The organism is Caballeronia sp. PC1, assembly GCF_021353155.1.
In the GTDB taxonomy this organism is placed as follows: domain Bacteria; phylum Pseudomonadota; class Gammaproteobacteria; order Burkholderiales; family Burkholderiaceae; genus Caballeronia; species Caballeronia cordobensis.
Genome location: NZ_JAJUBH010000002.1, coordinates 1197401 through 1251637, shown reverse-complemented (window position 1 = coordinate 1251637; position 54237 = coordinate 1197401). Strand labels below are relative to the sequence as shown.

General features: G+C 64.4%; 63 protein-coding genes (2 of these 63 only partly in view). 18 read left to right on the top strand and 45 right to left on the bottom strand.

Annotated features, from left to right (window positions below):
- Nucleotides 1-242 carry the 3' portion of a cupin domain-containing protein gene (locus LY284_RS21785; protein ID WP_082378106.1) on the top strand. The gene continues 169 nt to the left of window position 1, outside the view, so only the last 242 of its 411 coding nucleotides appear in the window; its start codon lies off the left edge, out of view; its stop codon occupies nt 240-242.
- Here LY284_RS21785 and LY284_RS21780 read toward each other — a convergent pair.
- Together LY284_RS21780 and LY284_RS21775 are read right to left on the bottom strand one after the other, a co-directional pair.
- Nucleotides 236-730 (bottom strand): LEA type 2 family protein, encoded by a 495-nt coding sequence (locus LY284_RS21780; RefSeq protein ID WP_233387958.1) that lies wholly within the window; start codon nt 728-730, stop codon nt 236-238. The two genes, LY284_RS21785 and LY284_RS21780, sit on opposite strands and share 7 nt — an antisense overlap.
- 28 nt (nt 731-758) lie before the next feature.
- A complete protein-coding gene (locus LY284_RS21775; protein ID WP_014251098.1) occupies nt 759-1274 on the bottom strand; it encodes a metal-dependent hydrolase in 516 nt (171 codons plus the stop codon).
- Nucleotides 1275-1535: 261 nt separating this feature from the next.
- Here LY284_RS21775 and LY284_RS21770 point away from each other — a divergent pair, with 261 nt between their 5' ends.
- Nucleotides 1536-2042, top strand: coding sequence for a M48 family metallopeptidase (locus LY284_RS21770; RefSeq protein ID WP_014251099.1), 507 nt, complete (start codon nt 1536-1538; stop codon nt 2040-2042).
- 7 nt (nt 2043-2049) lie between these two features.
- On the opposite strand, the gene LY284_RS21765 is transcribed toward LY284_RS21770, so the two are convergent.
- From LY284_RS21765 to nthA, 5 genes are read right to left on the bottom strand one after another with little or no spacing between them, the layout of a single operon-like run.
- On the bottom strand, nt 2050-2748 hold the full coding sequence (locus LY284_RS21765; protein WP_233387957.1) for a 4'-phosphopantetheinyl transferase superfamily protein: 699 nt from the start codon (nt 2746-2748) through the stop codon (nt 2050-2052).
- Nucleotides 2745-3131 carry a tautomerase family protein gene (locus tag LY284_RS21760; RefSeq protein WP_014251101.1) on the bottom strand — a complete coding sequence of 129 codons (387 nt, stop codon included), beginning with the start codon at nt 3129-3131 and terminating at the stop codon, nt 2745-2747. The genes LY284_RS21765 and LY284_RS21760 overlap by 4 nt, the downstream gene beginning before the upstream one ends.
- Nucleotides 3132-3153: 22 nt before the next feature.
- A complete protein-coding gene (locus tag LY284_RS21755; protein WP_233387956.1) occupies nt 3154-3951 on the bottom strand; it encodes a nitrile hydratase accessory protein in 798 nt (265 codons plus the stop codon).
- A complete protein-coding gene (nthB, locus tag LY284_RS21750; protein WP_233387955.1) occupies nt 3948-4610 on the bottom strand; it encodes a nitrile hydratase subunit beta in 663 nt (220 codons plus the stop codon). Before nthB ends, LY284_RS21755 begins: the two co-directional genes overlap by 4 nt.
- Nucleotides 4607-5266, bottom strand: coding sequence for a nitrile hydratase subunit alpha (gene nthA / locus LY284_RS21745; RefSeq protein WP_233387954.1), 660 nt, complete (start codon nt 5264-5266; stop codon nt 4607-4609). Before nthA ends, nthB begins: the two co-directional genes overlap by 4 nt.
- A gap of 125 nt (nt 5267-5391) precedes the next feature.
- Between nthA and LY284_RS21740 the strand changes: the two genes are divergently transcribed.
- Entirely contained in the window at nt 5392-5586 is a 195-nt protein-coding gene (locus LY284_RS21740; protein WP_014251105.1) for a DUF1059 domain-containing protein, read from the top strand.
- Nucleotides 5587-5612: 26 nt separating this feature from the next.
- On the opposite strand, the gene LY284_RS21735 is transcribed toward LY284_RS21740, so the two are convergent.
- The 5 genes from LY284_RS21735 to LY284_RS21715 form a co-directional block, all read right to left on the bottom strand.
- A complete protein-coding gene (locus LY284_RS21735) occupies nt 5613-6506 on the bottom strand; it encodes a GNAT family N-acetyltransferase (protein ID WP_233387953.1) in 894 nt (297 codons plus the stop codon).
- A 139-nt stretch (nt 6507-6645) separates the two neighbouring features.
- Nucleotides 6646-6885 carry a DUF3622 domain-containing protein gene (locus LY284_RS21730; RefSeq protein WP_014251107.1) on the bottom strand — a complete coding sequence of 80 codons (240 nt, stop codon included), beginning with the start codon at nt 6883-6885 and terminating at the stop codon, nt 6646-6648.
- 287 nt (nt 6886-7172) lie between these two features.
- On the bottom strand, nt 7173-7679 hold the full coding sequence (locus tag LY284_RS21725) for a cupin domain-containing protein (RefSeq protein ID WP_233387952.1): 507 nt from the start codon (nt 7677-7679) through the stop codon (nt 7173-7175).
- A 25-nt stretch (nt 7680-7704) separates the two neighbouring features.
- Nucleotides 7705-8508, bottom strand: a complete 804-nt coding sequence (locus LY284_RS21720) for an alpha/beta fold hydrolase (protein WP_233387951.1) — start codon at nt 8506-8508, stop codon at nt 7705-7707.
- Nucleotides 8505-9542, bottom strand: a complete 1038-nt coding sequence (locus LY284_RS21715; protein ID WP_233387950.1) for a M14 family zinc carboxypeptidase — start codon at nt 9540-9542, stop codon at nt 8505-8507. The genes LY284_RS21720 and LY284_RS21715 overlap by 4 nt, the downstream gene beginning before the upstream one ends.
- Nucleotides 9543-9743: 201 nt before the next feature.
- Between LY284_RS21715 and LY284_RS21710 the strand changes: the two genes are divergently transcribed.
- Nucleotides 9744-9995, top strand: a complete 252-nt coding sequence (locus tag LY284_RS21710) for a DUF4148 domain-containing protein (RefSeq protein ID WP_053569593.1) — start codon at nt 9744-9746, stop codon at nt 9993-9995.
- Between the two features lie 21 nt (nt 9996-10016).
- On the opposite strand, the gene LY284_RS21705 is transcribed toward LY284_RS21710, so the two are convergent.
- Both LY284_RS21705 and LY284_RS21700 read right to left on the bottom strand, forming a co-directional pair.
- On the bottom strand, nt 10017-11198 hold the full coding sequence (locus tag LY284_RS21705; RefSeq protein ID WP_233387949.1) for an acyl-CoA dehydrogenase family protein: 1182 nt from the start codon (nt 11196-11198) through the stop codon (nt 10017-10019).
- Nucleotides 11199-11250: 52 nt separating this feature from the next.
- Entirely contained in the window at nt 11251-11631 is a 381-nt protein-coding gene (locus LY284_RS21700) for a nucleotide pyrophosphohydrolase (protein WP_014251113.1), read from the bottom strand.
- A gap of 251 nt (nt 11632-11882) precedes the next feature.
- Here LY284_RS21700 and LY284_RS21695 point away from each other — a divergent pair, with 251 nt between their 5' ends.
- Nucleotides 11883-13088 (top strand): NAD(P)/FAD-dependent oxidoreductase, encoded by a 1206-nt coding sequence (locus tag LY284_RS21695; RefSeq protein WP_045454724.1) that lies wholly within the window; start codon nt 11883-11885, stop codon nt 13086-13088.
- Nucleotides 13089-13095: 7 nt separating this feature from the next.
- Here LY284_RS21695 and LY284_RS21690 read toward each other — a convergent pair whose 3' ends face one another.
- Nucleotides 13096-14079: a 2-dehydropantoate 2-reductase gene (locus LY284_RS21690; protein WP_233387948.1), complete on the bottom strand. Its 984-nt coding sequence runs from the start codon at nt 14077-14079 to the stop codon at nt 13096-13098.
- A gap of 70 nt (nt 14080-14149) precedes the next feature.
- Nucleotides 14150-14338 (bottom strand): DUF2970 domain-containing protein, encoded by a 189-nt coding sequence (locus tag LY284_RS21685; RefSeq protein ID WP_014251116.1) that lies wholly within the window; start codon nt 14336-14338, stop codon nt 14150-14152.
- A gap of 199 nt (nt 14339-14537) precedes the next feature.
- On the opposite strand from LY284_RS21685, the gene LY284_RS21680 reads away from it, so the two are divergent.
- From LY284_RS21680 to LY284_RS21650, 7 genes are all read left to right on the top strand, one after another.
- Nucleotides 14538-16295 carry a nitrite/sulfite reductase gene (locus LY284_RS21680; protein ID WP_233387947.1) on the top strand — a complete coding sequence of 586 codons (1758 nt, stop codon included), beginning with the start codon at nt 14538-14540 and terminating at the stop codon, nt 16293-16295.
- Complete coding sequence (locus LY284_RS21675) at nt 16292-16669, top strand: DUF934 domain-containing protein (protein ID WP_233387946.1); 378 nt, start codon at nt 16292-16294, stop codon at nt 16667-16669. The genes LY284_RS21680 and LY284_RS21675 overlap by 4 nt, the downstream gene beginning before the upstream one ends.
- A 214-nt stretch (nt 16670-16883) precedes the next feature.
- Nucleotides 16884-17318 (top strand): Hsp20/alpha crystallin family protein, encoded by a 435-nt coding sequence (locus LY284_RS21670; protein ID WP_233387945.1) that lies wholly within the window; start codon nt 16884-16886, stop codon nt 17316-17318.
- Between the two features lie 13 nt (nt 17319-17331).
- On the top strand, nt 17332-17736 hold the full coding sequence (locus LY284_RS21665) for an Hsp20/alpha crystallin family protein (protein WP_233387944.1): 405 nt from the start codon (nt 17332-17334) through the stop codon (nt 17734-17736).
- A gap of 145 nt (nt 17737-17881) precedes the next feature.
- Entirely contained in the window at nt 17882-18661 is a 780-nt protein-coding gene (locus LY284_RS21660) for an ABC transporter substrate-binding protein (protein ID WP_233387943.1), read from the top strand.
- 65 nt (nt 18662-18726) lie between these two features.
- On the top strand, nt 18727-19365 hold the full coding sequence (locus LY284_RS21655) for an H-NS family nucleoid-associated regulatory protein (RefSeq protein ID WP_233387942.1): 639 nt from the start codon (nt 18727-18729) through the stop codon (nt 19363-19365).
- A 173-nt stretch (nt 19366-19538) separates the two neighbouring features.
- Nucleotides 19539-19799 carry a hypothetical protein gene (locus tag LY284_RS21650; RefSeq protein WP_233387941.1) on the top strand — a complete coding sequence of 87 codons (261 nt, stop codon included), beginning with the start codon at nt 19539-19541 and terminating at the stop codon, nt 19797-19799.
- Between the two features lie 18 nt (nt 19800-19817).
- Here the strand turns inward: LY284_RS21650 and LY284_RS21645 are convergent, their stop codons facing one another.
- Nucleotides 19818-21233 (bottom strand): PLP-dependent aminotransferase family protein, encoded by a 1416-nt coding sequence (locus LY284_RS21645; protein ID WP_233387940.1) that lies wholly within the window; start codon nt 21231-21233, stop codon nt 19818-19820.
- 155 nt (nt 21234-21388) lie between these two features.
- Here LY284_RS21645 and LY284_RS21640 point away from each other — a divergent pair, with 155 nt between their 5' ends.
- Nucleotides 21389-22717, top strand: coding sequence for an aspartate aminotransferase family protein (locus LY284_RS21640; protein WP_233387939.1), 1329 nt, complete (start codon nt 21389-21391; stop codon nt 22715-22717).
- A 42-nt stretch (nt 22718-22759) separates the two neighbouring features.
- On the opposite strand, the gene LY284_RS21635 is transcribed toward LY284_RS21640, so the two are convergent.
- From LY284_RS21635 to LY284_RS21615, 5 genes are all read right to left on the bottom strand, one after another.
- Nucleotides 22760-23209, bottom strand: a complete 450-nt coding sequence (locus LY284_RS21635) for a PaaI family thioesterase (RefSeq protein WP_014251126.1) — start codon at nt 23207-23209, stop codon at nt 22760-22762.
- On the bottom strand, nt 23206-24660 hold the full coding sequence (locus tag LY284_RS21630; RefSeq protein WP_233387938.1) for an efflux transporter outer membrane subunit: 1455 nt from the start codon (nt 24658-24660) through the stop codon (nt 23206-23208). The genes LY284_RS21635 and LY284_RS21630 overlap by 4 nt, the downstream gene beginning before the upstream one ends.
- A 27-nt stretch (nt 24661-24687) precedes the next feature.
- Nucleotides 24688-26262, bottom strand: a complete 1575-nt coding sequence (locus tag LY284_RS21625; protein ID WP_233387937.1) for a DHA2 family efflux MFS transporter permease subunit — start codon at nt 26260-26262, stop codon at nt 24688-24690.
- 11 nt (nt 26263-26273) lie between these two features.
- Nucleotides 26274-27365: an HlyD family secretion protein gene (locus tag LY284_RS21620; protein WP_233387936.1), complete on the bottom strand. Its 1092-nt coding sequence runs from the start codon at nt 27363-27365 to the stop codon at nt 26274-26276.
- Nucleotides 27366-27538: 173 nt separating this feature from the next.
- Nucleotides 27539-28480 carry a LysR family transcriptional regulator gene (locus LY284_RS21615; RefSeq protein WP_014251130.1) on the bottom strand — a complete coding sequence of 314 codons (942 nt, stop codon included), beginning with the start codon at nt 28478-28480 and terminating at the stop codon, nt 27539-27541.
- Nucleotides 28481-28665: 185 nt separating this feature from the next.
- Between LY284_RS21615 and LY284_RS21610 the strand changes: the two genes are divergently transcribed.
- Nucleotides 28666-29202, top strand: a complete 537-nt coding sequence (locus LY284_RS21610) for a carboxymuconolactone decarboxylase family protein (protein ID WP_233387935.1) — start codon at nt 28666-28668, stop codon at nt 29200-29202.
- Here LY284_RS21610 and LY284_RS21605 read toward each other — a convergent pair.
- The 3 genes from LY284_RS21605 to LY284_RS21595 form a co-directional block, all read right to left on the bottom strand.
- A complete protein-coding gene (locus LY284_RS21605) occupies nt 29199-29972 on the bottom strand; it encodes a slipin family protein (protein WP_233387934.1) in 774 nt (257 codons plus the stop codon). The two genes, LY284_RS21610 and LY284_RS21605, sit on opposite strands and share 4 nt — an antisense overlap.
- Before the next feature lie 3 nt (nt 29973-29975).
- Nucleotides 29976-31346 carry a nodulation protein NfeD gene (locus LY284_RS21600; protein WP_233387933.1) on the bottom strand — a complete coding sequence of 457 codons (1371 nt, stop codon included), beginning with the start codon at nt 31344-31346 and terminating at the stop codon, nt 29976-29978.
- Between the two features lie 71 nt (nt 31347-31417).
- The gene (locus tag LY284_RS21595) at nt 31418-31897 is read right to left on the bottom strand and encodes a BON domain-containing protein (protein WP_233387932.1); all 480 of its coding nucleotides are present in this window, start codon (nt 31895-31897) and stop codon (nt 31418-31420) included.
- A 124-nt stretch (nt 31898-32021) separates the two neighbouring features.
- Here LY284_RS21595 and LY284_RS21590 point away from each other — a divergent pair, with 124 nt between their 5' ends.
- The 3 genes from LY284_RS21590 (at nt 32022) to LY284_RS21580 (ending at nt 34182) form a co-directional block, all read left to right on the top strand.
- Nucleotides 32022-32441, top strand: a complete 420-nt coding sequence (locus tag LY284_RS21590; RefSeq protein ID WP_014251135.1) for a secondary thiamine-phosphate synthase enzyme YjbQ — start codon at nt 32022-32024, stop codon at nt 32439-32441.
- 39 nt (nt 32442-32480) lie between these two features.
- Nucleotides 32481-33755: an aspartate carbamoyltransferase gene (locus LY284_RS21585; RefSeq protein WP_233387931.1), complete on the top strand. Its 1275-nt coding sequence runs from the start codon at nt 32481-32483 to the stop codon at nt 33753-33755.
- A 94-nt stretch (nt 33756-33849) separates the two neighbouring features.
- Entirely contained in the window at nt 33850-34182 is a 333-nt protein-coding gene (locus LY284_RS21580; RefSeq protein WP_233387930.1) for a hypothetical protein, read from the top strand.
- Nucleotides 34183-34186: 4 nt separating this feature from the next.
- Here the strand turns inward: LY284_RS21580 and LY284_RS21575 are convergent, their stop codons facing one another.
- The 8 genes from LY284_RS21575 to LY284_RS21540 form a co-directional block, all read right to left on the bottom strand.
- A complete protein-coding gene (locus LY284_RS21575) occupies nt 34187-34372 on the bottom strand; it encodes a hypothetical protein (RefSeq protein WP_233387929.1) in 186 nt (61 codons plus the stop codon).
- Nucleotides 34353-34631, bottom strand: a complete 279-nt coding sequence (locus tag LY284_RS21570) for a BrnT family toxin (protein ID WP_053569609.1) — start codon at nt 34629-34631, stop codon at nt 34353-34355. The genes LY284_RS21575 and LY284_RS21570 overlap by 20 nt, the downstream gene beginning before the upstream one ends.
- A gap of 105 nt (nt 34632-34736) precedes the next feature.
- Nucleotides 34737-35501: a CDP-diacylglycerol diphosphatase gene (locus LY284_RS21565; protein WP_233387928.1), complete on the bottom strand. Its 765-nt coding sequence runs from the start codon at nt 35499-35501 to the stop codon at nt 34737-34739.
- A 123-nt stretch (nt 35502-35624) separates the two neighbouring features.
- A complete protein-coding gene (hydA, locus tag LY284_RS21560; RefSeq protein ID WP_233387927.1) occupies nt 35625-37088 on the bottom strand; it encodes a dihydropyrimidinase in 1464 nt (487 codons plus the stop codon).
- Between the two features lie 670 nt (nt 37089-37758).
- On the bottom strand, nt 37759-39246 hold the full coding sequence (locus LY284_RS21555; protein WP_233387926.1) for an NCS1 family nucleobase:cation symporter-1: 1488 nt from the start codon (nt 39244-39246) through the stop codon (nt 37759-37761).
- 27 nt (nt 39247-39273) lie between these two features.
- A complete protein-coding gene (gene preA, locus LY284_RS21550) occupies nt 39274-40560 on the bottom strand; it encodes an NAD-dependent dihydropyrimidine dehydrogenase subunit PreA (RefSeq protein WP_014251143.1) in 1287 nt (428 codons plus the stop codon).
- 21 nt (nt 40561-40581) lie between these two features.
- Complete coding sequence (locus LY284_RS21545) at nt 40582-41916, bottom strand: NAD(P)-dependent oxidoreductase (protein WP_233387925.1); 1335 nt, start codon at nt 41914-41916, stop codon at nt 40582-40584.
- An 87-nt stretch (nt 41917-42003) separates the two neighbouring features.
- Nucleotides 42004-43284, bottom strand: a complete 1281-nt coding sequence (locus LY284_RS21540) for a Zn-dependent hydrolase (protein WP_233387924.1) — start codon at nt 43282-43284, stop codon at nt 42004-42006.
- Between the two features lie 375 nt (nt 43285-43659).
- Between LY284_RS21540 and LY284_RS21535 the strand changes: the two genes are divergently transcribed.
- The gene (locus tag LY284_RS21535) at nt 43660-44364 is read left to right on the top strand and encodes a TetR/AcrR family transcriptional regulator (protein WP_233387923.1); all 705 of its coding nucleotides are present in this window, start codon (nt 43660-43662) and stop codon (nt 44362-44364) included.
- Between the two features lie 227 nt (nt 44365-44591).
- Here LY284_RS21535 and LY284_RS21530 read toward each other — a convergent pair whose 3' ends face one another.
- From LY284_RS21530 to gsiD, 12 genes are all read right to left on the bottom strand, one after another.
- A complete protein-coding gene (locus LY284_RS21530) occupies nt 44592-44900 on the bottom strand; it encodes a DUF4148 domain-containing protein (protein WP_014251147.1) in 309 nt (102 codons plus the stop codon).
- A gap of 312 nt (nt 44901-45212) precedes the next feature.
- Complete coding sequence (gene hutG / locus LY284_RS21525; RefSeq protein ID WP_233387922.1) at nt 45213-46016, bottom strand: N-formylglutamate deformylase; 804 nt, start codon at nt 46014-46016, stop codon at nt 45213-45215.
- Between the two features lie 9 nt (nt 46017-46025).
- Nucleotides 46026-47426, bottom strand: a complete 1401-nt coding sequence (locus tag LY284_RS21520; protein ID WP_233387921.1) for a formimidoylglutamate deiminase — start codon at nt 47424-47426, stop codon at nt 46026-46028.
- Nucleotides 47427-47481: 55 nt separating this feature from the next.
- Nucleotides 47482-48057, bottom strand: coding sequence for a HutD family protein (locus LY284_RS21515; RefSeq protein ID WP_233387920.1), 576 nt, complete (start codon nt 48055-48057; stop codon nt 47482-47484).
- Between the two features lie 4 nt (nt 48058-48061).
- Nucleotides 48062-48757, bottom strand: coding sequence for a histidine utilization repressor (hutC, locus tag LY284_RS21510; protein ID WP_233387919.1), 696 nt, complete (start codon nt 48755-48757; stop codon nt 48062-48064).
- Nucleotides 48754-50292 (bottom strand): histidine ammonia-lyase, encoded by a 1539-nt coding sequence (hutH, locus tag LY284_RS21505; RefSeq protein WP_233387918.1) that lies wholly within the window; start codon nt 50290-50292, stop codon nt 48754-48756. The genes hutC and hutH overlap by 4 nt, the downstream gene beginning before the upstream one ends.
- 122 nt (nt 50293-50414) lie before the next feature.
- Nucleotides 50415-50894 (bottom strand): GNAT family N-acetyltransferase, encoded by a 480-nt coding sequence (locus LY284_RS21500; RefSeq protein WP_233387917.1) that lies wholly within the window; start codon nt 50892-50894, stop codon nt 50415-50417.
- Between the two features lie 151 nt (nt 50895-51045).
- Nucleotides 51046-51423, bottom strand: a complete 378-nt coding sequence (gene crcB, locus LY284_RS21495) for a fluoride efflux transporter CrcB (protein WP_014251154.1) — start codon at nt 51421-51423, stop codon at nt 51046-51048.
- A 33-nt stretch (nt 51424-51456) separates the two neighbouring features.
- The gene (locus tag LY284_RS21490) at nt 51457-51675 is read right to left on the bottom strand and encodes a hypothetical protein (RefSeq protein ID WP_045455844.1); all 219 of its coding nucleotides are present in this window, start codon (nt 51673-51675) and stop codon (nt 51457-51459) included.
- Nucleotides 51676-51777: 102 nt separating this feature from the next.
- The gene (locus tag LY284_RS21485; RefSeq protein WP_233387916.1) at nt 51778-52602 is read right to left on the bottom strand and encodes a M55 family metallopeptidase; all 825 of its coding nucleotides are present in this window, start codon (nt 52600-52602) and stop codon (nt 51778-51780) included.
- The gene (locus LY284_RS21480; protein ID WP_233387915.1) at nt 52599-53573 is read right to left on the bottom strand and encodes a P1 family peptidase; all 975 of its coding nucleotides are present in this window, start codon (nt 53571-53573) and stop codon (nt 52599-52601) included. The genes LY284_RS21485 and LY284_RS21480 overlap by 4 nt, the downstream gene beginning before the upstream one ends.
- Nucleotides 53570-54237: the 3' portion of a glutathione ABC transporter permease GsiD gene (gene gsiD / locus LY284_RS21475; RefSeq protein ID WP_045454810.1), read on the bottom strand. Its footprint extends 223 nt past the window's final position; the window shows 668 of its 891 coding nt (coding positions 224-891); its start codon lies off the right edge, out of view; it ends in the stop codon at nt 53570-53572. The genes LY284_RS21480 and gsiD overlap by 4 nt, the downstream gene beginning before the upstream one ends.

Here is a 54237-nt window from a genome sequence, read left to right as displayed (position 1 = left end):
TGCATGTCGGCTACGAGACGGGCATCTATGTTCTGGAAGGACGCATCGAGACGCGCTATGGACCGGGGCTGGCCGAATCGGTCATCAACGAGCCGGGCGATTTCGTCTTCATTCCGCCCGGCGTGCCGCATCAGCCGGTCAATCTGAGCGCGACGGAACCGGCGCGCGCCGTGGTCGCCCGCAACGACGCGAACGAAGCGGACCGCGTCGTGCCCTACGATCCGCGGGAAAACGATCAGTAGCCGGATGCGCCGGACATCGGCATATCGACGTAGCCCGTGTCCGAAAAGCGCGCGCCGCCGAGCATGCCGCCCGCGAGCTTGCCGCGCACGGCGTAGGACACTTTTTTGACCGTGTCGCCGGTTGCGAAGCCCAGCGCCTGGAGCGCGACCGAAAACGCCGATACGGTGACCGGCACCGAGACGACCAACTCGCCGAAGCGCGGCACCGAGCCGCGCTGATCGCTCACACCGCTCGCGAACGGGCGGCCGTTGAGGTCGAGATCGAGCGCGACACCGTCGAAGTCGATCGGCGCGTCGTTCGGATTCTGCACGCGCAGCTTCACGGCGAAGCGCATTTCCAGCCCCTGCCCTTCGAGCGGCTCGATGCCCGCGACCGTCACGCGCATCGCGTCGCGATTCAGGAAGCCCGCGCAGCCGCCGAGCGCGAGCATCGCCAAGATTGCGGCGCAGAACAGGAAGAAGCGCTTTGTCATTCGATTCGATTGCATGAGAACGAGACTCCTCGCGATGGTCGGGCTAGATGCGCAGCGCGTTCAGCAGCATGCGGCCATAGGCATGATGAAACCAGACATCGTCGACGACGAAAAGCGCCGCGGCCCACGCCGCCGCCACGATGATCAGATCGCAATGTCCGCTCGTCCACAGATTGAGCGAATGGCGCGAGGCGATCCACGGCACGCCGAGCGGATTGGGCCAGTCCGCGAACAGATGCATGAGGCCGCCGCAAGCGAAGCCGAACGCGACCGGCGCCGCCGGATGCCGCCCGAGAAAATGATACGAGACCGCGAGCAGCGCCGCCCAGCCGATGCCCCAGTGCGTGAGCGTGCGATGCGTGATCCACAGCTTGCGCGCGCGCGTCCACCATGCGACTTCGAGCCAGTCCGGCGCGGTTGCGCCTGCAACGCCTGCGAGCAGCGCGAGCACGCCCGCGAGCAAATCCGCCCGCGCCGCCGAAACGGGATGCGTGACGACCGCCGCCGCGATGATGCCCGCGGCCCATCCGGTCGCGTGATGCGCCTTGCTCGATGCCATGAAGAAACCCGCGTCGTCACCCTGGTCAGGAAAGCGCGCATGTTCGCATGGCGTGCGCAATTGGGGCCGGGCTGAAACATAAACTTACGGAAATGCGCGCGCCGAAACAGGCTCTGTGATCACAACGGCGGCGAGGCGGCGTGCGGTTGACTAAAATGTTTCCTAGATTGCTGCGCAATTCCCGCTGCGGACGCTCATCCGAGCGCCCCACGCCCGCCTGCGCATTCAGGCATTGAACGTATTCATCTGAAATTGGCCGTCATGCAACACCTGAAATACCTGAGCGCTTACCCGAACACGCTTCAGGACAAGGTGCGCCGACTGATCGCCCAGCAACAGCTGGGCACTTATCTCGACGCGCGATACCCGAGCAAGCACGCGGTCCAGTCCGATCGCGCGCTTTACGACTATTGCTCAGACCTGAAGCAGGAGTTTCTGCGCGTCGCGCCCGCCATCGACAAGGTTTTCTACGACAGCAAGCTCGATGTGCTGCGTCACGCGCTCGGTCTGCATACCGCGATTTCGCGCGTGCAGGGCGCGAAGCTCAAGGCGAAGAAGGAAATCCGAATCGCTTCGCTCTTCAAGGACACGGCGCCCGAGTTTCTTCGGATGATCGTCGTGCATGAACTCGCGCACCTGAAGGAAAGCGATCACAACAAGGCGTTTTATCGGCTCTGCGAGTTGATGCAGCCTGGTTATCACCAGATCGAATTCGATTTGCGGCTCTATCTCACGCATCGCGATCTGCTCAAGACGAAGGCGGCGTAAGCGCGCATCAACGCGCCCAGGCGAGCGCCGCCGCGTAGCCGGGCGGCGCGGCAAGCGAAACGGCGTCGAACGCGCCGGCGCTGCGCGTGAGCGCATAGCGGACGCCATCGCGGGGCAGCACGGAAAAGCCGGTCAGCGTTAGCACGCCGCCGCCAATGCCGTCGCCGTGCGCCTTCAACACCGCTTCCTTCGCCGTCCAGCAGTCGAAAAATCCGCTGCTTCGCGCGGCTTCGGGCAGGGCTTCGATTTCGCGGCGGTCGCTCTCGGCGAGAACCGCGGGGGCGAGTTCGCGCCAATGGAAGGACGGTGGCGCTTCCTCGATATCGACGCCCACGCGTCGTGCACGCGATATCGCGATCAATCCAAATGCGCCCGAGTGCGACACGTTGAAATCGGGGGCGTCGGGTTGCGAGAGATAGGGTCTGCCCTTTTCGCTGGCGGCGAGAACGAGACTCGCGGCGTCGCGGCCCGTCTCGGCGGCGAGCAGATGGCGCAGCGCGCAGCGCATCGTGGCGAAGCGCGCGGCGTCCGCGTGGCGCAAGAAACGCGCGGCGCGGGCGCGTTCGTGATCGTTCAGCGATGCGTAGGCTGCGCCGTCGATTGGGGCGGTCAGGTCCAGGGCGATGCGCCACACACGGATGTCGGCGGGCGCATCGGCGGGGAGCGGTATGGCGTGTAGGTCGAACGCGGACGTCGTTTCGGTCATTGGGGTGCGTATTGCGCCTCGCCATTGCCGAAGGACCAGTTCTCCTTCTTCACTTCGACGAGACTGATGAACACATCCTCGCGCCGCAGTTTCAGCCGTTCGTGCAAGCCATCCGCGACGGCCTGATAAAACGCCTTCTTCTTTGCGAGATCGCGGCCTTCGTTGAGCGTGACCTGAATCACGATGCAATCGTCCGTGCGGCTGATGCCGAGGTACGTGCGATCGAGGATCAAATCCGTCGCCCCATGCTCGGTGATGATCTGAAAGCGATCGTTCTCGGGCACGTCGAGCGTCGTGCGCATCGCGTCGTACACCACCTCGCCAATGGCCGCGCGATACGCGCTCTCCTTGCCCTTCAGCAGATCGATTCGAACAAGCGGCATGCGATTCTCCCCGTCAATTGATTCAACGATAATCCGGATGCAGCAGCAATTCCGGCACGCCCGCGCGATCCACATACACGACGGCGTTCTGCCCGAACGCGGTCATGAGCGCATCGGCGGCGCCGGGCGTCGCGCCGAGCACGAAAAGGCTCGTTTCGGCGCTCCAGATGTTCACCGGATCGACGCCTTCGCCCGGCAGCGCGCGCAGTCCCATCTCTCCTACGCGTTCGATCAGGCTGCGCTGCCGCGCCGCGTTGTCTTCGGGCGCGAGCACGTGGCCGAACGGATTAAAGGCCGTGACGAACACCGCGCTCTCCGCGTCATGCTGGAGCAGCAAGGACACGACCGCCGCATTCGCCGCGCCGATCTTCATGTCGATACGCGGCGTTGCATCGATTCGATAGATCGCCGCGCGATACGCATCGAGCGTCGCTTCAGGCAGCGCGCGCTTGCGACCGAGAACGATCGGCTCGCCGTGCGGCGTGCTGCGCGCGGCTTCATCCCATTCGACGCGCCTGCGCGCGAGCAGGGTCGCGCTCACGCAGCCCTTTTCGGCGCTGAGACGCTCCAGCGCGCTCAGCCAGTGCGCGTAATACGTGTCGCCGTGGTCAGGATCGCCGGAGGCCTGCGCGTCGCTGATCGCGACGCTCAACGCATGCGCCCATTCCTTCCACGTGAAGACGCCGCGCTCGTGCAGCGCGAGCGTCATCGCGAAGGCCTGCGCTTCCCACGGCGCGCGAAATACGGGGCCGTCGCCGTCGAAAGGCAGTTCGGGCAGCGCGGCGCGCAGGTCGTGCAGCTTCGATTCGTCGCGGGTCATTCGAGATACGGCTCCCAGCAATCGACGCACACCGACGACGCCGTCGTGTCCGCGCCCCACAGTTCCTTCGCATCGAAACGCACGGTGTAGAGCCAGTGCGGATGCTCGCCGTGGCCAAGCGCGTTTTCATCGGGAAACACATGCGTGCCGCGCACCGCGATAATGTGTCCCGCCTTGCCGCGGCAATAGCGCGGCAGACGCGTGTGCGTCGGCGGGTTGATGAGCTTCGTGCGGACTGCGTCGCCGACCGCAAAGCGCGCGGGCGCGCTCGCCGGACGATCGACCGGCGCGCCGCGCAAGAGCGCCGCGCTCACGTCCGCCGCCTTCATCACGCGCACGTTCGGCTTCGCGGCGGATTGCGCGTGACCGCTCGCGATTTCATCGGCATTCGCGAGGCCTTTCGCGATGAGCAGCTTCTGCAAGCCCGCGAACCATATTTCGTAATAGCTGCTGCCGAGATACTGCGCGGGCGGCAGGCTTTCGCGCGCCGCGCGCGACGTGTCGATGTTCCACTGCCCGGTCGCGCCCATCGCAAGCGTGACGGCCAGCACGCGCCGCTCCCACTCCGCGTGAAACGGCGATGCGCCCGGCGCGTCGCACGCATCGATCTCGATGGGACCGAATGCCTGCATGCCGCCCATGTCGTGTGCCGCGTTCATGCCGATGCTCCCGCTAGCTGCGACGGCGCGAGCGCGAGGCCCGTGCCGATCATCGAATCGCGCGTGACCAGATTCGCGAGCGCGTCTTCGTCGAGATGATCGGCGCCCGCGGGCCGCATCGGTACGACGAGATAGCGCACTTCGGCGGTCGAATCCCACACGCGCAGCTCGACGCGCTCCGGCAGCACGACGCCAAAATCCTTAAGCACGCCGCGCGGATCGATCACCGCGCGCGACCGGTAAGGCGCGGACTTATACCAGACCGGCGGCAGGCCGAGCACCGACCAGGGATAGCACGAGCACAGCGTGCAGACCACCATGTTGTGCACGTCCTCCGTGTTTTCGAGCGCGACCATGTGCTCGCCCTGCCGTCCGGTGAAGCCGAGCGATGCGATGGCGGCGGTGGCGTCGTCGAAAAGCCATGCGCGATACGACGGATCGCTCCACGCTTTCGCGACCACGCGCGCGCCGTTGCGCGGCCCGACCTTGTGCTCGTAGGTTTCGATGAAGACATCGAGCGCCTGCGGATCGACATACCCCTTCTCGACCAGCAGCGATTCGAGCGCGCGCACGCGCAGATCCATCTCCGGCAGCGCGCTGCCTTCGTGTTCGTGTTCGTGTTCGTGTTCGTGATGATGCGGATGATCGTGGCTCATGAGCGGGCTCGCGAGTGGCACAGACGTCACACGTTACCGGAGCGGGCGCGCGCGTGCAAACATCGGGCGCGGGGCGAGCGTACGACGCCTATACTTGGATCAGCGTCTCATGCGAGGAGGAAGCCATGACACGCAAGTACATCGACTGCCGCGAATGCCCGAGCGATGTGAAGTGCAGCATCGTTCTTTCCGCCGACACCGAAGACGAGCTGATGGAAGCGGCCGTGCAGCACGCGATGAGCGTGCATCAGCACACCGACTCGCCCGAGTTGCGCGCGCAACTGAAGACAATGTTCCACGACGGCGCGCCACCGGCCTGAACGCCGGCCGCAGCGCCTTCGCGCGTTCAGCCGAGTTCGAAAGTCGTTACGCCGAACACGTTCGCAAGCGGCACATCCGGGGCCGCTCGCGTGTACATGCGCGCCGTTTCGAACACGCTCTGCATGTCGTGTTCGACGGCCAGCGCGACGGCGGCGGGATTGCTCTCGGGCACGTCGAGGAACACGGCCTCGCCCGGCACGCCCGACACCAGCGCGCGATACAGCGCACGGGCCGTCGGCAGATCGTCGGCGAAAAGCGGTCCGATCTTGTGGCCCGTGCCACAGCGGCGAATCACGGCGAAGCCGCGCACGCTGTCGCCATCGATCGCGATGCAGGCACGCGCGTGCGCCTGCGGTTGCGCCAGCCACGCGCGCAGGAACGCGGCGCGCTCGCATGCGAACATGCGCGTGTCGTAGTCGAGCAACCGATCGAAGGGAACGCTTAGCGCGTCGGCGATCGTCACGCCATCGACGGGTTCGTCATCCGCCAACGCGACGCCCTCGTAGCGCACGTTGCGATACGCCAGCACGAAGCCGGATTTCCGATAGTTCGGCTGTTGCGCGAGCACGCCGTCGAGCCCGATATTGCGCGCGCCGAGATACGTCATGCCCTCTTCCCACAGGCGCATGCCGAAGCCCTTGCCGCGCCATGCCGGGCTGACGATATAAAGACCGATGAAGCCGAACGCATCGCCGTATGCGACTGCCGAAATGCAACCAATCGGCGCGCCGTCCCACGTGCCGACGAAAAAGCCGTGCGGATCGGCGGCGAAGAACGAGCGTGCGTCGTCGAGGCCTGGGTTCCAGCCTTCGCTGGCGGCCCAGTCGAGCGCGATATCGGCATCGCCGGGCGTCATGCGGCGCACGCCGAAGCGCAGATCGTCGGGGGTGGCGCGGTCGGGACAAGGAACGGACGACATGTCGGGCGCCTCGGTCGGAACGAAGGTGCGTTCAGTGTCGCGCGTTTTTGGTGCAGGGGAAAGATGCGGCGAAGCGCGGGAACAACGGAAACCTGCGGAAACAGCGGGAAAACCTCGGGGCGAACGCGGCCGCCCCGAATCAGGAGTAGCCTTGCCGGCGCTCGCTGCGGCTGAAACTCTGACGCGAGCGCCAGTCTTCCGAGCGCAGCACGTGCTCGCCGTCCTCGCGCGCCTCTTCCTCCGAATCGAAGCCTTCGTCGCTATACGCGACGACCTTCATTCCGCCGCCCGCCTCGCGTTCGACGGTAATGCCCCAATGCCACCCGCCTTCCTGCTGGAAGACGTGCAGCGTCGGCTTCGACGATGTGGTCAGTTCCATATGTGCGGCTCCTTCGAGCGGACGCCCGTAACGCTTACCGGCCCCCGTTCAATGAAACGCTCCTTGCTTACCGGCGTTTTGATTATTCGTGTCGATGCTTCCGGGCGGCCGAGCCGCCATCCAGAAACAGCATACGCAATGGGATGCTGCGTTGCAACACGAGGTTTCCCTAGGCGTGGCGTCGAAGGCACGCGGCTCACAAGAATTAACAATAAAAACGTGACTGTTACCTGCAATAACACGCGAGATGGCGGAAATGACGCCATTCGGTCAGGTTCGTGCCCGTTTCACTCGCCCTCCCAGTAATCGAGCGAATCGCTTGCCCGAAAGACGGCGCGCAGTCCCTTGATACCCGGTTCGTCGGCCACGAGCACGGCCTGCCGGCCGGTATCGGGATACTCGACCACTTCGGGCGTTTGCATTGTGCTGATCGCAAGGTAGCGCAGCGTTGCTTCGCTCGTGTTGATGATCTGATGCGCCGTTTCGGAATCGCCCGGCGGGCACGCGATGATATCGCCGGCGCGAATCGCGTGCGTCTCGCTGCCGATGCGCACCTCGCCCTCGCCTTCGACGACGAAGGACATCTCTTCGTTCACGCGATGGTGATGAAACGGAAATGCCCGCTTGCCCGGCTCCAGCACGATGAGGCTGTAGCCGAGCTTCTTCGCGCCGAGCATGCCGCCGATACGCGCGATGCGCGGCGCGAAGCGTTCGGCGGCCGGGCCTGTCGGAGCGAAGGCCGGCGGCAGCGGTTGCGGTTCCAGCGTGTCCAGATTGACGATCGGTGGCTTCATGGTCGGCTCACGTGAGGTTGGGAAGTCACGCGCGTGTCATACGTGTGTCACACGCACGCGTCGTCGCTCGATCTTCGTCGAGCCATGCTGCGATGGTCCGGCACGTCCAGTCCGCGTCGTCGTGCGGCAGATCGTGTCCGGCCGACGGATGCACCGCATGCGACGCGCGCCACTGCCGCGCAATGCGGAGGGAACATGCCGGATCGACGAGTCTGTCGGCCGCCGACGCAAGCAGCAGCACCGGACAGCGCGGCGCATCGCGACGCGCGCGAAAACGCGCCGCCGCCGCGAGTTGCCGCACAGCGTTCATCGCGCTCGCACCGCGCGCGCGCCGCAGCCGCGCCCAGTGCGCGATGTCCGCGTCGAACGCATCGCTTCGATTGCATGTCAGGCGATGAATCAGCGCTTCGCATCGTTCGGGTTTCGACCAGTTCATCGCGATGCGAACGAGCGTGGGCCATGACGCGGGGCGCAGTCGCTCATGGACGCGCGCAAACGGACGCATGCTCGTATTGATCAGCACGAGCCGCTCGATCTCTCCGGGATGCCGCTGCGCCCACGCGGTCGCGGCCATCGCGCCGAGCGACATCGCGATGACGCGGTACGGCGCGCGCACATTCAGGGCGGCGGCGCGTGCGCGCACGAAATCGGTCATCGCTTCGACGGACGACGGCGCTTCCTGCGCATGTTCCACGCCGTTGCCCGGCAGATCGATGCACACCGCCCGCTCGCCCGCGCCGATAAGCCCGTGCGCGGCCAGCGCCGTCTCGAACGCGCCCCAGTGCTCCGCTTCGCGCGTGAGTCCGCGCAAGAGAATCCACTGACTCATGACACGCCCGTGCCCTGCCAGTGTTCGCGCGCGCGGCGCATCACTTCGTCGCGGAAATCGCCGCTCGGCAGCCAGCGGCGCGAAGAGAACGCGGCGCGCGTGAGGAAATCGAAATAGTTCGGATGACGCCGCAACACGCGCCGCGTCCGATGCGCCTTGATCGGATTGAAAATGCCCAGCCGCGAGAACACTTGCATCGGGTTCTTGCGAATCCAGCGCCAGGAGCCGAGTTCGAGCGTCATCGGCAGAAAAATGTTGGGCGGGCGCGAGCGGTCGTACGCGAAGTCCCACAAGTCGCCGTGCAGCAGATATTGATGACTCTGCGGCTCGAACGCGTAACCGTGATGCGGATACGACTCCTCGAACATCGTCTTCAGCAGAAACATTTCGGGCAGATGCGCCATTTGCCGCTCGGTGCGCGCGTAGGGAAACCAGATGCTGTCGTCCCAGCCGAAGCCCGAATGGCAGTCGAGCGCGAAGCTGAGCGGCCGCGACATCAACTGCTCTTCGACGAGCGACAGGAGCGCCGCGCTTTCGACCTCCATGCGGCCGTCCGCCGCGCCGCGATACCACGGCAGCCACGGCCCGATGCGCTGGCCGCCCGCGAGAAACGGCACGCGCCCTTCGGCGCTTTGCGGCGCGTTGCGCATCAGATCGACACCGTTCGGATTCGCGCGCGTGCGCGCGAACATGCCGCCGGGATTGACGATCGGCATGAAGATGAGCCGGATCGCGCTCAATTGATGATGCAGCGTGTCGTCCCATTCGAGCCGGCGCAACAGCGCGCGCATGTATTCGAGCACGAGTTGCGTGCCGATGCATTCGAGTCCATGAACGCCGCCGAAAAAACCGATGGCGGGCGCCTGCGGATCGTCCGAACCGATCGATGCGCTCAGAAGCGGAAACGTATGCTGTTGCGCGCGCACTTCGCCGATCGTGCGCCACGCGAAACGCGCGCCGCCCGCGACGCGAATCGCGTTCAGTTCATCCATCTCCGGAAAACTGCTCGTGACGGCAACGCCCGACGTGCTCATGACTGCGCCTGTTTATCGTGGTTTCTTTTTCGTGACTTATCTCAGGCCAATGGTTCTGCGCCGTGCCGGCATCCCGCCCGAAGCCACCGAGTATAGGACGGGGAATGCGGTATGCGGGCACATGTGCGAACGTCTTCTGCTCTTTCGCGTTCTGTCACCTAGAATGAGTATGACCGTGCTGCACGGTATGAGGTAATCGTCATGACATCCGCTTCCCGCATCGTTCTCGGCGCGCTGGCACTATGCTGCGCCGCATCTGCATTCGCGCAACCGCAGGCACAGACGAGCGACCCGAACGCGCCCAAGACGCGCGCGCAGGTCCGGCAGGAATTCCTGCTGTGGCGCTCGGTCGGCTACGATCCGAACGACTGGCTCAACTATCCCGACAACGCCATGCGCGCAAGCCGCATCATCGCGCAGCGGCAGGCGCAGGGAAATACCATCGTGCAATAAGGCGGCTCGCCGGCGAATTCGTCAGGCGGATTCGGCGCGCGGTTTCGGCCCGCGCAGAATGCGCCGCGCGATGCTCCAGCGATGCACTTCCGACGGACCGTCGTAGATCCGGAAGGCGCGCATGTCCGCGAAAATCCGCGCGACGACGGTTTCATGCGTGACGCCCTGTCCCCCCAGAACCTGCACCGAGCGGTCGACGACGCGCCATAGCGCCTCCGACGACACCACCTTCGCGACGCTCGACTCGTGCTTGCCGAGCACGCCCTGATCCAGCACCCACGCGCAATGCCAGATGGCGAGGCGCGTCACGTGCAGGTCCATTTCGTTATCCGCGAGCATGAAGCCGACGCCCTCATGCTCGCCTAACGCCTTGCCGAACGCGTGACGCTGCCGCGCGTGCGCCGTCGCGACATCGTGAGCGCGCCGCGCCGCGCCGAGCCAGCGCATGCAGTGCGTGAGACGCGCGGGCGAAAGCCGCACCTGCGCGTAGCGAAAGCCTTCGCCCGGCTCGCCCAGCACGTTCTCTTTCGGCACGCGCAAGCCCTCGAAGCGCACGACGCCGTGACCGCCGGGAAAGCAGGTGTCGAGCGAATCCATCGCGCGCTCGATCACGATGCCCGCGCTCGACATATCCGCGAGGAACATGGTCGCGGGGCCGTCCGCGAATTTCGCCATGATGATCGCGACCGCTGCGCCTTCCGCGCCGGTGATGAACCATTTGCGGCCGTCGATCACGTAGTCGTCGCCGTCTTGCGTCGCGGTGGTTTGCAGCATCGCGGGGTCGGCGCCCGCGCCCGGCGGCGGCTCGGTCATGCAGAAACACGAGCGGATCGCGCCCGCCGCGAGCGGGCGCAGCCAGCGTTCCTTCTGTTCGGGCGTGGCGACCGCTTCGAGCAGATGCATGTTGCCTTCGTCCGGCGCGGCGATATTCAACGCGACGGGACCGAGCGGCGAATAACCCGCCTCCTCGAACAGAATGGCCTTCGCGACGTGATTCAGGCCGAGGCCGCCGAACTCCGGCGAGACATGGCTCGACAACAGCCCGGCCTTGCGGCCTTTCGCGATCAGTTCGGCGCGCAGCGCCTCGTTCGGCCCGTGCGGCGTGCAGCGCGGATCGCGTTCGAGCGGCACGATTTCTTCCGCGATGAAAGCGCGCACGCGCGCCTGAAGATCGGTCAACTCCGCAGAGAGCGAAAAGTCCATCGGCAATCCTCCAAGGAAACGAACGGCAAGCTTAACCGTTTCTCGCCTGCGCTTACTCGTCGTATTCGGTGTACTTGCGCGCGTCGCCTTTCACCTTGTGCGCCGGATACTTCGACCGGTTCAGCGCCATCTTTTCGATGAGCGCGCGATGCAGATCGACGTCCAGCGCATCGGCGAGCATCACGAGATAGGCGAGCACGTCCGCCATCTCGTGACGGATCGCGCGCAGTTTGGCTTCATCGAGTTCGGTTTTGTCGCCGGTGGCGAGCCACGTGAACGGTTCGAGCAGTTCGCTCGCCTCGACCGACAGCGCCGCCGCCAGATTCTTCGGCGAGTGGAAGCGGCTCCAGTCGCGTTCGCGCACGAACTCGCGCAGCATGTCGCGCATCTGGACGAGCTCGCTTGCGCCTTCTTGCGGGTTCTGTTGCTCCATTCGCTTCCTCTGATGTTTCGTTGCATGCCGCGCCCAGCTTAACGCGGCGGCCAACGATACGCATCAACTACGCTTCGCTGTGTCCGAGTTGAACCTATTTTTATCCAGACACGCGAATTCAAGACAACATTCGCTTGCCTCGCCAAAAATCTTGCGCTCGTTATCTACGACTCATAGAATCGCAGTTAATCGATGACGGCGGCGAGCCGCCCATCGAGCGAACCCAACATCGAATCCCAAGGAGCATCGAAATGTCCAAGCGCATTCTGGTAATCGGAGCCGGCTTTGCCGGCATGTGGAGCGCCCTTTCCGCCGCGCGTCTCATCGATCAGCACGGCAGGACGGATATCGAAGTCTTGCTGATCGCGCCGGAGCCGCATCTGCACGTGCGTCCGCGTCTCTATGAAGAAAACGCCGCGGGCATGAAGGCGCCGCTTCTGGACATCTTCGCCTCCACGGGCGTCGGGTTCGTGCAGGGCAAGGTCGAGCGCATCGACGTCGAGCGCAGTCAGGTCGAAGTGGTCGGCGGCAACGGCTCGCGTTCGACGATGAACTACGACCGTCTCGTTCTGGCGACGGGCAGCCGCCTCTTCCGTCCGCAGATTCCGGGGCTTGCGCAACACGCGTTCAGCGTCGATCAGGTCGACGAAGCCGCCGCGCTCGAAGCGCATATCAAGCGGCTCGCGGCGCAGCCGGACACGCCCGCGCGCAACACCGTCGTCGTCGCGGGCGGCGGATTCACGGGGATCGAAACGGCTGCGGAAATGCCGGCGCGGCTACGCGCGGCGCTCGGCGAGGACGCCGAGGTGCGCGTCATCATCATCGATCGCAATGCGGTGATCGGGAAGGAACTCGGCGCCGGTCCGCGCCCGGTCATCGTCGAAGCGCTGCAGTCGCTCGGCGTGCAATGGCGGCTCGGCGCGGGCGTGGCGTCGGTGGATGCGAACGGCCTAACCACGTCGGACGGCGAGCGGATCGAAGCGAGTACGGTGATCTGGACGGCGGGCGTGCGCGCGAGCACGCTGACCACGCAGATTCCCGCCGAACGCGACGCGCTGGGCCGCCTGCACGTGGATCGCAATCTGCGCGTGCTGGGCGTCGATACGGTCTACGCGACGGGCGATGTCGCCTACGCGGCCACCGACGACGAAGGCAACCACGCGATGATGTCCTGCCAGCACGCGATGAACCTCGGCCGCTCGGCGGGCCACAACGTCGCGGCGGATTTGCTCGGTGAAGCGCCGATCCCGTACAGCCAGCCGAAATACGTGACGTGTCTCGATCTCGGCCCGTGGGGCGCGGTGTATACGGAAGGCTGGGAACGCGAAGTGAAGATGTCGGGCGCGCAGGCGAAAGAACTGAAGACGCGCATCAACACGGAATGGATCTATCCGCCGAGCGCGGAGCGGGCCGAAGCGTTCGCGGCTGCGGACCCGCTGCGTATCGTCGTCGCGTAAAAGGGCGTCACGCTGGGGGATAAAGCCCCAGCGTGCGCGCGTGCAGGCGCGCGAGGCCGAGCAGCGCGTCGGTGTACGGCGTGGGCACGCCGGTCATCGCGCCCAGTTCGCGCACCGACGCGACCAGCGCATCGAGCTCGACCGCCTTGCCCGCCTGCACGTCCTGCAGCATCGACGTTTTCATGGCGCCCAGCTTGAGCGTCACGGCATGGCGGTCTTCCGGCTCCTGCTCGATGGGAATGCCGAAGCGCGCGCCGATTTCCTTCGCTTCCAGCATCACGCCGGTGACGAAGCCGCGCACGAGATCGTCGCCGAGAATGCGGTCGGTGGTGGCGCCGGTGATCGCGCTGATGGGGTTCATCGTCATGTTGCCCCACAGCTTGAACCAGACGTCGCGCTGGATTTGCCGCGAAAGGGTGACGTCGAAGCCCGCCATCGAGAAGAGCGTGACGAGCGATTCCGTGCGTGCATTCGGCGCGCCGGTGGCTTCGCCGAGAATCAGGCCCTTGCCCTGATGATGACGTATCACGCCCGGCGCTTCGACGAAGCAGCTCGCATGCACGACGCAGCCGATCGTCTGGGCGCTGGGGATCGCGGCGGCGATCGCGCCGTGCGGATCGACCGACGACAGGCGCTTGCCCGCGAACGGCTCGCCGAGCCCGTCGCAGAACCACCAGGGCACGCCGTTCATCGCGGTCAGCACGACGGTGTCGCGCGAAAGCAAGGGCGCGACATGCGCGGCGACCGATTCCATCGCGGGCGCCTTCACCGCCACCACGACGAGATCCTGCACGCCGAGATCGGCGGGATTGGCGCTTGCCGCGACTTTCACCGTATGCGCCGCGTCTTTCTCGACGAGGCGCAATCCCTCTTGCCTCAACGCATCGAGTGTGGCGCCGCGGGCGACCACGCTCACATCGCAACCTGCCTGCGCGAGCTTCACGCCGATCCAGCCGCCGATCGCGCCCGCGCCATAGATGCCTACTTTCATCGTCCGATCCTCGCTCGTGGCAATCATCCGTTCGCCATTGTAAGAGCGGGATGCGGCGCGCGCCGGCAAATCAGTGCGCGATGCCCGTGGCGAACTTCGCGACCGTCAGCAGCGTGAGCCCGAACGTCGCGGCGAGTATCACCGCGACGACCGGCAACATCGGCAACTTCACCTGCGCGAAGTCGGCGTTGTGCGACGCGCGCTTGCGCACGCCGAAAAAGCTCCACAGCACGATGCGCATCATCTTCAAGAGTTCCATGACCGGCTCCGGTTGTTCTTTCACGGGTTCATGATGAGCCGGCCCGCGCGCGAAAAACAGCAGCAGTTGCGGGGTTTTCGGCGGTAGCAGATTCGGGCGCGCGGCGCACTGCTGCCGTGAAATTCATCGCAACTGCTGCTTGTTCTCATGCCGCCTCGCGCCCTATCGTTGGCGCTTTCTCCGCCATCCGGCCGCATCCATGTACCGATACACCGAGTTCGACAAATCTTTCGTGAAGAGCCGCGCCGCGCAGTTCCGCGATCAGCTTGAGCGCTGGCAGGACGGCCGCCTGAGCGAGGACGCGTTCCGCCCGCTGCGTTTGCAGAACGGCTGGTACGTGCAGCGCCACGCGCCGATGCTGCGGGTGGCCGTGCCGTATGGCGAATTGTCGAGCGCGCAGTTGCGCGTGCTCGGCCGCATCGCGCGCGAATACGACGATCCCGATCCGGAGGTCTATCGCGTGGCGAGCGAGGCTCAGGCCAAGCTCGGCACCGCGCGGTTGCCTTCGCATTGCGCACATTTCACGACGCGCACCAACGTGCAATTCAACTGGATTCCGCTGAACAAATCCGCGGACGTGATGGACCTGCTCGCCAGTGTCGACATGCACGGCATTCAGACGAGCGGCAACTGCATCCGCAATATTTCCTGCGACGAGCGCGCGGGCGTCGCGCCCGACGAAGTCGCCGATCCGCGTCCGTTCGCCGAAATCATGCGGCAATGGACCACGCTGCATCCCGAGTTCGCGTTTCTGCCGCGCAAGTTCAAGATCGCGATAACAGGCGCGAGCGAGGATCGCGCGGCAACCGCCTGGCACGACGTCGGCCTGCAACTCGTGCGCGACGAGCGCGGCGAACTGGGCTTTCGCGTGAGCGCGGGCGGCGGCATGGGACGCACGCCCGTTATCGCCACGCCGATGCGCGAGTTCCTGCCGTGGCCGCACATCATGAATTACATCGAGGCCATCGTGCGCGTCTACAACCGTTACGGCCGGCGCGACAACAAATACAAGGCGCGCATCAAGATCCTGATGAAGGCCGAAGGCCAGCGCTATATCGACGAAGTCGACGAGGAATTTCGGCAGATCATCGAGCACGACGGCGCGCCGCACCTCATTTCGCGCGAAGAACTGGAGCGCGTGAGCGCGTCGTTCGTGCCGCCCGCGTTGAACGCGTCGCATGCAAGCATCGATGAGGCGCAAGCCGATCGGCCGGCGCTCTTTACGCGCTGGCTGCAACGCAATGTCGCGCAGCACAAGGACCCCGCGTTGCGTATCGTGACGCTGTCGTTCAAGCGCCTGCTGCAAGCGCCCGGCGATGCGACCGCGGACCAGCTCGATACCATCGCCGATCTCGCCGACCGCTTCTCGGCGGGCGAGGCGCGCGTCACGCACACGCAAAACGTCGTGTTGCCGTGGGTGCGCGCAAGCGAGCTTTTCTCGCTCTGGCAGGCGGCGCGCGAAGCGGGCTTCGCGAGCGCGAACGTGCAGCTTCTCACCGACATGATTGCGTGCCCCGGCGGTGACTTCTGCGCGCTCGCGAATGCGCGTTCGCTGCCGATCGCGCAAGCCGTCACCGAGCGCTATCAGGATCTCGACGAGCTCGACGACATCGGCGAAATCGATCTGCATATCAGCGGCTGCATCAACTCGTGCGGGCATCACCACAGCGGGCATATCGGCGTGCTCGGCGTCGACAAGGACGGACGCGAGTGGTATCAGATCACGCTCGGCGGATCGGACGGCAGCGCGGCAAGCGGCGCGCCGCAGCCGGGCAAGGTGATCGGGCCGTCGTTCAGCGCGGCCGAAGTGCCCGATGCGATCGAAGCGATCCTGACGACGTATCGCGACACGCGCGAACATAAGGAGCGTTTCATCGACACGGTGCGGCGCGTGGGACTGGAGCCGTTCAAGACATCGGCGAATGCGGCGCGCGCGAACGAGGAGGTATCGGCATGAATGGCGTTCAACGCATGCGCATTCTCACGCAAGAGGACCACGGCTCGGACAGGAACGAACGCGTTGCGAGCCTCGCCAACGACGACGATCCGCTCACGCTGAAAGAGCGGCTGGCTGAGCTCGATCGCATCGAATTGCACTTCCCGCATTTCACCGATGGCCGTGCGTACAGCCAGGCGTATCTGCTGCGCCGGCGACTCGGTTTCAGGGGCGATTTGCGCGCAACGGGCGACGTGTTGATCGATCAGCTCGTGCAGATGGAGCGCACCGGGTTTTCGAGCGCGGTGCTCAAGGAAGGTCTGGATGCTGCGGATGCCGAACGACAGTTCGCGCGATTCTCGGGCTATTACCAGGGCGATCTCGCATCGCACTGAAGAAGCCGAGCGGGCGCGCATTCGAACGGATATGCGCGCCCTTCGGCGGCTTTCAAGAGCCGCCCGAAAAAAATAAAAAGCGCTTGAAACATAGTGCTCCGATATTGAAACGATAGCCTTCGCTCCTACCTTGGATGCAGAGGCAGCCACCACCGCGCTGTCGTTTTGATTCCCCGCTGCCGGCCGCGCCGGACCGCATTATCGGAGACTGACCATGAGTGACTTTCATTTTGGCGGCGACGTTTTCTCGGAGCTGGACCGCATGCAACGGCAGGTGTCCTCGTTCTTCGGCAATCTTCCTTCGAGCATTCGTTCGAGCCGCGCGGATGCCTTCCCTCGCCTGAACATCGGCAGCACGGACGACGCGATTCATATCGTCGCGTTCGCGCCGGGCGTCGAGCCTGCTTCGCTCGATGTCACCGTCGATAAAGGCACGCTGACCATCAGCGGCGAGCGCCGCGCGCAAGCTGCCCCCGAAGGCGCGCGCACGTATGCGAAAGAACGCTTCACGGGGAGCTTTCGCCGCGTGATCGAACTGCCGCAGAACGCCGACGCCGACAAGGTCGAAGCGCGCTATGAAAACGGCACGCTGTTCATCACCATCGGCAAGCGCGAAGCATCGAAGCCGCGCGCGATCACCATTCAGTAAGAGGGAGCCCACCATGACCGAGAACACGCAAATCGCCCCGCAAAACACGAACGAAGTCGCGCGCAATAGCGAAGACACGCAGCGCCGCGCAACGGTGACGCCCGCCGTCGATATCGTCGAGGACAGCCACGGCATCACGCTATGGGCCGATCTGCCCGGCGTGCCGCGCGAGAAGCTCGACGTGAAGGTGCACGACGCGCGCCTCACCATCGAAGCCGAAGCGGAACTGCCGGTGCAAGGCGCCGTGCGCGTGCATCACGCCGAACTGCGCGCCCCGCGTTTCGCTCGCGCCTTCACGGTCAGCGACGACTTCGACACAACGAAGATCGACGCCAACCTCACGAACGGCGTACTGAAGCTCACCATTCCGCGTCGCGAGGAAGCGCGTCCGCGCCGCGTCGAAGTGCGCGCGGGATAACTTCTTCAAATAGCATTTCGTTTTAAAGCGGCTGCGATTCAAGCGAATCGCAGCCGCTTTTTTATTGCCCCGGAAACGCGCCTCTATAATCGGCGGCGGCGGCGCATGCCGCCTACCTTCATAACTCATCGAAAAAGGGACTATCGTGAAGAGGCTGTTGATGGTGTTGTTGGGCTCGCTGCTGACCGTATCGATCGGCGCGCATGCGAAGGAATGGTCGACGATCCGCTTCGGCGTCGATGCGAGCTATCCGCCTTTCGAATCGAAAGCGCCCGACGGCACGCTGGTCGGCTTCGACATCGATGTCGGCAATGAATTGTGCCGCCGCCTCAACGCGAAATGCGTGTGGGTCGAGAATGCATTCGACGGCATGATTCCGGGCCTCAAGTCGCGCAAGTTCGACGCCGTGCTCTCCACGATGTCCATGACGCCCGCGCGCGTCAAGCAGATCGCCTTCTCCAGCAAGCTCTTTCACGTACCTACGCGCCTCGTGACGAAGCGCGACTCGGCCATCCAGCCGACGGCGGAATCGCTCGCGGGCAAGAGCGTGGGCGTCGAGCAGGGCTCGATGCAGGAAACCTATGCGAAAGCGCACTGGGGCGCCAAGGGCGTGAAGGTCGTGTCGTACGCGGATCAGGATCAGGTCTATGCGGACTTGCTCGCGGGCCGTCTCGACGCCTCGCTGCAAAACGCCGTGCAAGCCGAACGCGGCTTTCTCGAAACGCCGCGCGGCAAGCCCTACGGTTTCGCGGGCGGCGCGCTGGAAGACAGCGCGATCTTCGGACCCGGCACCGCGATCGGCCTGTGCAAGGAAGATACCGATCTGAAAGAGAAACTCGACGGCGCCATCGCCGCGATGATCAAGGACGGCACGTACAAGCGCATCGAGCAGAAGTACTTTGACTTCGATATCTACGGCGAGTAAAGAAGAGTAAGCGAGCCGGCTTGCGGGCCGGCTCGCACCAGCGCCTTCACGAAAAGGAGACCGGGATGGCGACGCTCAAGCAGATACAAGTCAGGCTGAAGAAACTCCAGGCGCAGGCGGAACGGCTGATCGCGCAACGCGCGCAAGCCGTGCTCGACGATATCCGCGCGCTGATGGAGCGGCACGGCCTCACGACCGACGATATCGCCCGTCACGGCAAGAAGACGAAGCCCGCCAAGAAGCCGCGCGTCGCGTATCCCGCGCCGGCGGGCCGCCATGAAGCGATGACCAAGCTCGCCAAAAAGGGCAAGCTGCCCGCGAAGTATCACAATCCGGAGACGGGCGAAACATGGAGCGGCTGGGCGCGGCCGCCGGCGTGGATCGCGAACGTGAAGGACCGCAGCAAGTTTCTGATCGATGCCCAAGCCGTCGAAAGCGCGGAGAAGCCGAAGACGGCAAAGAAAGCCTCACGGACCCGCGCAAGCGCGGCGAAAAAATCCGCCACGGCGCCCGCCGCCAAAAAGACCAGCACGGCTAAAACGGCGAAACCCGCAGCGAAGCCAGTCGCAAAGCGCGTCGCGCCACGCAAACGGGCCGCGCAAGCCGCGACGCCCGAAGAAGCCAGTGCCACGGCGCCGCAACAACCCGCACCCGACACACCGGCGACGCCCACACCGCCGGCGAACGACGCCCCATCCGCATGACGCGCGGCGCACCGCTTTATCCCATTGTTTGAGATCGACGAAAACTCAATTGGCTTTTCGCTCGATTAAAAACGGGCGAATGCCTTCTACACTGCGTTCACAAGTCGGGGGCGTGTCGAACAGAACGACGCGCTTTTCGATTGCCGTTCCTCATATTTCCATTGGAGCACTCTGTGAACAAGCGACTCGTAGTGAGCTTTGCCATTGCATTGAGTTCGGTATTTGCCGGTTCCGCGTTTGCGAGCGGTTATGGTCCCGCGCCGCATTATCGTCCGGATGTCGGCGCGCCGGCTTCGCAGCATGGCGTCAGCGCACAAACCTTCGCCGCGGAAGAATCCGCGCAAGGGCGCAGCGATTTCGGCAATACGGAACGCACGGCGCAAAATCAGCGCGGACAGGTTTCGGCTTCCACGTCTTCACAAGTCTCGCAATAAATAATGGCGTGACCGTTTTTAAATCGCTTTAATCGTTTTTTCCAGAAATGCCCAGAGCGCATCGTCCGCGGAATAAGGGACGTTGAATCGAAACGATGCGCTCTCGGCATCTCCGGGCCTGAAATAGGAACCCGGCGCGAGCCAGATGCCGTGTTGCAAGGCGCGCGTCGCGACGGCGCTGCCTTCGGCGGGATCGATCGGCAGCGCGCCCCACACGAACAATCCCGCGCGCGGTCTTCGGAACAGCGCGACGCCCAGCGCATCCATGCGGTCCTCGACGAGCGCATGCGCGTCCTTCAGCTTCTCCACGACAAACTCGACGTGCCGCGCGTAGCGCCCTTCCGTCAGCACTTTCTCGACGATGCGCTCCGTCGCCTCCGACGACGTCAGTCCCACGGCCATTTTCGTGCGCGCCAGTTCGCGCAGCACGTCCCGCTCCGCGACGACATAACCGCAGCGCAGCGCGGGCGTGATCGTCTTCGCAAAGCCGCCGACGTACAGCACGCGGCTCAGGCCTTCCATCGCCGCGAGCAGGGGCGCGCCGGGCGGCGCGAGCTCGCGGTTCACATCGTCCTCGACGACCCACAGGCCGTGCCGCTCCGCGATCTGCATCAGACGAAACGCCGACGCCATGCCGAAGGTCGCGCCGGTCGGGTTCTGCAAGGTCGTGTTGAGAAAGACCGCTTTCGGCCGATGCTCGATCACGATGCGCTCGAACACGTCCGTATCGATGCCCGCGACGGTGCGCGGCACGCCGTGCACGTCGAGCCCGGCAAGCCGCAAGATCTGCAGCAGATTGCAGTAGCCCGGGTCTTCGACGACGACCGCGTCGCCCGCGCGCAGCAAGGTGCGCACGATGAGATCGAGCGCCTGCGTCGCGCCCGCGGTCAGCAGCACGTTGGACGCGGCATCGACGGGCAGGCCGTGACGATCCAGTTGCTCCGCGATCCGCTCGCGCAGCGGCGCGAAGCCATACGGATGCCCGTAATCGGCGATGCGCGCCGCCGGCACGCGGCTCACCGCGCGCAGCGCGTGTTGCAGGCCGCTTTCGTTGACCCATTCGTTGGGCAGCCAGCCGCAGCCGGATTTGATCGGCACGGAATGATCGGCGAAGACGTCCGACAGGAGCCAGGTCGCGGTGAGGCTCGGCGGCTGCCACTCGACGGCCCGCACGCGCTCGCTCTGCGCGCGCACGGCGACGCGATAACCCGAGCCGCGCCGCGCGGTGACGAGGCCCATCGAGACGAGCCGGCCATACGCTTCCGTCACCGTGAAGGTGCTCAGGTCCTGCGTGTCGGCGAGCCGCCGCACCGATGGCAGCAGCGCGCCCGCGCGCAAGGTCTGCTCCTCGATCGCCGTGGCGAACGCGCGCACCAGTTGTTCGACGAGCGTCGGCGCCTGACGCGAGCCGCGCTCCAGCTTGAGTTCGATCATGAATTCGAGGATAGCTCGGCGAGGGCGCATCGGCCAATACAGTTTGCGACATTTTGCCAGCACAGTTGGCAGCGCAGTCAAGCAACTGTCTATGCCGCGCAAATTTGCCGAGGAATACAGTGCAGTGACCGAACTTTCCAAGGAGGAGACCCGTCATGAATGCCCGCCCCGTCATCGACGACCTGTCGTCGTTCTGGATGCCCTTCACCGCCAATCGGCAGTTCAAGGCCGCGCCGCGCCTGCTCGAAAGCGCGAAAGGCATGTATTACCGCTCGACCGATGGCCGCGAAGTGCTCGACGGCACGGCGGGCCTCTGGTGCGTGAACGCGGGCCATTGCCGCGAGGAAATCGTCGACGCGGTGCAAAAGACGCTCTCGACGCTCGACTTCGCGCCGACCTTCCAGATGGGCCATCCGCTCGCCTTCGAAGCGGCGACCAAAGTGGCCGGACTCATGCCGCAAGGCCTCGATCGCATCTTCTTCACGAACTCGGGTTCGGAATCCGTCGATACCGCGCTGAAGATTGCGCTCGCCTACCACCGCGCGCGCGGCGAAGGCCAGCGCACGCGCCTGATCGGTCGCGAGCGCGGCTATCACGGCGTCGGCTTCGGCGGCATTTCGGTCGGCGGCATCGCGCCGAACCGCAAGACGTTTTCGGGCGCGCTGCTGCCGTCGGTCGATCATCTGCCGCATACGCACGATCTCGGGCACAACGCGTTCACCAAGGGCCAGCCCGCATGGGGCGAGCATCTCGCCGACGAACTGGAGCGCATCGTCGCGCTGCACGATGCATCGACGATCGCGGCCGTGATCGTGGAGCCGCTCGCGGGCTCGACCGGCGTGCTCGTGCCGCCGAAGGGCTACTTGCAGAAGCTGCGCGACATCTGCACGAAGCACGGCATTCTCCTGATCTTCGACGAAGTCATCACCGGTTTCGGCCGTCTCGGCAAGGCCACCGCGAGCGAGTATTTCGGCGTGACGCCCGATATGATCACGATGGCCAAGGCGATCAACAACGCAACGATTCCGATGGGCGCGGTCGCCGCGCACCGCAACGTGCACGACACGGTGGTGAACGCGGGCGCGGCCAACGCCATCGAACTGTTTCACGGCTATACGTACTCGGCGCATCCGGTCGCGACCGCGGCGGCGATCGCGACGCTCGATCTCTATACGCGCGACAAGCTGTTCGAGCGCGCGGCATCGAAGGCCGAGAAGTTCGAGAGCGCCGCGCACGCGCTGCGCGATGCGCCTTTCGTGAAGGACATCCGCAATCTCGGGCTCGTGGCGGGCATCGAGCTGGAATCGCGCGAAGGCGCGCCCGGCGCGCGTGCGTATGAAGTCTTCGTCAAGTGCTTCGAAGCGGGCGTGCTCGTGCGCTATACCGGCGATATCCTCGCGTTCTCGCCACCGCTCATCATCGAAGACGATCAGATCGATCAGATCTTCGGCACGGTGAGAAAGGCGCTGGAAAGCGTGAAATAAAGCGCGTTCAGTCCGGTTCCTTTCGATAAGGAACCGGGCTCTTCAGCGCTCCATGACGAGCAAGGTCGAGGTCGCCGACGCGAACAACCGGCCGCTCGCGTCCTTGAGCGACGCTTGCGCGAACGCGGCGCGGCGTCCGATCGAGAGCACGCGCCCTTCGGCGCGCAGCATGCCCGAATCGCGCGTGATCGCCTTGTGATACGCCACTTTCAGTTCGAGCGTCGTATAGGCCTGCGTCGCGGTCAGGCACGAATGCACCGCGCATCCGCAGGCGGAATCGAGCAGTGTCGCGGCATAGCCGCCGTGCACGGTGCCGATGGGGTTGTACGCGTGATCGCCCGGCACGCCCGCGAACACCGCCCTGCCCGCCTCGACTTCGACGAATTCCAGATCCAGCGACACCATGATGCCCGGCCTGCGCTTGCACGCGATCAGCTTGCGCAGTTGCGAGAGGCCGTCGAGGCCCGCGCCCGTTTCTTCGACCATGCTCATTTCGTCGTCTCCGTTTTTGCGCTCGCGGTCTCGATGACGCCGTCATCGCCGGTCACGCTCCATCCGCCGCCCAGCGAGCGGTACAGTGCCACCGCCGCGAGCGCGTGTTCACGCTTCGATTGATTCAGCGCATCGGCGTCGCGCAGATACGATTGCTGCGCGTCGAGCACATCGAGGAAGCTGGCCGCGCCGCCCTTGTACAACTGCGACGAGAGCGTGAGCGACTGGCCCGACGCGGCGAGCGCATCGGTCAGGCGCGCGGTCGATTCGGTCGTGCTGACAAGATCGCTGCGCGTGTCTTCCACGTCCTTCAGCGCTTCGAGCATGGTCTGATGCAGGCGCAATTCCGACTCGCGCATCCGGCTCTCGTTCTGCTCGATCTCCGCGGTGATGCGCCCCGCGTTGAAGATCGGGCTGGTCGCGTTGAGCGCCGCCGAAAAGAGGTTGTCGGTCAGGGTCGGCAAGCCGAGATACGACGACGCGAGCAGGCCATCGGAAAGCCGCAGCGAGAACTTCGGATAACGCTCCGCCCGCGCGACGCCCACTTCCGCCGCGCGCTGCTGCACGGTCGCATACGCGACGAGCACGTCCGGCCGGCGCAACAACGCATCGGACGGGAGCATGTTGGGCGCGCCGTTCGCCGGCACGGGAATGACGGGCGCGGGGCCCGCGTTCGCGAGCATCAGCCGGTCGACGGACTCGGGCGTGCGGCCCGAATACACCGCGATCAGGCTCAGTTGATGCTGAATCGTCGCCTGCGTGCGCGGGATGCGCGAAAGCAGATCGCTCAACTGATTCTGCGCGCGCGCGACATCGAGTTGCGTCGACAGGCCGTATTGCAGACGGCGCTGCGTGAGCTTCAGCGCGCGCTCGCGAATCTCGCGGTTGTCTTGCAGGATTTTCAGTTCTGCCTGCGCCCAGCGCAGATCGATATACGCGCCCGCCGTATTCGCCGCGAGCGCGAGCCTGATCTGATCCGCCGCATGTTCGCGGCCGACGAGCTGCGCCTGCGACGCCAGCAGTTCCAGACGCTCGCCGCCGAAGACATCGGGCGTCCAGCTGAGATTAAGGCCGATGCCCGCCTGCTTCACATAGCCGAGCGGCGGCGGCGTGTTCTGGCGCGTGTACGATCCGCCCGCGCCCAGATCGAGTTGCGGCAGGAGCGCGGCGCGGCGTTGCGTCGTCAGCGCCTGCGCCTGCTTCACGCGTTCGACCGCGGCCTGCACGTCGAGGTTGTCGTTCAGCACCGACGCGACCAGTTCATGCATCGCCGGGTCGTTGAACTGGTTCCACCACGCGGTGGGATCGGCGTCCTGTTTCGGCACATCGACGCTCCAGCCGGCGGGCGCGGTCGCGTTCACTTTCGCGGGCAGGTCGGCGTGCGTGGCGGGCTGCACCGCGCATGCGGCGAGCGTCAGACACGCGAGTATTTCGGCAAGCAGTTTCTTCATGATCGAAGCATCCAGATAAGACCCGGTTCAATGCGCATCCGACGACGGCGGCGCAGTCGTGATCGGCTTCGCGAAGAACACCGTCGCGAGGCCGACGAGAAAACACAGCGCGAGCACGTAGAAGCAGTCGGCGAAGGTCAGCACGAGCGCTTCGCGCATCACGAGCGCATGCAGCGAGGCGAGTCCCGCTTGCGACGCGTTCAGCGCATCGCCTGCGACGGACGCGAGATGGGCGGAGCTGCGCGACAACAGATCGTCGATGACCGGACGGCCGATCGTCACGTTCTCGTTCAGGCGCAAGTAGTGCAGATTGAGGCGGTCGTTGAGCATCGTCGCGCTGACCGCAATGCCGATCGCACCGCCGAGATTGCGCATCAGATTAAACAGACCGCTGGCCGATTTGAGCCGCGACGGCGGCAGCGAGCCGAGCGCCATCGTCACGATGGGCGGCACGGCGAATTGCTGGCCGATGCCGCGCAGCGCCTGCGGCAGAAGGAATTCCTGCCAGCCCCAGTCGTGCGTCAGCGGCGTATAGAGATAACAGCCCGCGCCGAAGCAGATCAGACCGAAGGCGAGCAGCACGCGCATGTCGAAGAAACGCGTCGCGAAGCCATAAAAGCCGATGGCGATCAACTGAAAACAGCCGACGGAAAGCAGCGCGAGACCCGTATGCAGCGAATCGAAACCGCGCACGCGGGCGAGAAACACGGGCGTCAGAAACACCGAGACGAAAATGCCGATGCCCGTCACGAACGAAAGCAGACTGCCGATCGCGAAGTTGCGCACCGCGAGCGCGCGCAGATCGACGACCGGATCTTTCGCCGTGAACGCGTGCACGAGAAAGAGAAAGCCGCAAATCCCGGAGATCCATGCACACGCGATGATCGCGTCGTCGCCGAACCAGTTCTTGCGCGGCCCTTCTTCGAGCACGTATTCCAGACAGCCGAGAAAGCCGGACATCAGCGCGATGCCGAGATAGTCGCCTTTCTTCAGCAACGAGAGATTCGGCTCGTCGATATGCACGTACTTCGGCACGAGCACCGCCACGACGAGACCGGGCACGACGTTCAGATAGAACAGCCAGTGCCACGACCACTGATCCGTGATCCATCCGCCGATCACCGGGCCGACCGCGGGCGCGAGCGAGGCCAGCGCGCCGATGGTCGTCGATGCGATCAGCCGCTGCTTGCCGGGAAAGAGCACGAAGGCCGTCGTGAACACGGTCGGAATCATCGCGGCGCCGAGCGCGCCCTGCATGCCGCGAAAGAGGATCATCGAATTGATGTCCCATGCCATGCCGCACAACATGCTCGTGATCGTGAAGCCGACCGCCGAAGCGACGAAGAGCCAGCGCGTGGACATCACTTTGGAGAGCCAGCCCGACATCGGAATGACGAGGATTTCCGCGATCAGATACGAGGTCTGCACCCAGGACAACTCATCCTGGCTCGCGGACAGGCCGCCGCCGATATCCTTCAGCGACGACGCGACGATCTGGATATCGAGCGTCGCCATGAAGAAGCCCAGGCACATGAGCGCGAAGGCGAACACGCGCTGCTTGATCGGCTGTGAGGCGGGATCGGAGGGAATCGTGTGAGTCATGGCCGCGCTCCTCAGCCGTTCGCCTGTTTGCGCAGATGCACCTTGACGGTCGCTGACAAGCCCGGCCGCAGCACGGATTCCATGCCCTTCGGCACATCGAGACGGATGCGCACGGGCACGCGCTGCACGATCTTCGTGAAGTTGCCGGTGGCGTTCTCGGCGGGCAGCACGCTGAAGGTCGCGCCGGTCGCGGGCGCGAGGCTTTCGACGCGGCCGGTGAGCGGCACGCTCGACGCATCGAGTTCGACATCGGCCTCGTCGCCGGGGCGCATTTTCCTGAGCTGATCTTCCTTAAAGTTGGCGTCGATCCACAGTCCGGTCGACGGGATAATCGTCAGAAGCGAGGTGCCGACGTTCGCGAGCACGCCGACGCGCGCCGTGCGGTTTCCCACGTAGCCATCGACGGGCGAGCGGATCGTCGTGTACTCGACGTTCAGCTCCGCGACGCGCCGCGCGGCTTCGGCGGTCGCGACACGCGCCTCGGCATCCGCAATCTGCGCTTCGATCACGCTCAACTGGCGTTTCGCCGCGACGAGCGACGCGCCGCTGCGATCGACCGACGCCTGCGCCTTCGTGTAGTCCGCATCCGCGCGTTCGACGATCTGATTCGACACCGCATCGTCCTTCACCAGTTCGCGATAGCGCACGCGATCCTGCCCGCTGCGCGTGAGTTCCGCCGACGACGCGCGCACTTCCGCCTGCTGCTGATTGATCACGGCGGCCTGCAGCGCGTCCTTCGCCTGCAGTTCGGCCACGGCCGCACGCGCGCTCGACACTTCCGCATTGGCCTGCGCGAGACGCGCGTCGTAGTCGCGCGCGTCGAGGCGGATCAGCACTTGCCCGGCCTTCACGCGCTGGTTGTCCTGCACGAGCACGTCGGTGACGAAGCCGTTCACTTTCGGCGCGAGCACGGTGACGTCGCCGCCGACATAAGCGTCGTCGGTGGTCTGGACGAAGCGCAGCACGAGCGCCCAATACGAGGCGGCGGCGATCAGCACCAGTCCGACCAGCCCGAGCGCGAGCAGCATCCAGGGAATTCGCCGCGCCGGCCTCGTGAGAGCCGGCGCCGCCACCGATGGCATTTCCGTCGTAGGAGTCGTCATTGAGCTTGTTTGTGCATATGCACATATTAAATTGGAAAAAGGGCAACCTGCGTTGCCCGTCATAGCCCGGAAGACTAGATGTGCATATACACCATGTCAACCGTCATGGCGCACACGAGACAATAACGCTGACGGAAAGAATCGCGCAAAGCCGCGCCGGATAAGGCTTCGCCTCAGTCTTGCCGGAGCGTGGCGAGCGGCGCCCGGTCGGGCGGCGCGAGTTCATCGGCGCAAAAACGCACCGCGTGATCGACGAACGCGCGCACCTTGGCCGGCACCAGCGCGCGCGAACTGTAGGCAATACGGATCTCGATCGCGGCATCGATGCGCTCGTAGGCGTCGAGCAGCGTGACGAGCCGCCCCGCCGCGATCTCGCTCTGAACGAGCGCCGCGGGCAGCACGCCAATGCCGAAGCCCTGCAACACCATGTCGCGATTGAAGAGCGCGCTGTTCGACGAGATATCGTGATTCACCGGCACGCGCACGTCCTCGCCGCCGATGCGAAACGTCAGCACCGGCTTGCGGATGGACGGCGACATCGGCACGAAATGATGATCGACGAGCTCGGACGGATGGCGCGGCGCGGCATGCTGCGCGAGATACGCGGGACTCGCGACGAGCACGAGCGGAATGGTTTCGAGCAGGCGCGTGACGGGCGTATCGGTGGACAGCATGAACGGCAGCACGAGCGCGAGATCGTAGCCTTCGCCGACGAGATCCACGGGCCGTTCGGTCAGCGTGACGTCGAGGCCGACGTGCGGATGCGCGCGTCTGAAGCTCGCGACGAGCGGCGTGTAGCGGCTCGTCATGGCGGTCGTATGCGCGACGAGCCGCAAGAGGCCGGTCGCTTCGCTCGCGCGATGCGACGCGCGCTCTTCCATCGCCTGGAGTTCGTCGAGCACGCGCGAGCAATCCGCGAAGAAGCGCTCCGCGGTTTCGGTGAGCGAGATTTGCCGCGTCGTCCGGTTGAAAAGCCGGCTGCCGAGCCGCGTTTCGAGCCCCGCGATGGCCCGCGACACGACCGGCGGCGACAGGCCGAGTATGTCGGCTGCGCGCGCGAAGCTCTTGGCTTCGACCACGGTGCAGAACACCTTCAGGCTCGTCAGATAATCCATGTGCGTGTCGAAAATCGCGCGATGCGTGCGGGGAAAGCCCCGATGATGGCATGAAGCCGCCGCATTCGCACGTTGAGACGATCGCGCGGTTTTACGAGCCGCGCGAGCATTCACGCGCAAGCCGTGCGCGCCTAAAGTTCACCCATGCCATCGAGATGGCCAACCACTGAACGAAGGAGCACACCATGTCACGTCTTTCCCAGATCAACGTCAACGAAGCAACCGGCGCCGCCGCCGATCTTTTCGCCGCCATCAAGAAGGCCGCGGGCAAGGTGCCGAACGCCTACGCGACCATCGGCACGCATAGCCCGGCCGCGCTCGGCGCAGCACTTCAAGGCGACGCGATTCTCGCGAAGAGCAGCCTCGACAAGGCCGATGTCGAAGCGATCAAGCTCGCCGTGAGCGAACTCGTGGGCTGTGAATACTGTGCCGCCGCGCACACGGTCGTGGGCAAGATGGTCGGGCTGTCGCAACTGGAAACGCAGCAGATCCGCGCGGGCGAAGCCACCGGCAACGCCAAGCGCGACGCGCTCGTGCGCTTCGTGCGGCATCTCACGGGAACGACGGGCACGATCGACCCGGCGCGTCTAGACGAAGTGCGCGAAGCGGGTTATTCGGAAGCGCAGGTCATCGACACGCTGTTCGCGATGAGCGTCATCAACTTCACGAATCTGGTGAATCGCGTGAATGACACGACGCTCGATTTTCCGAAGCTCGCTTAAGGCTTCGCCGGGCCTTTGGTGATCCGGTCGATGACGGTGGAAACGATATCGACCGGCACCGGAAAGACGATCGTCGAGTTCTTGTCGCCGGCGATCGTCGTCAGGGTTTGCAGATAGCGCAGTTGCATCGCCTGCGGTTGCTGCGCGAGCATCTGCGCCGCCTGCAGGAGCTTCTCCGAGGCCTGCAATTCCCCTTCAGCGTGAATGATCTTCGCGCGCCGCTCGCGCTCCGCTTCGGCCTGACGGGCGATCGCGCGAATCATCGTTTCGTTGATGTCGACGTCCTTGATCTCCACGTTCGATACCTTGATGCCCCACGCATCGGTCTGCGAATCCAGCACGCGCTGGATGTCGCTGTTCAGGCGCTCGCGCTCGGACAGCAGTTCGTCAAGCTCGTGCTTGCCGAGAATCGCGCGCAAGGTGGTCTGCGAAAGCTGGCTCGTCGCTTCGAGAAAGCGCGCGACCTGAATCACCGCTCGCTCCGGATCGACGACGCGAAAGTACACGACCGCGTTCACCTTCACCGACACGTTGTCGCGCGTGATGACGTCCTGCGGCGGCACGTCGAACACGACGGTGCGCAAGTCCATCCGCACGACCTGCTGCACGACCGGAATGATCAGCACGAGCCCCGGCCCTTTCACTTTCCAGAAGCGCCCGAGCATGAACACGACGCCGCGCTCGTACTCGCGAAAGATGCGCACCGCCGACGCCACGAGGAAAATCGCGAGCGCGATCAGAATGCCGCTGAAACCGAAAGTAAGCCCCATTTTTCAAGCCTCGTTGTGAATGTGTTCGTCGATGGCCTCGACCGTCAGTGTCAGCCCATGCCGCGACAGCACCCGCACGCGCGCGCCTTCCTGCGGCAACGCGCTCGACGCGGCCGCCTCCACGCGCCATCGCTCCCCGTGCACGCGCGCCCAGCCGCCTTCGTCTTCATGCGCGAGCATCACGCCGATACTGCCGCGCAGCGCCTCTTCGCCGCTCACGACGGGACGCCTGCGCGCCTTCAACGCGACGCCCGACACGGTGAAGACGAACAGCGCGGTGAACAGCGCAAGCCCGACGACGACGCCGACCGGCACGCCAAAGCCCGGCACGTCGGTATCGATCAGCATGAGCGCGCCGATCGCGAACGCGATGATTCCGCCAATGCCGAGCGAGCCGAACGTCGGCAGAAACATTTCCGCGACGAGAAAGCCGAGACCGAGCACGATCAGCCCCAGTCCGACGAAATTGATCGGCAGGAGTTGCAGCGCGAACAATCCGACGAGCAGGCAGATCGCGCCCGCGACGCCCGGCAGCACCATGCCTGGATTGGCGAACTCGAAGAAAAGGCCGTACATGCCGATCATCATCAGGATGAGCGCGACGCTCGGGTCCGTGATGGTCGCGAGAAAGCGGCTGCGCCAGTCCGGTTGCAGCACGACGAGCGGCGCGTTCTTCGTCGCGAGGACGTGTTCGCCGCTTGCCGTCTTGATGCGACGGCCGTCGACCTTGGCGAGCAGATCGGGCACGTCGGCTGCGGTCAGATCGATGACTTTCTGCTCCAGCGCTTCCGTCGCCGACAGCGCGACCGCTTCGCGCACCGCGCGCTCGGCCCATTGCACATTGCGCCCGCGCAATTGGGCGAGGCCGCGGATATAGGCGGACGCGTCCTGCATCTGCTTGCGCGTTTCGGTCGATTGCGCGTCGGCGTTCGACGCGGACTTGCCCTCGCGATCCGCGCCGCCGCCGCCGCCGCCACCGATTCCCAACTGCACGGGCGAGGCCGCGCCGAGGTTCGTGCCGGGCGCCATCGCCGCGATATGGCTCGCGTAGGTGATGTACGTGCCCGCGCTCGCTGCGCGCGCGCCGCTTGGCGCGATGAACGCGGCCACCGGCACCGGCGAAGCGAGGATCGCCTGGATGATCGAGCGCATCGAGAGATCGAGGCCGCCGGGCGTGTCGAGCTCGAGCACCGCGAGCTGCGCGTGCTCCTCGGCGGCGCGGGCGAGCGAGCGCACGACGAAATCCGCGCTCGCCGGGCCGATCGCGCCTTTCAGCGGAATCACGGCGACCGGAGCCGTCGCGGCGGCGCTCACGGGCGCGAAGGCGATCAGCCAGCAGAGCCATCGGACGCAGCGCCACAGCCAGGTTTTCATCGGCAAAACCGCAAGCGCGCGCTGCGGTTCCTCGTTTTCGGTCTCTCTTTCAGCTTAGGCCAATTACGCGATCACGGCCGACGCGTCGTGCGGTCGATGACCTTTTCGACATCGGCCGTTTCGCCGAGCGCGGACACGAAGCGCGCGGTGTCGAAATCGCGCGATACGCAGCCGTCGAGATAGATGAAGCGGCGTTGCAGCGTCAGCCACAGGCTCGTTTTCTCGCGCCATTGCAGCGTCGCGTTCAGCGAAGCGAGCCGCCGCGTGACGCTCTGCGCAATTTCCTTGTCGTAGTCGTAACTGTTCGAGAGACGGCAGCGGCCGGCGATCCAGCAGCTATTGCCGCGCTCGATGCGGTAATGCGCTTCGTCCAGCCATTCCTGTTCGGTTTCGAACGGGCCGAGCGGCGCAGGGCAAGCGGCGATGGCACTCGATACGTGCAGGAAAGGATCGTTGCCGCGGTTTTCGCGCGTGTCATCGGCGTGGGCGGCAATCGCGACCGCAAGGAGCATCGCGGATGCGGATTGTCTTATCGAAAGCGTTTTGGTCATCGGGCGGGTCTTTCGTCGAACCATCGTCCAGAACAGGATAGTTCATCGAACCGTAACGGATCGGCGCGCAAGGAAGCCGGTAAACTCATGAACGTGGCGCCCACCTTTCCCGGAACTTACCGACATGAAACAGGCACTCCACCATCTGACGGTCGCGACAGGCTCGCGCGGCCTGCACGAAGTCACGCCCGACATCGATCACTGGATCGATCTTCAGAATATCCGCACCGGCCTGCTCACCCTCTTTTGCCGGCATACGTCGGCCTCCCTGCTGATCCAGGAGAACGCCGATCCCGACGTGCGCGCCGATTTGGAGCGCTACTTCGAATCGGTCGCGCCAGAAGCGCCCGGTCGATACGTGCACGACACCGAAGGCCCCGACGACATGCCCGCGCATCTGCGCACCGCGCTGACGACCGTCCAGCTATCGATTCCGGTCGAGGCGGGCCGGATGGTGCTCGGTACGTGGCAAGGCATTTACGTCTTCGAGCATCGGACGGCGCCGCATCACCGCGAACTCGTCTTGCATCTGATCGGCGAGTGACCTAATATACGCACCGCGTATATTTTCGGAGCGGTGACGATGACCCAGCAGCAGACCCTTCTTCGGGACGCGATGCGGCGTCTGAACATGACGCGCGATTCGTTCGCGTCGCGCATCGGCGTGTCACGCCGCGCGCTCGACACCTGGCTGCTGCCGGACGAGTCGCCCGAGTCGCGCGCCATGCCGGAAATCGCGGGCCGCTACGTCGGCGAAATTCTGTCGGGCATGCCGGAGAACGGTGGATATACGCAAAGCGCATATTCCGCTATCGACTTCGAAGGCCGGCCGCAGTTGCTCTCCATCGACCAGTTTTCGCGCGAATCGGCCGAGGCGCTGTTCCGCACGGCCGACATGATGCAGCCGATCGCCCGGCGCAAGAAGATCACGCGCGTGCTCGAAGGCGCCGTGCTCGCCAACCTCTTCTTCGAAGCCAGCACGCGCACCCGCGTGAGTTTCGGCGCGGCCTTCGCGCGGCTCGGCGGATCGGTGTGCGACACGACGGGCTTCACGTTTTCGTCGATGGCGAAGGGCGAATCGATCTACGACACGAGCCGCGTGATCAGCGGATACGCCGACGCGATCGTCGTACGGCATCCGGAGCAAGGCTCGGTCGCCGAGTTCGCGCGCGCGACCAACATTCCCGTGATCAACGCCGGCGACGGCCCCGGCGAGCATCCGAGCCAGGCGTTGCTCGACCTCTACACGATCCAGCGCGAGTTTTCGCGTCTCGGGAAGATCGTCGACGGCGCGCATATCGCGATGGTCGGCGATCTCAAGTACGGGCGCACCGTGCATTCCCTCGCCAAGCTGCTTTCGCTCTACAAGGGGCTCAAGTTCACGCTCGTGTCGCCGCGCTCGCTGGAGATGCCGGCGCATATCGTCGAGCGGATCGCGCGCGGCGATCACGTGATCGAACAAACGAGCGACTTGCGCGCGGGCCTCGCGGGCGCGGACGTGGTCTATGCCACGCGCATTCAGAAAGAGCGTTTCGCCGACGAGTCGATCGAAGGTTACACGCCGGATTTCCAGATCAATCAGGCGCTCGTGGACGACGTGTGCGGCCGCGACACGCTCATCATGCATCCCCTGCCGCGCGACAGCCGCCCCGGCGCGAACGATCTCGCAACCGATCTGAATCACGACTCGCGGCTCGCGATCTTCCGCCAGACCGACAACGGTATCGCGGTGCGCATGGCGATTTTCGCGGTGCTGCTGGGCGTCGAGCATCAGGTGCAGCATTCGATGCGCGACGCGGCGTGGAAATCGCCTGCATCGATCGGCCCGGACGATGCCGTCTTCCACGGCTTCGATTGATACGTTTTTTACACGCCGCGCCCGTTTCTTGGCGTGTCATTGATGAAAGCCGGCCTATGCTTCTACTCAAGGAAAACGTGATGGAGCAACGGCCATGGACATGTCGCTCGCGTGGGCTGCCAGCCGCAGAAAATTACAGGATGAAGGTTTCAGTGCATGCCAGCGCGTGCGCATTCTGGCCGTCGCGCATTTCGCCGACGGCGAGGCATCTAGGGAACGCATACGCGCGCTGTTTCATTCACCCCTCGGCATCTATGTGAGTCAGGCGCAGCGTGAAGGCTGCGACCTGCAGCTCGAATTCGATACGGCCAGCGAAGATCTCGCGTTCACGCTGCGCACATTGAAACGCGTGCTGCCCGAAGCGCGCGTGGAAGGCATTTCGCCGCGCGTGTTTGCGCACCGGCTGCCTGCGCGCGACGCGGGGTGACAGCTCATGCCGCGGCGGGAGGTTCGGTGCCGTTAGGATTTTCGAGAATCCAGACGGAATAGGGTTTCAGCTCCTTGAACTCCTCGTCGCTGAGTTCCCACGTGTCAGGGTCCAGCGCAATGCCGCGGTTGATCGCCTCTTCCTCCTCGTCGGTTGGAAGAATGAGTCCGTTAAATGTTTGATGTTCCATACTTGCGTATTTCCCTTTTGTTTGCGCGGCGCAGGCTGATGATGCGCAACGCGTTGTGTCTCCGCGTGAGGACCACGCAGAACGTGCGGCCGCGAAGCGGTACATACGCCACTTCGCGAACCTCTCTATAATCGCGACGTTTGTCGATTTTCAACACGACGTCATTCCAGACGATCTCTTTCGCAAGATCGAGCGACACGCCATGCTGAAGACGATTGATCGCGTCCTTCAACGGGTCAAACGTAATGTCGAAGAGCATTCATTGTGGTTCCCAGAAGATGAAGTGACAAGGCGCGAAATTCCGAAATGCATGGATTTGATGCGCATTCCGAAGCAATCGCGTCACTTCATTCTTCTGGAAGCGTCACGGCTTTTCTATAGACCGATCGGCCAGCGAGCACGTGTGATCCTGAAGCTCTTCCGACGAAGCCCAGTTGCCCGGCTGCACATGATCGTTGAGCAGGATGAACACAGGCGCGCCGTCGCCGCGGGTCGCGCCCGCGAGCAATAGCGTCTGCTCGCCCATGGTCTGGCCGCGGCTCGCCGCGTAGGGCGCGAGCAGCTTGAAGGGATCGGTATGCGTGAGGTCGGCATCGTCGATGCGCATTGCGCTGTAGACGTGACCGCGCAATCGCACCGGCAGCGGCGCCCAGTCCGTGCCGATCGTCGGTCCCAATTCGCGAAGCGTCTGCGCGACGTCGTGCGCGAGGCAATCGATATGAATGTGAAACTGATTCTGCGTGCGCCCGCTCGCGGAATTGATGGCCAGCGACACTTCATCGCGCGGCAAGGTGCGACGCAGCGCGCGGTTCACGTAGCCGCGCGCGTTCCAGGCATCGCGAAAATAGTTGGGCGCATTCGGCTCCAGCAATTCCGGGCTTTCGATGCCGCTCACGCGCGCGGTCGGAATCAGCAGATATTGCGCGATGCCGACGAGATCCTTCAGCACCGCATAGCCGCCCGCGAGATTCACGTCCGCGCATTTCTGCTGCACGCGCGCCCCTTCGGCGGCGGGCTCGCAATAGTCATGGACGATCTCCCACAACGCATTCGGATTGGCCGCGCAGGCGAGCGGCAGAAAAAGCGCGGCGAGCGCCGGGAGGAAGCGGAGTTTTTTCGAGGTTTTCATCGGCATGATCCGGCGATGCAAAAGGCTTGAGCCTGCCGGATTATGCTTGCAAGCGCGTGAAAGCGCCGGAACGCGGCACAGCCCTGCGCCGCACCGCGCGCAAGGCCATGCCACCCGGCACAATCAGGCCGTTTCCGCGCGATTCACCGGATGCGGTTCCTTCAGCTTGTTCGCAACGCGCGCCGCCTCGAAGTACGACGCGTTCGGCGGACGCTTCAGATATTGCCCCGCGCCGCGCTCCGCACGCAGATCGCCGTTGGCCCACGCGTGCGCGCCGCGCGTGAGCGTGTGCGTTGCGACGCCCTGCACCGTCATGCCTTCGAACACGTTGAAATCCACTTTTTGATGATGCGTCTTCACGGAAATCGTGCGCGTCGCGTTCGGGTCCCACACGACGAGATCCGCGTCCGCGCCCACCTGAACCGCGCCTTTTCGCGGATAGAGATTGAAGATCTGCGCGGCGTTCGTCGATGTCACGCGCACGAACTCGTTCGGCGTGAGACGTCCCATGTTCACGCCGTGATGCCACAGCACCGCCATGCGGTCTTCCACGCCGCCGCAGCCGTTCGGGATTCGGGTGAAGTCCTCGCGGCCCATGGCTTTCTGCGACGCACAGAACACGCAATGATCGGTGGCGGTCGTATGCAATTGCCCTGATTGCAGACCGCGCCACAACGCCTCGCGATGCTCGCTCGTGCGAAACGGCGGGCTCATCACATGCGCGGCGGCGCGCGTCCAGTCGGGATCGCGATAGACCGATTCATCGATCACGAGATGGCCCGGCAGCACTTCGCCGAACACGCGCAACCCGTCGTTGCGTGCTTTCGCGATGACATCGACGGCATCTTTCGCCGACACATGCACGATGTAGAGCGGCACGCCGAGCACCTGCGCGATGCGGATCGCGCGATTGGCCGCCTCGCCTTCCACTTCGGGCGGACGCGACAGCGGATGCGCCTCCGGTCCCGTGAAGCCTTTGGCCAGCAATTGCTTCTGCAACTGAAAGACGAGTTCGCCGTTTTCCGCGTGCACGGTCGGCAGCGCGCCGAGTTCGAGCGAGCGCGTGAAGCTGTTCACGAGCACTTCGTCGTCGGCCATGATGGCGTTCTTGTAGGCCATGAAGTGTTTGAAGCTCGACACGCCGTGTTCGTGGACGAGCAGGCCCATGTCGCGATGCACGGAGTCGTCCCACCACGTCACCGCGACGTGAAAGCCGTAATCCGCCGAGGCCTTTTCCGCCCAGCCGCGCCATTCCTTGAAGGCGTCCATCAGGGGTTGCTTCGGGCTCGGGATCACGAAGTCGATGATGCTCGTCGTGCCGCCCGACAGGCCCGCTGCCGTGCCGGTGTAGAAGTCGTCGCTGGCGGTGGTGCCCATGAAGGGCAGTTCCATATGCGTATGCGGATCGATGCCGCCGGGCATGATGTATTGGCCGCCGGCGTCGATGGTTTTTGTGTTTGGGTCGGGTTTTAGGTCCTGGGCGATGGCCAGGATGGTGCCGCCTTCCTGGGGCTCTGCGCAGAGGACGTCGGCGCGGTAGGTGCGGTCTGCGTCGATGATGGTGCCACCGCGGATTAGTGTGGGCATTTTTTGGTTCCTCCTGTTTGGGTTCTGCTTGCGCTTGCTTTTCGTTTGCTTGTGCTTGTGCTTGCGTGAAATCCTGCTTTCTTGTCGGTCTATTGGCTCTGCCCCTCCCCGGGGCGGGGGTAACTTTCTTTGCTGCTGCAAAGAAAGTCACCAAAGAAAGCAGCTCTCTCACCGCCCGCGGTCACACGCACGTTGGCTACTCTTCTCCTCCACGATGGCACTCGCCTAAGTGTCGCCCTCGAAGGACCCATCGGGCTTGGATCGCGCACGGTCCGTCACATCGCGCCACTTAATTTCTTGGTACAGCCATTTCAAGTTCCAGCCCGCTTCGCGGCCGATGGGTTAATCGGGTATGCGTGGGTTTCCCTTGCATACCCGGCGGCAGCGCGTAGCGCTGTGCCGAAGCTATTTCGTGCTGAACCAGCGCCCCTTGCGTATTAGCTCGTCAGACCGTGCGCGATCCAAGCCCGGTACGGCAACAAGAACACTCGCTACTCCGGGTTCCATTCAGCCAATCGCCTGTGCCGCGGCCGGCGTGAAGTGCTTAGGCTGGGGAAAGCTGCTTTCTTTGCCTACTTTCTTTGCAGCAGCAAAGAAAGTAGGTGCCGCCCCGCACAGGGGCAGTGCTAATAAACCACCGCGAATACGGGATCCGGCGACAGTCAAAACCTCAAGCACTCAACACCCCCGCTCTAGAACTCCCCCGCAGCTTCATCCAAGACCCATAAACCACAGCCGCAATCACAAGCCCGACAAACCACGCATACGTATAGATCGCATTAAAAACCGCCGGCACCCCCGAAAACGAACCCGGAAACGCCGTATGCAAGAACCCCGGCAAGTTCGGCAACACGCCAGCCAGCAAAGCAACGACAGCCGCAACATTCCATCCATTGCTATACGAATACTCGCCGTCCTCGGCAAAAAGCTCCCGATGATCGAGCCGCGTGCCGCGAATAAAAAAGTAATCCACCATCATGATTCCCGCGACCGGCCCAAGCAGCGCCGAATACCCGACGAGCCACGTAAAGATATAACCCTGCGTCGTCGCGAGAATCTTCCACGGCATCATGACGATAGCGATCGTCGCCGTGATCATGCCGCCCGCGCGATAAGAAATCCCCTTCGGCCAAAGGCTCGAAAAATCATAAGCAGGCCCGACGAGATTGGCCGCAAGATTGCAGCACATCGTGTCGAGCGTCAGAATCAGCAACGCAATGCCCACGCCGATGCCCGTCATGCGGCTAGTGAGATCGATCGGGTCCCAGATCGCCTTGCCATAGATCACCACCGTCGCTGAAGTCACGACGACCGAGATCACGGAAAGCAAAGCCATCGGCACAGGCAAGCCGATCGACTGGCCGATCATCTGGTCGCGCTGCGAACGTGCAAAGCGCGTGAAGTCGGGAATGTTGAGCGCGAGCGTCGCCCAGAAACCGACCATCGCGGTGAGACCCGGCCAGAACGTCGCCCAGAAAAGGCCCTCCTTCTTGCCGCCCGCCACGAACTGCGACGGCGCCGACAGCATCGAGCCGAGGCCGCCCGCTTTCGTCGTCGCCCACCAGACGAGCGCGACGCACATCACGACCTTGATCGGCGCGGACCAGCTTTCGAGCCAGCGGATCGAATCCGTGCCGTGCCAGATGAAGTACAACTGCAAGGCCCAGAACAGCAGAAAGCACGCAAGCTGCCCCACCGATATGTCGATGAACGGCAGCGCCGCGCCGTGCAACGCATTGCCGGTGAGGATATTCAGGAGCGTATAGATCGCGCTGCCGCCCAGCCACGTCTGAATGCCGTACCAGCCGCACGCGACGATCGCGCGCAGCAACGCCGGCAGCTTCGCGCCCTGCGTGCCGAACGACGATCGAACCAGCACCGCATACGGAATGCCATGCTTCGCGCCCGCATGACCGATCAGAAGCATCGGCACGAGCACGATCACGTTGCCGAGCAGAACCGTCATCACCGCCTGCCACGGCGACATGCCCTGATCGGTGAGGCCCGCGGCCAGCATGTACGACGCGATGTTCATCACCATGCCGACCCACAGCGCCGCGAAGTGATACCACTTCCACGTGCGCTGCGCGGGACCGGTCGGCGCGAGATCGTCGTTATACAGGCTGCTGGACTCGACATCGTGCGCTGTCTGCTTCATGGATTGCACTCCGGTTGAGTAAGCAATTTATGCGGCCTTCGCGGGCTCTTCTGCATCGACGCGCGCGGGATTGTTCGGATGCGTCGTCCAGTTCGCGTACTCGCCCGCATCGACGCGTTCCATCGTGATGCATTGCTCGACCGGGCACACATGCATGCACAGATTGCAGCCGACGCATTCGGCATCCACCACTTCGAAATGACGCTTGCCTTCCTTCTCTTTCAGGATCGCCTGATGCGACGTGTCCTCGCACGCGATATGGCAGAGCCCGCACTTGATGCACTTGTCCTGATCGATGCGCGCCTTGATGTCGTACTTGAGATTGAGGTTCTTCCAGTCCGTGACGTTCGCCACGGCGCGGCCGCGAATGGCGTCGAGCGTCGCATAGCCTTTTTCGTCCATCCAGTTCGACAGGCCATCGGCGAGATCGGACACGATGCGAAAGCCGTAGTGCATCGCCGCCGTGCACACCTGTACGCTGCCCGCGCCGAGCACCATGAACTCGGCGGCGTCGCGCCATGACGATATGCCGCCGATGCCCGATATCGGCAAGTTCGGCGTCTCCGGATCGCGCGCGATTTCAGCAACCATGTTGAGCGCGATCGGCTTCACGGCAGGGCCGCAATAGCCGCCGTGCGTGCCCTTGCCGTCGACGGTCGGCATCGGCGCCATCTGATCGAGATCGACCGCGACAATCGAGTTGATCGTGTTGATGAGCGACACGCCGTCCGCGCCGCCCTTGAACGCGGCGCGCGAGCCCATGCGGATATCGCTGATATTCGGCGTCAGCTTCACGAGGCACGGCAGCTTCGTGCCTTCCTTCACCCAGCGCGTGACCATCTCGACATACTCGGGCACCTGTCCCACGGCCGCGCCCATGCCGCGCTCGCTCATGCCGTGCGGACAGCCGAAGTTCAGTTCGACGGCGTCCGCGCCCGTGTCTTCCACCTGGCGGAGAATCCACTTCCAGTCGTGCTCGTTGCACGGCACCATCAGCGAGACGATCAGCGCGCGATCGGGCCAGTCGCGCTTGACCTGTTCGATTTCGCGCAGGTTCACGTCGAGCGGACGATCGGTGATCAGCTCGATGTTGTTCAGCCCCGCCATACGCTGCCCGTTCCACTGCACCGCGCCGTAACGCGAGCTCACGTTGACGACGTGCGGATCGAGCCCAAGCGTCTTCCACACCACGCCGCCCCAGCCCGCCTCGAATGCGCGGTTGACGTTGTACGCTTTGTCGGTCGGCGGCGCGGACGCGAGCCAGAAAGGATTCGGCGAGGTAATGCCGGCGATGTTGCAAGTCAGATCGGCCATGTCGTTTATCTCCTTTTGACGTCAGGCGGCTTTGATCGCAGTGAGCTCGAACGACGCGTCGATGGACGCCGCCGCGAGCTTGCCGTCCTGCACGGCCTGCACGGTGAGATCGAGTCCTTCATGCGTCGCGCAATCGCCGCCGGCCCACACTTTCGCAAGCGTCGTCTGACGGTTCTCATCGGTGACGATACGTCCGCCATCGAGCGTCAATAGCGCCTTGTCGATGCCGACCGGCACGAGCGTCTGACCGATGGCCTTCAGCACCATGTCCGCGTCGGTCACGAAGCGCTCGCCGTTGCGTTCGAACTCGACGCCCGTGACGTGTCCTTCATCGCCGATCAAACGCACAGGCTTCGCATGCGTGACAATCGTCACGCCCTGGGTCTGCGCGAACTCGCGCTCGGCCCACGTCGCGCTCATGTCTTCGACGCCCCGCCGATACGCCATCGTCACGCTCGCAGCGCCCAGCTTGGCGGCCTGCACGCACGCATCGACAGCGGTGTTGCCGCCGCCGATCACGACGACGCGGCGCCCGACCGGCACGCTCGCGAGATCATCGGCCTGGCGCACGCGTTCGATGAAATCGACCGCGTTCATCACGCCATCGAGCAATTCGCCCTGGAGCGCCAGTTCGCGCACGCCCGCAAGTCCGAACGCGATGAACACCGCGTCGTATTGCTTGCGCAACTCGTCGAGCGTGAAGTCGCGGCCCAGCGACTGATTCGCCCTGATCTCGATGCCGCCAATCGAGTAAAGCCATTCGATCTCGCGCTGCGCGTAGTCCTCCACCGTCTTGTATGCCGCGATGCCGTATTCGTTGAGGCCGCCCGGCTTCGCGCGCGCATCGAGGATCACCGCGCCATGTCCGGCCAACGCAAGCCGATACGCGCACGCCAGCCCCGCCGGTCCCGCGCCGACGATCGCAACGCGCCTGCCCGTTTCCGGCGCGCGTTTGAACAAGGGCTCGCGTTTCGCCATCGCCGCGTCGGTTGCATGACGTTGCAATGCGCCGATCTTCACGGCTTCATCGCCGGGATGATTGCGCACGCAACTTCCTTCGCAAAGAATCTCGGTCGGACACACGCGCGCGCACATGCCGCCGAGCGGATTCGCCGAGAGAATATCGACGGCCGCGCCCTTCAGATTGCCGTGGCCGATCTTGCGGATGAACGCGGGGATATCGATTTGCGTCGGACAGGCCTGCACGCAGGGCGCGTCGTAGCAGTAGTGACAACGGCTCGCGGCGGCAGCGGCGGCGGTGGCGTCGAGCAGAGGCGCGACGTCCGAGAATTCGCACGCGAGCTGCTCCTGCGTCAGGCGATGGCTCGCGATATCGCCGATTGCTTTCATGGTCATGCGCGTTCCTTTTTTTCAGGCGTGGGGGTGCCTTTCGTCCGCGCGTGGAAACGCGGACGGCGGGAATACGACAGAGGAAAATACCGCTTATGAAGCCGGTTCCGACGCGCGCTCCAGCATCGCGTGCAAGAGCACGTTCGCGCCCGCTTCGATCCACGCTTCGGTGGCGTCTTCGATTTCGTTATGACTGATGCCGTCGACGCAGGGCACGAACACCATCGACGTCGGCGCGACCTGCGCGAGATAGCACGCGTCGTGGCCCGCGCCCGACACCATGTCGCGATGCGAATAGCCGAAACGCCCGGCCGCCGCGCGCACGGACTGCACGCACGCCGAATCGAACTTCACGGGCTCGTAGTAGAAGATCTGTTCGAGCTCGGTCGAAAGCCCGATCTCGCCCGCGATGCGCGCGACGCCTTCGCGCAGCGCGGCGTCCATGCGCGCGAGCACGGCATCGTCGGGATGACGGAAATCGACGGTGAAGAACACGCGCCCCGGAATCACGTTGCGCGAGTTCGGATGCACCTGCATCATGCCGACCGTCGCGCAGGCGAGCGGCGCATGATCGAGGCCGATGCGGTTCACGAGATCGACGACGCGCGACGCGCCCAGCAGCGCATCCTTGCGGCGCGGCATGGGCGTGGGGCCCGCGTGCGCTTCCTGGCCGGTCAGCGTGATCTCGTACCAGCGCTGGCCCTGCGCATCGGTGACAACGCCGATGGTCTTGTCCTCGGCCTCGAGAATCGGCCCTTGCTCGATGTGCAATTCGAACGCCGCATGCAGCTTGCGCCCGCCGCACGGCACGTCGCCCGCATAGCCGATGCGCTCGAGTTCCTCGCCGATCGTTTTTCCATCGACGTCCTTGCGCGAGAGGCCGTAGTCGAGCGAGAACACGCCCGCGAACACGCCGGATGCGACCATCGCGGGCGCGAATCGCGAGCCTTCCTCGTTGGTCCAGATGACGACTTCGACCGGATGCTCCGTCTCGATGCCGCGGTCGTTGAGCGTGCGGATCACTTCGAGTCCGCCGAGCACGCCGTAGATGCCGTCGAAGCGCCCGCCCGTCGGCTGCGAATCCGCGTGTGAGCCGGTCATCACGGGAAGCGCGTCGGGATTGCGGCCCGCGCGGCGCATGAACACGTTGCCCATCTGATCGACGCTCACCGTGCAGCCCGCTTCCTTCGCCCAGCCGACGATGAGATCGCGGCCTTCCCTGTCGAGATCCGTGAGCGCGAGGCGGCAGACGCCGCCCTTCGGCGTCGCGCCGATTTTCGCCATCGTCATGAGGCTGTCCCATAGACGCCGGCCATTCACTCTGATGGACGTATCGAGACCCGCCTCTCTGATTGCATCCGTTACCACGTTCATGCGCCTCGCTCCTTACGATCGGACTTCGTATGTGAGTGACTTCGTTTCGTGCATGCCGGGCGCTGGCGGTGCAAGTCCGCGCGCGCACGGTGCATGAATTCTGTTATGCGATGAATGATGCGAACGACGCGCTTCTTCTTCGATGCGAGCGCTTTTCAAATCCTGTCCAGTTGGACAGGTTGTAGCCGATTAAAATAAGCAAATCAACGTCTTTCGTGTGCGGGCAAACACGAAACGGACCAAGCGATTAACGTGCCATTGCAATGCAGCATCGGCCGGTGCTGGATTCGGCGGCTTTTACGTCGCGATGCAGCGCCGCGTGCATCGACGGCGCGATTCAGGCACGATGCGGCTCACATGCACAAGAATTCGACGATGAGACACGACGACGACGCCGGCGGCATCACCGAAAACGGGAACGCGCCGCCCTTGCGAAGGCGCAAGGCGCAGATTCGCGAGAGCAACGAAGCGCAGCTTCTGGCGTGCGCCGAGGAGGTGTTCGCGGAAAAAGGACTGGAAGGCGCGAGCACCGCGATGATCGCGGAACGCGCCGGCTTGCCGAAAGCCAATCTGCACTACTACTTCCCGACCAAGCTCGCGCTCTATCGCCGCGTGCTCGAAGATCTGTTCGAAGACTGGCATCGCGCCGCGGATACCTTCGAATGCAGCGACGATCCCGTCGAGGCGATCGGCGGCTATGTGCGCGCGAAAATGGCGCTGTCGCGGCGCCGGCCGCTCGGCTCGAAAGTATGGGCGAGCGAGATCATCCACGGCGCGCATCACATGCAGGACATTCTCAACGAACGTGTGAAGCCGTGGCTCGAAACGCGCGTGATCGTCATCGAAAGCTGGATCGCGCGCGGGCTGCTCGCGCCGGTCGAGCCGGATACGTTCATGTTCATGATCTGGGCGATCACGCAGCATTACGCCGATTTCGACGCGCAAATCCGCGCGCTCAAAGGCAAGCGCGCGCTGACGCGCAAGGCGTTCGATGAACAGACGGAGGAAGTCGTGCGCCTCGTGCTTCGCGCGTGCGGCGCGGTTTCGCCGCGCGTCGAAGAGAAAACGGACGCTGAATAAAAAACGCCGGCCCCTCGATAGCGGCCGGCGTTCGCTTTACTGCCTAATGCTTACTGCCTGATGCTTACTGCGGTATTGCTGTACTGCTTTCACTGCGGTATTGCCAACTGCCGTACTGCCTGCTGCTTTTCTCGCAAGTACTGCTTTCTGCTGACGTCTACTACGACCACTACCGCTGCTACCACCACTACTGCTGCTGCCTCGTCGAACTTTTCGACGAGTTCCGATCAGTTACCGAAGTAGACCGAGCCACGGCCCGACATCGGCACGCTCTTGCGAGCGCCCGAATCCGACGAACCCGCTGCCGAAGGACCGTAAGCCGAGACGCCGTTTTCGGCGTTCACACGGGCTTGCGCAGCCTGAATGTTTTGCGGATAGTTCACGCGATCTTCAGACGGGTTGTAGCCGGCCTTTTCCAGTTGAACCAGTTCAGCGCGGACTTGAGCGCGAGTCACCGGGCCGTTGCTTTGCGCGAATGCGAAAGTCGGGGCGGCCAGAGCGGTGGCAATGACGAGTGCGGGAACGAATGCCTTGATCATGATGAACCTCCAGTAGTCTTGTTTTGAAATCGATCCGGAATCGGAAGCTTTTTAAGCTGTTTCTGATTTCGTTTCGCTTGAAGACAGTTTAGGAGGGAGACGACCTAGGGGAAACCCCAATTTGCACGAAACTTAATTGTTGGATCCGCAACAATCCATTTCGCAGGATGCAGCGCTCAGCGGGTTCAATATGACGGGTAAGTTATTGATTAAGCGTAATTATTGTCATTGTCCGACGCAACCGTAATCGATTGCAAAACCCGTCGCCATTACGGCTGCGTCAGTCAATCGTCACTTCCGCGCCAGCGTTCAGGCAGTGGTCACGAAGGCCAGTGCGCCTGTCAGGAGCTCGCGCAACAACGGCTGAACCTGATTCGCGCGCGTCTCGTCGTAGGCGAACGGCGACGATTCTTCCATGTAGCTGCACTGCGTCAGTTCCAGTTGAACCGCGTGCACGCCCTGCGCCGGGCTGCCATAGCGGCGCGTGATGTAGCCGCCCTTGAAGCGTCCGTTCGCGACCGTCGAGTAACGTCCGTCGCGCTCGACGATTCGCGCGAGGTGCTCGGCAAGGCCCGGCGCCGCCGACGCGCCGTCCGCCGTGCCGAAGTTGAAATCGGGCAAGCGGCCATCGAAAAAACGCGGAACCACCGAGCGGATCGAATGCGCTTCCCATAGCAGCACGCGGCCATGCGCATGCCGCAGCGCGTCGATCTCGCCGGCGAGCGCATCGTGATACGGCTGCCAGTACATCGCGCGGCGCGCATCGATCTGCTCGCGCGACGGCTCGTGGCCCGGCTTGTAAAGCGGCGCCTTGTCGAACGTGTCGATGGGACACAGGCCCGTCGTGTCGCGGCCGGGATAGAGACTGGCGTCGTCGGGCGGACGGTTCAGGTCGATGACATAGCGCGCGTAAGTCGGCGTCAGAATCGACGCGCCCAGGCCGCGCGCGAACGCATACAGCTTCTCCAGATGCCAGTCGCAATCCTCGGTGCGTTTCGCGATCGGCGTCATCTCGTCGGCGAGCGCGCAGGGAATCTGCGTACCCCGGTGCGGAATCGAAATCAGGAGCGGCGCACTGCCGCGTTCGAGCGTGAAGATCGATGAGTCGTTCATGGCATCACCTCAGGCGAGCAAGCCGCGCAAGGCGTCGCGATAACGCGCGAGCGCTGCGTCTTCATGCGCGTGACGGCGCGCATCGACCACCTTGCGGCCGGACACGAAGATGTCGCGGATCGGCGTCTCGCCATGCTCGCAGAACACCGCGCTAGACAGCCACGTCTCGGGCGCATGGCCGCCGATGCCCGGATGCGCGTCGTCGAGCACGAGCCAGTCCGCGCGCATGCCCGGCGCAAGCGCGCCGACGGGCCGCCCTGTCGCGTGCGCGCCGCCGTCGAGCGCGGCATCGAAAAGACGTTCGGCGGGACGGCTCTGCGTCGCCGATGCGAGCACGTTGCGCTGACGGCGGCACAGACGCTGGCCGTATTCGAGCAGACGCAGCTCCGAGCGCCAGTCCACGCCGATATGACTGTCCGAACCGATGCCGATGCGCCCGCCCGCATCGAGATAATCGCGCGAGGGAAACACGCCGTCGCCGAGATTCGCCTCGGTCGTGAGACACAGGCCCGCGACCGCGCCGCTCGCCGCGAGACGCGCGCATTCGTGCGCGTCGATATGCGTCGCGTGCACGAGGCACCAGCGCTCGTCGACATTGAAGCGTTCGAGCAGCCATTCCACCGGACGATGCCCGGTCGCCGCGACGCACGCTTCCACTTCGGCGACCTGCTCCGCGACGTGGATATGCACCGGCGCATGACCGAAACGCCCTTCGAGCCCCTTGAGCCCTTCGAGCAGCGCCGCGAGCGATTCGCCCGCGACCGCGCGCAACGAATGCGGCGCGACGCCGTAACGCCGCGCGCCGTTCTCGGGCCGCGCGGCGGCGAGCGTTTCGATGAGCGCGAGCAGCGTGTCGGGCGTGTTCAGAAAGCGCCGCTGATCGTCGCGCGGCGCGCCCTTGTTGAAGCCGCTGTATTCGTAAAGCACCGGCAGCATCGTGATGCCGATGCCCGCACGCTCCGCGGCATCGACGACGCGCTCGGCCAGTTCCGCGCGGTTCGCGTAAGGCGAGCCGTCGGGTGCGTGATGCACGTAATGAAATTCGCACACCGACGTGTAGCCCGCCTTCAGCATCTCGATGTAAAGCCAGTGCGCGATATCGGCGAGCGACTCGGGACCGATCTTCGCGGCGAAGCGATACATGAGATCGCGCCAGCTCCAGAACGTGTCGGCGACGCTCGCGCGATATTCGGTGAGGCCCGCCATCGCGCGCTGGAACGCGTGCGAGTGCAGGTTCGGCATGCCGGGCATGACCGGCCCCTTCGCCCGTTCGACGCCCGCAGGCGCGGCGCTGCCCGGCGTGACGCGCACGAGCTTGCCGCCTTCGTCCCATTCGAGAAGCACGTCGCGCCGCCACCCGTCGGCGAGGCGCGCGTGGTCTGCAAAGAATGCGCGATTCGCAGCGTTCATGTTCAGTCTCCGTTCTTATATCGAGGCGCGGCTGCTTGGCGAGCCGTTCGCCGCATTACACCATGTCGATGCCGATGTGCAGCCACGCGGCGTCATGCGACGCCTCGCACTCCATCGCGGATACGGCCGCGCGATCGAGGCGCAGCGTGTCGTCTGTTTCGATCGTATGGCGCGTCCCGTCGGCGAGCTTGATATCGATCCGGCCACGCGCGCAGAAGACGAAAGTCACATCGTGCACGACTTCGACGGAGCATGAAGCGCGCCGGATCTCCAAGCTCGCGCGGGCGCGATCGCGACGCACCATCACGTTGAAATCGCGTGTCGGGCCGTCGATCAAGGTCGCGTGAATCGGCGTTTCGCCGGGAAAGCGCGCCATGGCGAGCGGCGCATCGAGCGCGTGCACGCGGCCATCGTCTTGCGTCAGACGCATGCCCGCGCCATCGAGCAGCACGAGCACGCGATCGACGCCCGCGAAAGCCGAAAACGCGGCGTCTTCAGCCACGTCCGCCAGCGACAGACGCCACGCGAACGCATCCAGCGACGCGCCCGGCGGCCCCGCCGCGATCTCGCGCGTCACGCCGCCGCCGTTCTTCCACGGCCTGGGCGTGAGCGATTCGGCGCGAATCATCATGAGATTAGAAATGCCCGGTGAATTGGTATCGATCGCCCGGATGCCAGAGATTGGCAACCGAGGCGACCGCGTCGCGCGACCACGTGCGCCGATGCAGCAGCAGACACGGCTCGTGCTCTCTCATCGCGAGCGCCTGGCGAATTTCCGGCGACGGCACCGACGCCTCGATCCGGTATTCGACGCGCTGCAGCGGCGCGGCGGACATGAGGTACTGGTTCGGCGTGATCGTCGTGAAATCCTGACGCGCGTATTCCGGCGCGAGCGCGGGATTCACGTAGCGCTCTTCCATCTGCACCGGCTCGTCGTTCTCGAAGTGCAGCACGCGCGAATGAAACACCGGACTGCCGAGCGTGAGATGCATTTCGTCGGAAAGCAGCTCATCGACGATCGATGCGCCCAGATGCAGCACCTCCGCGCGGTACGCATGGCCGCGCGCGACGATTTCATCGGAAATGCTGCGGATCTCGACGAGCGTCGACGCGTATTTCGGCTGCGCGACGAACGTGCCCGCGCCCTGCACGCGCGTGAGCACCTGATCGGCGGTCAGCTCGCGCAGCGCGCGGTTCACGGTCATGCGCGCGACCTTGAACTCGCGCGCGAGTTCGTTCTCGGAGGGCACCTGATCGCCCTCCTTCCACTCGCCTACGTGAATGCGCTGGAGAATGTAATCCTTGATCTCCTGATACGCGGGCGTGTTCATGCGCTTTGTTCCAGCGCTTCCGACGCGAACGAGAACGGGCTGTGCCGGCCGATCGCGCCGTCCTGCACGAGCGTGGCGATCGCGGCGATATCCGGCGCGAAGTAACGATCCAGATCGTAGTGCGGAACGTGCGCGCGCAACGTCTTCACGACTTCGAGCAAAGGCGCGCTGGTCTGATGCGGCGCGCGCAGATCGACGCCCTGTGCCGCCGCGAGCAGCTCGATCGCGAGGATATTGGCCGTGTTGCTGGCGATGTCGCCGAGCTTGCGCGCGGCGAAGGTCGCCATCGAAACGTGATCTTCCTGATTCGCCGACGTCGGCAGCGAATCCACCGATGCCGGATGCGCGAGCGTCTTGTTCTCCGACGCGAGCGCGGCCGCCGTCACATGGGCGATCATGAAGCCGGAGTTCACGCCGCCGTCGCGCACGAGGAAAGGCGGCAGGCCAGACAGTGTCGCGTCGATCAGCAGCGCGATGCGGCGTTCCGCCAGCGCGCCGATTTCAGCGGCGGCAAGCGCGAGATTGTCGGCGGCGAACGCGACCGGCTCCGCGTGGAAGTTGCCGCCCGAGAGCACTTCGCCGGTGTCGGGGAAGATCAGCGGATTGTCGGAGACGGCGTTCGATTCGATCAGCAGGATGTCGGCGGCGTGGCGCATCTGGTCCAGACACGCGCCCATGACCTGCGGCTGGCAGCGCAGGCTGTACGGGTCCTGCACCTTGTCGCAGTCCGCGTGCGACAGGTTGATGCCCGAGCCCTTCAACAGCGTGCGGTACGCGGCCGCCGCTTCCATCTGCCCGCGATGCCCGCGCAGTTCGTGGATGCGCGCATCGAACGGCACGACCGAGCCCGCCGCCGCATCCACCGACAGCGCGCCCGCGACGAGCCCCGTGCGGAACAGGTCTTCGATCGCAAACAGGTTGTACAGCGCGAGCGCCGCCGACGCCTGCGTGCCGTTCAGCAACGCCAGCCCTTCCTTCGCCTGCAGCGTGAGCGGCTTGAGGCCCGCGACCTTGAGGCCGTCGAGCGCGCTCGCGCGTTCGCCGCGGATGGTCACGTCGCCGAGGCCGAGCAGCACCGTCGACATATGCGCGAGCGGCGCGAGATCGCCCGATGCGCCGACCGAGCCCTTCACCGGGATGACCGGCAGCACGTCGGCGTTGAACAGCGTGATGAGCGCGTCGATGACTTCGCGGCGGATGCCCGAATGACCGCGCCCGAGGCTCGACAGCTTGAGCGCCATCAAAAGCCGCACGACCGGACGCGACATCGGCTCGCCGACGCCCACCGCGTGCGACAGCACGAGATTCTTCTGCAGCAGTTCGAGCTGGTCAGCCGGAATGTGCGTGTTGGCGAGCCGCCCGAAGCCCGTATTGATGCCGTAAGCCGGATCGCCCTTTGCGGCAATGGCGGCGACGGCGCGCGCGCTCGCATCGATCGCGCCGAAGCTGGCGGGATCGAGTTCGAGCGGGTCCGAGCCTCGCGCGATGCGGCGCAGTTGCGGGAGAGTCAGCTTTCCGGGCGTGAGCGTGATCATGGTTCGTCCTGTCTATACAAGTTAGACTCAAGTCTAAACGCGCATGAAGGACGAAACAAGGGGATATCCGGGATATCACTGAGATCTCCCGGGTGGTTTTACACATCTTGTCTATACAGATTTTACGTTTCCAGCACCTTCTCCATCACGAACTGGACAAAGCGCTGTTCGCGCACCACGATCGCGCGCGCGAGCAGTGTCGTGAAGCCGCAATATTCGAAGAACGGTTTCCCGGTGACGCTCGAATACGTGTGCAGCGTCGTCAGACCGGCCTCTTCCGCTTCGGCCTCGATGCGCGCGAGCAGCGATGTCGCCACGCTTTTGCGCTGAAACTTCGGATCGACGAACATCATGTCGATCAGACCGTTTTTCTGGAGATCGGCGAAGCCGGCGAGCGCGCCGTCGACGAGACCGACCCAGGTCGGGCGGCTCAGACGCGCGAGTTCCCATTCGTCGCGGTCGGCTTGCGCCCAGGCTTCGATCTGCGCTGCGTTGTAGTCGGCCGAAGCCGTTTCGCGAACGGCGCGTTGAAACAGATCGATCACACCGTCGAGATCGCTCGTGCGATACGGTCTCACATCGATGAGCGGCGGCCTTGGCATTTCATCACCTTCGTTACTGTCAAAGAAAAAACCGCTGCATAGGCAGCGAGGGATTAGCGTTGGAAAACGCGGAAGAAAATAGCGGAAACACGTTGGGATCGGGTGCGCGCAAACGTTCAAATCGCGAGAAATCGGATTTCGCTGCGTGCCTTCAGGACGCCACCGCGACCGTGGCGATACCGAGCGCGGTCATGAGCAGCGAGGCGCAAACGTGAATCGCGATCTCGGCGAGCGCCCAGCCGAGCCGCCCTTGCTGGAGATGCGCGACCACTTCGGCCGAGAACGTGGAAAACGTGGACAGCCCGCCCATCAGCCCCGTAATGATGAAAAGACGCCATTCCATCGAGATATCCGGATAGCGCGCAAAAAAGGCGACCGCCACGCCGATGATGTAGCCGGCGATGACGTTCGCCGCGAACGTGCCGAGCGGCAGATTCGGAAAGATCGCATTCAGGCGCAGACCGAGGACCCATCGGAGCAGCGAACCCAGTCCGCCGCCGAGCCCTACGGCGATGATCGACAGATACATGAAATATGTGAAATCGGTTTGAAATTAACTGCGTTATGCCTCGCGGGCGAGCCGGTCGATCAACGCGCCGCGGCTCGTCTCGACGATCCAGCCTTCCCGGTGCCGCACATGCGCCGCCCACGTGCCGTCGCGCCGCTGTTCCCAGCAGCCGGCGTCATGACCGTCGATGAACAGCGAGCCGCGCACGACGAGTTGCGGATCGGCGGGATCGAGGACTTCGTCATCGTTGTGTTCGAGCTTCACCGTGTGCATGAGCGTCGTCTGCAAAAACACGTCAAAACCAGAGCCGGTCTTGCGCGTGGCTCCATTCTAACGATACTCAAAGACGATACTCAAAGCGCCGGGTTCAAACCCTCACCGTATCATGAAGGACATTGCCGAAAGACAATTGAGCATTCGCACGACGTGTTCGGCCGACGGCGCCTCGAAAGCGAGGGTCACGGCATCGATGCGCTCGAGCGCCGGCCACTGGCAGAAGAGATCGGCGAACGCGGTGGTTTGCGCACGCAATTCGCAGCGATACGCCCTGGGCGCGGAACGCCGCGCATGGCCCGAGGCCGCCGCGCCTTCGACCGTCTCCCGCGCGGCGAGCCGGATCGCTTCGCACGCCGCCGCCGGCGTTTCCGTCACGCCGCTGGAATAGCCGTGCGCGGTCTTCACGCAAAGAAAGCGCGCGCCGGGAAACGCGGGCAGCGTTTCGGCGCCGAACACGTCGTCGCCGGAAAGAAGCGCGACGCGCGCGCCCTGTTCCTCCGCGAGCCGGCCGTACAGTCCAGCCTCGCCGGTTTCCTCGCCATCGAGCGAAACCCGCGCGAACGCGGCGCTGTTGATGGTATGCGCGAGAATGCCGCGGCTTTGCGCCCGCGCGTGATAGCCGATCATGAACACCAGGTCCGGCGATGCCTCCAGCCCCGCCATCATGCCGAGCGTGCGCGGCTTGCCGAGCACGAGGCGCGCGCGCTGATCGAGCAAATCGGGCATCAGGTTGCGAAAGCCGCCGTGCGAATCGTTGATCCACACCTGCGACGCGCCGCCCTCGAATGCGCCTTGCGCGGCGGCGTTCGCCTCGTGCGTCATCCAGCGGCGCGCCTGCTCGTATTCGGTGTTGCCGGGTCGCGTCTGCTCCGGATGGAACACGCCCGCGATGCCTTCGATATCCACTGAAATCAGCACTTTCATGAGCGTGCCTTCAATGCGTCGTTGAGCGATAAGCGCCGGTGGCCGTCGCGTCCGGCGACCGTTTCGGCGCTATGGAGCGCGTCGAGGATCGCGTGCTCGACGCTCTCGGCGGCGGCCTGGAACAGCGGATCGAGCCGCGCGTCGTTGATAAGCGGCGGCAGTGCGATGAAGTCCGCATCGTGCCGCGCCGTGTACGCGGTCGTGAAGGCCAGCGCGATATCGCCGCTGCCGTGGCCGTAGACCGAGCCGGTGCGCGCGAGGCCGGCCGCGGCCCGCATCGCGACGCGGCGCAACTGGCGCGAATCGAGCGGCGCGTCGGTTGCGATCAGCATGATGATCGAGCCTTGTTCGGGCGTCGCGTGCGTCCTGGCTTGCAGCCTTTGCCCGACCGCTTCGCCTTCGATGACCAGTTGATGCAGCTTGCCGAAGTTCGCGAGCACGAGCGCGCCCGTCGTGAAGGACTGTTCGCCGATGCGCGCAATGCGCGAAGCCGAGCCGATGCCGCCCTTCAGCTCGAAGCACGACATGCCGCGCCCCGCGCCCACCGCGCCGCGCGCGAAATCCGCGCTGCACGCGTCGAGCGCACTCGCGTAATGCGCCTCGTCGATCGCGAGCGCCTGCATGTCGTTCAGATAGCCGTCGTTGCATTCGAACACGAGCGGATTCACGCTCGGCTCTTCGCGTCCGATGCGCGGATTCGCCGCGATGGCCGCGCGAATCTGCGCATTCGCAACCGTGCCGACGCCGAACGTATTGGTCAGCGCGATAGGCGTTTCGAGCACGCCGAGCTCATCGAGCTGAACCAGCCCGACGCTCTTGCCGAAGCCGTTGATCACGCACGCCGCGGCGGGCACCTTGTCGCGGTACACATCGCCGCCGTGCGGACGAATCACCGTGACGCCCGTCTGAATCGCGCCTTGCGCAAGCGTGCAATGACCGACGGTCACGCCCGCGACGTCGGATATCGTCATGGCCGGTCGAGTTTGGGATCGAGCGCGTCGCGCAGGCCGTCGCCTAGCAGATTGAACGCGAGCACCGTGAAGAAGATCGCGAGACTCGGGAAGATCGCGACGTGCGGGGCCATCGCCATGTCGGCGCGCGCTTCGTTGAGCATCGCACCCCACTCGGGCGTCGGCGGCTGCGCGCCGAGTCCGAGAAACGAGAGACTCGCCGCCGTGATGATCGACGTGCCGATGCGCATCGTGAAGTACACGACCACCGACGAGATCGTGCCCGGCAGAATGTGCCGCGCGAGGATCGTCCAGTCCGATGCGCCGATGCTCTTCGCCGCCTCGATATACGTGAGATGCTTCAGCGCGAGCGTGTTGCCGCGCACGAGCCGCGCGAACGCGGGAATGCTGAAGATCGCGACCGCGCACACCACGTTCACCATGCCGTTGCCGAGAATCGCGACGACGCCGATCGCGAGCAAAATGCCGGGAAAGGCGAACAGCACGTCTGCAATGCGCATCACGATGCGGTCCCACCAGCCTTCGTAATAGCCCGCGAGCAGTCCGAAGAACGTGCCGATGACCGCGCCGATCACGACCGAAAGCAGACCCGCCGTTAGCGAGATGCGGCTGCCGACGAGGATGCGGCTCAGAATGTCGCGCCCGAGCGAATCCACACCGAACC

Excerpts from the sequence above, each read along its gene's own strand:
- LY284_RS21780 (WP_233387958.1), bottom strand. The coding sequence starts at position 730 with ATGCAATCGAATCGAATGACAAAGCGCTTCTTCCTGTTCTGCGCCGCA.
- LY284_RS21775 (WP_014251098.1), bottom strand. The coding sequence starts at position 1,274 with ATGGCATCGAGCAAGGCGCATCACGCGACCGGATGGGCCGCGGGCATC.
- LY284_RS21770 (WP_014251099.1), top strand. The coding sequence starts at position 1,536 with ATGCAACACCTGAAATACCTGAGCGCTTACCCGAACACGCTTCAGGAC.
- LY284_RS21765 (WP_233387957.1), bottom strand. The coding sequence starts at position 2,748 with ATGACCGAAACGACGTCCGCGTTCGACCTACACGCCATACCGCTCCCC.
- LY284_RS21760 (WP_014251101.1), bottom strand. The coding sequence starts at position 3,131 with ATGCCGCTTGTTCGAATCGATCTGCTGAAGGGCAAGGAGAGCGCGTAT.
- LY284_RS21755 (WP_233387956.1), bottom strand. The coding sequence starts at position 3,951 with ATGACCCGCGACGAATCGAAGCTGCACGACCTGCGCGCCGCGCTGCCC.
- nthB (WP_233387955.1), bottom strand. The coding sequence starts at position 4,610 with ATGAACGCGGCACACGACATGGGCGGCATGCAGGCATTCGGTCCCATC.
- nthA (WP_233387954.1), bottom strand. The coding sequence starts at position 5,266 with ATGAGCCACGATCATCCGCATCATCACGAACACGAACACGAACACGAA.
- LY284_RS21740 (WP_014251105.1), top strand. The coding sequence starts at position 5,392 with ATGACACGCAAGTACATCGACTGCCGCGAATGCCCGAGCGATGTGAAG.
- LY284_RS21735 (WP_233387953.1), bottom strand. The coding sequence starts at position 6,506 with ATGTCGTCCGTTCCTTGTCCCGACCGCGCCACCCCCGACGATCTGCGC.
- LY284_RS21730 (WP_014251107.1), bottom strand. The coding sequence starts at position 6,885 with ATGGAACTGACCACATCGTCGAAGCCGACGCTGCACGTCTTCCAGCAG.
- LY284_RS21725 (WP_233387952.1), bottom strand. The coding sequence starts at position 7,679 with ATGAAGCCACCGATCGTCAATCTGGACACGCTGGAACCGCAACCGCTG.
- LY284_RS21720 (WP_233387951.1), bottom strand. The coding sequence starts at position 8,508 with ATGAGTCAGTGGATTCTCTTGCGCGGACTCACGCGCGAAGCGGAGCAC.
- LY284_RS21715 (WP_233387950.1), bottom strand. The coding sequence starts at position 9,542 with ATGAGCACGTCGGGCGTTGCCGTCACGAGCAGTTTTCCGGAGATGGAT.
- LY284_RS21710 (WP_053569593.1), top strand. The coding sequence starts at position 9,744 with ATGACATCCGCTTCCCGCATCGTTCTCGGCGCGCTGGCACTATGCTGC.
- LY284_RS21705 (WP_233387949.1), bottom strand. The coding sequence starts at position 11,198 with ATGGACTTTTCGCTCTCTGCGGAGTTGACCGATCTTCAGGCGCGCGTG.
- LY284_RS21700 (WP_014251113.1), bottom strand. The coding sequence starts at position 11,631 with ATGGAGCAACAGAACCCGCAAGAAGGCGCAAGCGAGCTCGTCCAGATG.
- LY284_RS21695 (WP_045454724.1), top strand. The coding sequence starts at position 11,883 with ATGTCCAAGCGCATTCTGGTAATCGGAGCCGGCTTTGCCGGCATGTGG.
- LY284_RS21690 (WP_233387948.1), bottom strand. The coding sequence starts at position 14,079 with ATGAAAGTAGGCATCTATGGCGCGGGCGCGATCGGCGGCTGGATCGGC.
- LY284_RS21685 (WP_014251116.1), bottom strand. The coding sequence starts at position 14,338 with ATGGAACTCTTGAAGATGATGCGCATCGTGCTGTGGAGCTTTTTCGGC.
- LY284_RS21680 (WP_233387947.1), top strand. The coding sequence starts at position 14,538 with ATGTACCGATACACCGAGTTCGACAAATCTTTCGTGAAGAGCCGCGCC.
- LY284_RS21675 (WP_233387946.1), top strand. The coding sequence starts at position 16,292 with ATGAATGGCGTTCAACGCATGCGCATTCTCACGCAAGAGGACCACGGC.
- LY284_RS21670 (WP_233387945.1), top strand. The coding sequence starts at position 16,884 with ATGAGTGACTTTCATTTTGGCGGCGACGTTTTCTCGGAGCTGGACCGC.
- LY284_RS21665 (WP_233387944.1), top strand. The coding sequence starts at position 17,332 with ATGACCGAGAACACGCAAATCGCCCCGCAAAACACGAACGAAGTCGCG.
- LY284_RS21655 (WP_233387942.1), top strand. The coding sequence starts at position 18,727 with ATGGCGACGCTCAAGCAGATACAAGTCAGGCTGAAGAAACTCCAGGCG.
- LY284_RS21645 (WP_233387940.1), bottom strand. The coding sequence starts at position 21,233 with ATGATCGAACTCAAGCTGGAGCGCGGCTCGCGTCAGGCGCCGACGCTC.
- LY284_RS21640 (WP_233387939.1), top strand. The coding sequence starts at position 21,389 with ATGAATGCCCGCCCCGTCATCGACGACCTGTCGTCGTTCTGGATGCCC.
- LY284_RS21635 (WP_014251126.1), bottom strand. The coding sequence starts at position 23,209 with ATGAGCATGGTCGAAGAAACGGGCGCGGGCCTCGACGGCCTCTCGCAA.
- LY284_RS21630 (WP_233387938.1), bottom strand. The coding sequence starts at position 24,660 with ATGAAGAAACTGCTTGCCGAAATACTCGCGTGTCTGACGCTCGCCGCA.
- LY284_RS21625 (WP_233387937.1), bottom strand. The coding sequence starts at position 26,262 with ATGACTCACACGATTCCCTCCGATCCCGCCTCACAGCCGATCAAGCAG.
- LY284_RS21620 (WP_233387936.1), bottom strand. The coding sequence starts at position 27,365 with ATGACGACTCCTACGACGGAAATGCCATCGGTGGCGGCGCCGGCTCTC.
- LY284_RS21615 (WP_014251130.1), bottom strand. The coding sequence starts at position 28,480 with ATGGATTATCTGACGAGCCTGAAGGTGTTCTGCACCGTGGTCGAAGCC.
- LY284_RS21610 (WP_233387935.1), top strand. The coding sequence starts at position 28,666 with ATGTCACGTCTTTCCCAGATCAACGTCAACGAAGCAACCGGCGCCGCC.
- LY284_RS21605 (WP_233387934.1), bottom strand. The coding sequence starts at position 29,972 with ATGGGGCTTACTTTCGGTTTCAGCGGCATTCTGATCGCGCTCGCGATT.
- LY284_RS21600 (WP_233387933.1), bottom strand. The coding sequence starts at position 31,346 with ATGAAAACCTGGCTGTGGCGCTGCGTCCGATGGCTCTGCTGGCTGATC.
- LY284_RS21595 (WP_233387932.1), bottom strand. The coding sequence starts at position 31,897 with ATGACCAAAACGCTTTCGATAAGACAATCCGCATCCGCGATGCTCCTT.
- LY284_RS21590 (WP_014251135.1), top strand. The coding sequence starts at position 32,022 with ATGAAACAGGCACTCCACCATCTGACGGTCGCGACAGGCTCGCGCGGC.
- LY284_RS21585 (WP_233387931.1), top strand. The coding sequence starts at position 32,481 with ATGACCCAGCAGCAGACCCTTCTTCGGGACGCGATGCGGCGTCTGAAC.
- LY284_RS21580 (WP_233387930.1), top strand. The coding sequence starts at position 33,850 with ATGGACATGTCGCTCGCGTGGGCTGCCAGCCGCAGAAAATTACAGGAT.
- LY284_RS21575 (WP_233387929.1), bottom strand. The coding sequence starts at position 34,372 with ATGGAACATCAAACATTTAACGGACTCATTCTTCCAACCGACGAGGAG.
- LY284_RS21570 (WP_053569609.1), bottom strand. The coding sequence starts at position 34,631 with ATGCTCTTCGACATTACGTTTGACCCGTTGAAGGACGCGATCAATCGT.
- LY284_RS21565 (WP_233387928.1), bottom strand. The coding sequence starts at position 35,501 with ATGAAAACCTCGAAAAAACTCCGCTTCCTCCCGGCGCTCGCCGCGCTT.
- hydA (WP_233387927.1), bottom strand. The coding sequence starts at position 37,088 with ATGCCCACACTAATCCGCGGTGGCACCATCATCGACGCAGACCGCACC.
- LY284_RS21555 (WP_233387926.1), bottom strand. The coding sequence starts at position 39,246 with ATGAAGCAGACAGCGCACGATGTCGAGTCCAGCAGCCTGTATAACGAC.
- preA (WP_014251143.1), bottom strand. The coding sequence starts at position 40,560 with ATGGCCGATCTGACTTGCAACATCGCCGGCATTACCTCGCCGAATCCT.
- LY284_RS21545 (WP_233387925.1), bottom strand. The coding sequence starts at position 41,916 with ATGACCATGAAAGCAATCGGCGATATCGCGAGCCATCGCCTGACGCAG.
- LY284_RS21540 (WP_233387924.1), bottom strand. The coding sequence starts at position 43,284 with ATGAACGTGGTAACGGATGCAATCAGAGAGGCGGGTCTCGATACGTCC.
- LY284_RS21535 (WP_233387923.1), top strand. The coding sequence starts at position 43,660 with ATGAGACACGACGACGACGCCGGCGGCATCACCGAAAACGGGAACGCG.
- hutG (WP_233387922.1), bottom strand. The coding sequence starts at position 46,016 with ATGAACGACTCATCGATCTTCACGCTCGAACGCGGCAGTGCGCCGCTC.
- LY284_RS21520 (WP_233387921.1), bottom strand. The coding sequence starts at position 47,426 with ATGAACGCTGCGAATCGCGCATTCTTTGCAGACCACGCGCGCCTCGCC.
- LY284_RS21515 (WP_233387920.1), bottom strand. The coding sequence starts at position 48,057 with ATGATGATTCGCGCCGAATCGCTCACGCCCAGGCCGTGGAAGAACGGC.
- hutC (WP_233387919.1), bottom strand. The coding sequence starts at position 48,757 with ATGAACACGCCCGCGTATCAGGAGATCAAGGATTACATTCTCCAGCGC.
- hutH (WP_233387918.1), bottom strand. The coding sequence starts at position 50,292 with ATGATCACGCTCACGCCCGGAAAGCTGACTCTCCCGCAACTGCGCCGC.
- LY284_RS21500 (WP_233387917.1), bottom strand. The coding sequence starts at position 50,894 with ATGCCAAGGCCGCCGCTCATCGATGTGAGACCGTATCGCACGAGCGAT.
- crcB (WP_014251154.1), bottom strand. The coding sequence starts at position 51,423 with ATGTATCTGTCGATCATCGCCGTAGGGCTCGGCGGCGGACTGGGTTCG.
- LY284_RS21490 (WP_045455844.1), bottom strand. The coding sequence starts at position 51,675 with ATGCACACGGTGAAGCTCGAACACAACGATGACGAAGTCCTCGATCCC.
- LY284_RS21485 (WP_233387916.1), bottom strand. The coding sequence starts at position 52,602 with ATGAAAGTGCTGATTTCAGTGGATATCGAAGGCATCGCGGGCGTGTTC.
- LY284_RS21480 (WP_233387915.1), bottom strand. The coding sequence starts at position 53,573 with ATGACGATATCCGACGTCGCGGGCGTGACCGTCGGTCATTGCACGCTT.